The sequence below is a fragment of the Sphingobacterium sp. B29 genome, assembly GCF_001952815.1.
GTDB classification, from domain to species: domain Bacteria; phylum Bacteroidota; class Bacteroidia; order Sphingobacteriales; family Sphingobacteriaceae; genus Sphingobacterium; species Sphingobacterium siyangense.
In genome coordinates, this window is the sequence record NZ_CP019158.1 from 2,652,885 (window position 1) to 2,710,555 (window position 57,671).

A 57,671-nucleotide genomic window follows, 5' to 3' on the forward strand; every position below is an offset into this window, starting at 1 on the left:
TTTAATCACAGTCCAGGCCTGCCCATTCTACATTCTAAAGATATGATCAACTGGACGATTATAGGACATGCGTTGCAAAGGCAGTTACCGGAAGAGGTGTTCAATAAAGTGCAACACGGAGGTGGTGTATGGGCGCCTTCCATACGGTATCACGATGGAGAGTTTTATATTTATTATCCCGATCCGGATTTTGGGATTTATCAGATAAAGACCAAGAATATTCGGGGGCCATGGTCTGCTCCTACGTTGGTTTTCCAAGGGAAAGGATTGATCGATCCTTGTCCTTTTTGGGATGAAGATGGTCAGGCTTATTTAGCTTATGCCTATGCGGGGAGCAGAGCAGGCTTGAAAAGCGTGCTCGCTATCGCCAAGATGAGTACCGATGGAACTTCTGTATTGGACAGAGGTACGATCGTTTATGATGGACATGAATTGGATCCTACAATTGAAGGCCCCAAAGTATATAAGCGGAATGGATATTATTATTTGTTTGCACCAGCAGGTGGCGTATCAACGGGCTGGCAATTGATTTTGCGTTCGAAAAGTATTTATGGACCTTATGAACGCAAGGTGGCTATGGTTCAGAACAAGTCGACAGTTAATGGTCCACATCAGGGAGCATGGGTAGACACACCCTCAGGAGAAAACTGGTTCTTCCACTTTCAGGATAAAGAAGCCATGGGGCGTGTGGTCCATCTGCAGCCTATGGTTTGGAAAGCCGATTGGCCCATTATAGGCGTGGACATCGATGGAAATGGAGTAGGGACACCCGTGATGAGCTATAAAAAACCTAATGTAGGAAACCAGGTTATTGCTCTGATGAATCCTCAGGAATCGGATGAGTTTGATTCTCCTCATTTAGGACTGCAGTGGCAATGGCAGGCAAATCCGGATGGAAACTGGCTTATGCCATCACACGAAGGCAAACTTCGGCTTTATAGCCAGCAGCTTCCTGAAGGAAGTAAAAATCTGATGGCAGCGCCAAATATACTGACGCAAAAATTCCCTGCCGAAAATTTCAGTGCGACAGCAAAAATACGACTGCGTCCTAGCGAGAAGGAACTTGGTGAAAAAGCAGGATTGGTGGTGGTCGGCGAAGATTATAGTCAGTTTTTTATCCGTAAGGAAAAGGGCCACTTTCAACTTTATTATGGTAGTTGTGTCAATGCCTATTCGGGAGCTGAAGAGCAGGTCAGGCGCATCGCTACTTTGCCAGAAGACTTTGTCTACCTTCGTGTACAAGTTAAAAATGGAAAGACCTGCAGCTGGACGTATAGCTTGGATGGTAAAAAATATACAGTCGTGGAAAATGGCTTCCAAGCGAAACCTGGCAAATGGATAGGAGCCACATTAGGACTCTATGCCAGCCGCGAAAAGCATATCAATGATAGTGGCTATGCAGAAGTGGATTGGTTTCGAATAGATCAATAACATAGTTTTGACCCTTTAATAACTATGAAATTATTGGAATATTTTAAAGTTATGAATAAAGTTTATATATAAATATATTAGTTTGATAATGCAATTATTTTCTGATTTATGAGACGGATAAAATTAATTAAGATCTTGGTGGCAGTTTATCTAGTTGTTAGCCTGTCATTGTTAGGATCGGGATTGCGAGCGGCCAGCCTTGAAGTGATCACTGTAGACCAACACGGAAAAGGTGATTTCACAAGTATACAGGCAGCCGTGAATTCCGTTCGTGCTTTTCGTGCAGAACATGCGGTTCGGATTTGGATCAGGAAGGGAATTTATCACGAGAAAATAGTTATCCCAACTTATGTCGAAAATGTCCAGCTTGTTGGTGAGGATGCTGCCAATACCAAGATTATTTTTGATGATTATGCAGGTAAGTTGGTTGATTGTCCGGATGAGACAGGGCAGCCTAAGCTTGGGACTTTTAGTAGTTATACGCTATTGGTACGTGCAAATAGGGTGCTTATCAAGGATATAACTATCGAAAATGCAGCCGGACCAGTAGGGCAGGCCGTAGCACTTCATCTAGAAGGGGATCAGATAGCACTGGTTAATTGCCGTCTTTTGGGATTTCAGGACACCTTGTATCTGGGTAAAAGCGGTGCAAGAAGCTATTTTTCTGATTGCAGTATTAGCGGCACGACGGATTTTATCTTCGGGCCAGGCATTGCATTCTTTAAGAGTTGCCGACTGATTTCTTTGCGGAATTCGTATGTCACAGCAGCTTCTACGCCGCAGGGGCAATTTTATGGTTACGTTTTCGACCAATGTGATTTTGTAGCTGCAGATGAGTCTGTCGATAAAGTATTTCTTGGCAGGCCATGGCGTCCTTATGCAAATACGGTTCTGGTAGATTGTAACCTAGGAGCTCATATTATTCCTGAAGGCTGGAATGAATGGAAGGGAGATGTATTATTTCCAGATAAGGATAAGACCGTATTTTACGCCGAGTTGGGATCTAAGGGAGCAGGGGCATCGGAACTCTCAAAGCGAGTGACTTGGTCACATCAGTTGCCGGAAGATAAACGGGATGTTTATAAACTCGAAAAAGTAATGGAGGATTGGAAAGTTAAAGAAATGCTCGATGAAATGGAAAAATAAATATCGCTCACAGGCTCTTTTCTGGAGTACATTATTATTGTTTATGTTTTGCGATTCGGTGTGGGCCCAGAATCGAGACATTCCGAAAGATACGACTTATAATACGATGCGTGTATGGCGGCAGATCAAGAAAAGCTATCCCCATGCACGACCGGCTATGGACAGCCTAGGAGGAGATCTAAAGGTCGTACGTAATCTGGTATATGCACATCTAGCTCGAACCGATTTTGGCCCTCGGGATCTACATCTCGATGTTATCCGGCCAAATGACCAGCGAAAACATGCGGCAGTGATATGGATCCATGGTGGTGGATGGCGTTCTGGGCAGAAGGAAATGGATGTACCCATGGCACAGTTGCTGGCGAGAAAAGGGTATGTCTGCATTCCAGTGGAGTATCAATTATCTTTGGAGGCAAAATATCCCAATGCCTTACTCAATATCAAATCGGCAATTTTGTGGCTTAAAAATCATGCCGATCAGTACGATATCGACAGTAGCCGTATCGTGGTGGCGGGAAGTTCCGCAGGAGGTCACCTAGCGAGTCTGGTTGGATTGACAGGTAATGTGCCCGAATTTGAATCATTTCTTGAGTCTAAACACAGTACGCAGATTCAGGCTATTATTAATTTGGATGGAGTGGTGGATTTCATGGCTCCGCTTTCACTCAATTTAGAACGAAAGCCCGATTCTCCTGATGCCTTCTGGCTTGGAGGAACCTTTGCCGAAAAACCGTTAATATGGAAGGAGGCTTCGCCTATATTTTGGGCCAGAGAGGAACAGAAAATTCCGATGTTATTCATAAATAGCGGTCTTCCTAGATTCCATGCCGGACAAGATGAATTGGTCGGTATGCTAAAGCGTTGGGGGACGGCACATCAAGTGTATACATTTGATGTACAGGTTCACCCTTTCTGGCTTTTCCATCCTTGGGTGGATAAGTGCGTCGATGTTATTGACGAATTTTTAAAGAATAATTTAATAAATCCAGAGCGCTTTTAGTTTGAAAGTTTTTGATCAAAGAATTGAGTCTGCTCATATTGTAATTTTTCTGGGCAAGCTATATAGGTTAGTTGGCATTTTAGGCGTTGTGAAGTGAAATTTAAAAATAAACCCCACTTTAAATTAATTTAAAGTGGGATTTATTTTTAAATTGTGTCCCCGACGAGATTCGAACTCATATCGTCAGAACCGGAATCTGAAATTCTATCCATTGAACTACGGGGACCTGTCGCAAAGATATACTATTTTCTAGATCTTACAAATAATCTTTGCGATAAAATTCAATCTTTTAGCAGACTATTTTTAATGCCTTTTGTCGACAGCATTTTTATGTTTAACATTCGCTAATTCCCTATTTTTTTATTCGTGGGCTAATGATTTGTATATGAATGCATAGCATCTGGTTGATAGTATTGTAAGCTACTTACTATTCCCTTTTATCCACCAGATAAATGGGTTTTCTGCTGAGCGGATTATAAATCCGGCTGATCAAAATTTCTTCGCGTTCGAACTCCACATTGGGAATTACGCGCAGTTTCGCCTGAAAACTATCTTTGATTTCTTTTAATAATGCGCTGTTTTGTTGTTTGGAGGATATTAGAATCCGAATGTCGTCTGTACCGACTGCAGTGCTGGAGATCTCGATCTGATAATGTTCAATTGCGGTGTAGCTGGCCAATACATCAAACATAGCCGGGGGAAACAGCGTCGTACCCTTATACTTAATCATCTGCTGTTTTCGGCCTTCAACAGGGCCTATTCTATAGGAGTTCCGACCACATGTGCAAGGGCCAGCATGTCGTCTGACCATATCGCCAGTTTTATAGCGCAAAACGGGCATAGCCTCTATTCCTAAGGTTGTGACAACTAATTCTCCCAGTTGACCATCGGATACAGGATGGTCATTATCGTCCAATATTTCAGTAATGATTAATGCTGGATGTTGGTGACCACCGGCAAAAGCTTCACATTCTGTGAATGCTGAGCTCATTTCGGTGGAAGCATAAGTGGAGTAGAGGGCAATATTCCATTTTTCATGAATTCGTTTTGCCAGTTGGTTGTCCTGCAGTTCAGCGGTTCTAAGATTTTCACCGATACAAATGGCGACCTTTACAGAGCTGCTGTTGTAGTCGATGTTGTGTTCTTCGGCATAAGCAATCATTTTGAGCAGGAAGGAGGGGACGACAACAAGAAATTTGGGTTTAAACTGCTGGATTGAATCCCATTGCATTTGTGGTATGCCAGCGCCAATACGTAGTATTCCGGCTCCAATTTTACGGAGTCCAAGAAAGTAAGCTAATCCCGCCATAAAACGACGATCCAGGGTCGTCATAATTTGTACCCGGTCGCCTTTTTTAATACCTACCCGTTGGAACGAAATCATCTCATTATAAGCGAGACGCTCCAGGTCCGCGTCTGTTAATCCAAATACAACAGGTGTCCCCAGTGTACCGGAAGTTGTGGAGAAGTCGACAATCTCCTCTTCGGGGACGCACAGAAAATCCCAGTTAAACTGCTGCAGCTGTTCTTTGGAAGTCGTCGGCAGAAGGGGGAGATCCTGAACACCGCGGATGCGTTGTAAGTCAACTCCTTCACGTTGAAAAAGACTTTTGTAGTAAGTTGAATGTGTATTCAAATAGTTTAAAACATATCTTAGCTTTTCATCTTGATAATGGGTTATTTCTTCAAGACTGGCTTGTTCTATCGTTGGGATCATCGATTATCTCCTTTCTTCTCAATTTTATGAATATATGAAGCAATGTTTTTGCGGTCAACCAAAGTGGTCACTTCGCAGGAGTCGGCCTGTTGCAATTGCTTTAGTGCTTCGTCATAGCGCTTTCGCTCAAAATAATATGTTCCTCTCTTGTAATAGACTGCCCAAAACAGGGGATTGAGTTTTTGATATTCCTGCCATTCCGATTCAGTAATTTCTTGGTCAGACTTCAGTTTATGGTCTATTATTCGATCTCGTTTACGGTAATCCTCATAATCGCGGTAGGCTTTACTATTCAAAAATGTATCTTGGGGAATATTCAATGCTGTATTGGCCAATGTAGAAGCAGGCTGATGTGCCTTGTTGTCGAAGATTTTATTTAAATCATAACAGACAAATTCCCCAAGCTGATAGGGGTTGGCTGAGATCCATACAAGGCGTTTTTTTGGTTGAAAAATGACGCCATGATGAGCCAAGAGCTGATTTAAGGCCTTTTCATTGCCATAGCCTATTTCCTTATTTTTTAATCCATTGCGATCTCTTAGTATAGCCGCAACTTTAGGGGCAGTAAGCTTATCCTGCTGTTGCAACTGCTCTGTCAGCAGTTGGTGTCGATAAACACTGTGGCTTTCTTCAATCTGTTTTTGATTGCGCTTATCGGATTGATAGGTACTGCTCTGAAAATGATTTGTGCATAGCAGGTAATTTGCATTGTCTGATTCAAAAACAGCAAATTTATGTGGAGACATCTCAATTAAGATGGCACGGTCTTCATCTGCAGACCCGATCATAAGTGATTCTGAAATAAAAATAGGATGTTTTTTTGCAATGGCGATGGCTTCCTTAAAATTTCGGGCATATTGGAGTATTTCTCGAGCAACAATAGATATAGGCGTTTTTGCGGCCCAGGGAATAGACGATTTTCCTGCATTGAGTGTAACTGTCAGGCCAGCACTGTTCATGCCGGAGACGACACCAATCATGCCTGCCCAGCCTACAGAAAGAAAGGAATAACCAGAATCGGGTTTCACAATAGTGATTAATTTGTTGTGACTAAAATCGTCGCCCGCATAAAAGTCAAAATTTCGCCCGATAATGAGCTCGCCATCTGCAGACTTTGGTCCCCATGCTGCTAAGGAAGAACAGCCAACCAAAGCGAGGTCCTGGAAAGCATGACCCAAGTCATGGGCGCCATGAAGAAAAAGATTCCGCTGATAGGGATCCATAAGGGAGTCGTAGCGAGGAGAAGCATACCGTGACAATCCAAAAATCTCTTTTCTATACGCTATCGGGATATATTTATGGATGTTTCGATTATAGACTTTAGTCAATTTCATCATCCATTTCTGCTTGCGCTGAGAAGGGATAAACTCTTGAATTTTAGAAAAGAAAGCCTTCTCTTGGTAGGCATAAAGCGATTGTGTCAGTATACCCGTTTTTAATCCAAGTTCCATCGGGTTACCGCTGACGTAGAGTTCCCATAAACCTTGTGCGTTATGAAATAGGAAGTTACTGTCTATACTGAGATAATTGTCCGTAGAGTCGGCCAACCTTAATGTCGGAATCGCCTGCTGGTCGAATTTAGCTTTTTCTTTCAGGGCGCCATTTAGCGCACAAGAGCTAAATAGTGATGCTATCCAAATCGCCAACCAATACTTTTTCATCATTCTCTTTAAATAGATCATCTTCAAATTCTTTGCCAAGCATCATTAAGCAACAGGAGAAGGCTGTAATTGTAACCCCCAATACACCGTGCATCTTGACATTTTGACCTGTCAGAAACAAATTCTTAACTTTTGTCTTCGTGGAAATTAAGCTATTCAACGGATGCTTGTATTCTTTCAAATAACCATACATATTACCTTCCTCGGCCCCGATAAAATCACGGTAGCTTAATGGACTGGACGTGTGAACAGATTGAGCGGCAGCTTTAATATTCGGAAACAAGTGTTGGAGTTCTTCGATAATTTCTGCAGCCTTCGCAGCTTTAAAGGCTTCATACTTTTCACCACGGCTACTTAACTGCTGGATAATGGACCGATTGAAAGTCTCATTCCACTGTTGCACTTCGTCCGCAGTCATATAACACATCACGGTCATCGTGCTACAATAGCGTTGATTTTCGCTGTTACAGCTCATGGAAACGACTAAGGGAGATTGCTCCTGATTATACCAAACGGAAGCGATGTTTTTATAATGGTAAATATTATAATTTTGATAGGGGATATAACCTTCTTTACAAACTATGTAAACGGAAAAAACCGAAGGGCTCAACGGTAAGCCTTGTATACGCTTGACATAAGCTTGCTTTTGAAATCTTTCAGGCAGCATGGCAAAGGTATGCCGGAGATTGATATTCGAAACAAACTCCTTTGCATAAATCAGCTGCTGGTCATCGGTGCGTACTGCTTTGATCAGCTGATCGTCCATTTCTACAGCAATGACTTCTTTATTTTTGATGATGTCACCACCATATTTACGCAATTGGCGGATCAATAACTTGGCAATTTGGCTACCGCCGTTTATACAACGCCAAGCGGACTGAATATAGGAGTTTATGGTAAGCGCATGTACATAGAGTGGTGTACTTTCTGCTTTTGCAACATAAAGGAAGTTCGAACCGACAAGTACAGCCTTAAGGAGTTCGTTATCGGTGAGCTCATCTAAAAATGATTTTAATGAGATACCAAGAACGCTTTCATTAAAACCGAAACTCTTGCGAAGGTTATACATCGGAAAAGAGTTGCAAATTTCCTGTATTTTTTCGCAGTAACTTGTAAGCGCTTGTTTTTCTGCTGGGAAATGATGCAGTAGCTGATTGATAAAATTTGCATAGCCCTGCGCATGCGGGTAATTGATGGGGTTTCCTTCAAATGAAATTCGATCATATTCATCAACGCCCATGCGCTGGATTGAAAGATCTTTCATAATCCCAAGATAGTCGAAATATTTATACAGATTTTCGCCTTCACCCAAGCCGCCAATGTAATGAACACCGGTGTCTAAGATCTCTTTATCCCGCACAAAAGTTTGTAAATTACCCCCATATTGATTGTTTTTTTCAACGACACATACTTTGCGTCCAAATTTAGCAAGGAGAACTGCGGTAACAAGGCCTCCTAGCCCTGAACCAATGATGACGCTATCGTAGACTTTATCCATTCGTTCTTCTTTTTAATACGCAACTGTATTGATCTTTAAATACTTCTTCAAAACCAATGTAATGCGGCTTTTCTATGAAATCATAACAAACAATAATATGTATCGAATCGCTGATTTCAACCTTTTCATCGTTGCTGCCCCAGATCAGTACATCGAAACGTAATGTGGTTTCGGTCAGCTGATTTAGATAAGTCAATTTACGTTTATGCTTTAGATACGTATTACCCGCAATAGCACGTTTTTCAGGATCACGGATATAGCTTTCTATATGTCGCTGTGCCTGTTGCAAGGTCAACAAAAAATCAATATGACCAAAATCGTTTCCAATATGCAAAATTTTTGCATTTGCTGCAATGAAATTATTCCAGGTTGCATAAGACTCCTGATGAAGGTCAAAATCATTTAGGCTTAATTTTTCGATTTCCGTTTCTTTATACCGATAGTTTAAGCTTATTTTTTCTCTAAAGTAAGTCGGACCCTCAAATTGCTTTCTGATTTCAGCGAACTGTTGTTTGAATAATCGACTGATCGTTTTACAGCGTGCAGAATAATTATCCCCAAACTGTTGGTCGGTAGGTCGAATTCTTTCGCCTATGACTGTACTGAGCGTTCCATCATAAATGACAAAATCTCCTTTTGGACAAACGTCGGCAGCACCGTGTATATAAATAGGGAGGATATCTAACCGCAGCTGTTCGGCAATATAGAATGCGCCTTTGTGGAACCGTTGTACATCATTTGTTGCCGATCGTGTTCCTTCCGGAAAAATAGCAATCGAATACCCTGCATCGATACGTTGCTTTAAGATGTTTTTCGATTTTTCTAAATCGTCGTCGAGCATTAAAAAACCTGCACGCCTAACCACACGGCCAAAGACCGGTGATTTATAGACCCATTCGTTCGTAACAAATACGCACTTTGGCAATAAACGCCCAATAAGAAGTGTATCTAATAACGAATTGTGATTGGCTATAATAATCGCGGGTTTTTTGAAGTCTTCGTCGTGCGGGTTGAATTGCTGTTTCTTGACAAAAGGGTTGGACTTCAATACAGAGTCTCCAAAACGAGACATTACGCGTGTCATCCAAGCTCTATTAGAGATCAAACTAAAGAGAAGGCCTGAAAGCATACTTCCGATGATATAGTAACTGAACGAAAACGCTGAAATCAAGCGCAGACGCAAACTAAGCGGAGATAAGCCTTTGGAAGGCCTGCGGCGAAATACAAACCTAAAAACGAGCGGATAAAGAACAAAAGTGTTTAAAACTGCTGCTGTAACACCGAGTAGGGAAACTGCTGAAATGGACCTTAATGCCGGGTGTTTAGCGAAAATTAAGGCACCGATGGCTAAAATTGTCGTTAATACGGCAAGCAGAATAGACGTGCGGTACGTAGGCATTTCATCTTTACCGGTACTGTATTCTTTTTGCAGGGCTGCGGTCATAAATATGGCAAAGTCTACACCGTGACTGAATACAAGTGTGCAGACAATGGTACTGAAAATATTAAATTCGAGGTGAAACAGGCCCATGAGGCCCCCCGTAACCAAACCTGTTAACACAATAGGTACCATGCTGATCAATGTCAGCTCGATGCGGCGAAATGACAACCAAAGAATAACAAATATGGCTACAAAGCTATAATTGACCAAGGTATTGAAGTCATTGACCAGCTGTCCCAAAAAAGTTTCATTCATTTCTTTGCGATCAATGACAGCGATACTGCCATTATTGAACTGCTTCATCAATTTTTCCCGGTTTCCTTCTGCCGTTTTTACAATGGTATTTGCGGTGAAAAAGCCATCTTTGGAACTGATATACTCGCTCAATATTCCATTGTTGAGTTTCTGATAATCATCCCATGTGACGCTCGAAAATTTTTGATCCAAAAGGGAGAAGAAAGCTTGATAAGCAGTTGGTTTGAAACCAAAAGCAGCACTAGAACGGATAAGATTCTCGCGGATTTCCATTTTACGGACATCTGTCCAAAAGGAATTCCACTGGGCAATTTTCGCCTCCTGATCCTTTTTCGATAGGACAATTTCACCAATGGAATTGATAGCGATCATACCTGTATCTTGTTGTAATCTGCTATACAATACAGAATTAGCCGAAAGAACCTGGTCGATATTGTTACCATAGTTTATCAGAAATAGCGACTTATTTTGTTGTTGTGCTGAATTTTCAAGTTTGTATTCGGCTTCTTGCAGTTCTTTTGGGAAGAAATTTAGTGCAGATAAATCTTTGTTGAATCCGACTTTCCAAAAAGTAAACAAGCTCACTATTAACAATAGGTAGCTGAATATTTGTAAGGGTTTATTCCGTTCAAAACTGAATGCGGAAATCCGATCGATGAGATGGTTTTTATCATCCGAGGTTTTTATATTCGGTTTATAGATATGCGGGATAAGAATCAAAGAGAATATTCCCGAGAACAGGATGGCAATGAACGCAAATATTCCCAAATCTTTTAAGGCCTCCGAATTGACGAAGAGCAGGCAAAGAAAAGATACCGCTGTAGTGCCCGCACTCATCAATATTGGCTTAGTGATTTCTTTATAGAGGTGTTTTATATCCTGGGTTTGCTTGAAATGCGTCATGATATGCAGCGCATAGTCTATGGTAATGCCAATTAATACTGCAGCAATGGAGATTGAAATAGCAGATATTGTACCCCGCAGAAAGTAAAGAAATGCGAGTGCTAGTAAAGCCCCAAAAAGTGAGGGAATAAAGATGATGACCGGAATTTGCACTTTCTTGTAAAAGAGAATCAAAATAAGCATCAATAAACTCATCGAAATAAGGATGGTCGTTTGGATATCTGTTTTGATTTGCTTTGCATTGGCGACAGCAACCAAAGATGATCCGAAGTAGCTGAGTTTGGTTTTTTTTTAAGTAGACCTTGTTTAACTCATTTTTCATTTTGTCAAGCCTGTCGACGAAAATCGCATTATGCGCTGTTTCCGAGCCTGAATATTTGGGATTAATAAACAACAACAGCTTGCTTGAATCTTTTGTAATAATGTAGCCATTGTAAAGTTGAAAATCGCCGGCAATACTGAGCTTTTGGAATTTTTTAAGCGCCATAAAGCCAATCCCTAGGGGATCCCGTTGTATAAAAGATTTTGCAACGATACTCGTAGGCGAAATTAATGCAGCATAATTGGCTTCAACTACTTGTGCTATGCTATCACTTGGCAGGTGGCTTGCTATGGTTTTGTAATCGTTCTCGTCCAATAATGTCGGCAAATGCTGGTAAACAAACTGCAGGGTACTTTCCATTTCCGCATCACTAATTTGCCCTTGTATACTATGATAGTAGGGGGCAAGCGATACGATGCTATCGGAAAAGGAATTAGCCATTTCAACCATATCGTCAATTGAAGCATCTTTTTCCCGTTCAATAATGACACTTATTTTATCCGAAAATTTAAGTTGGGTCAATATTTTGGCAACCTCATTTGTCCGTTCATTTTGAGGTATAATCCGTGTAATATCTTCTTCAAATTTTAGTTTTAGCGCGAAATATCCTGTTGCGACCAAAAAGAGCAGGGCAACTAACCAGGCGATATAAGGTTTCTTCTTGAAAAATAGATAAAGCTGATAAAAATAATGCTGCATATTAACGTCGTTGATTAAACCGCAATAGTGTAAAAGAGGAAAGTCCAAACAGGACTGCTGCCACTAAAGCCAAAGCGAGACTACCCAGTACATATTGTAAAAAATGTTCGGATATAGCTTGAAAATCGATGTGGCTATAATCCAACAAAGGTTTGGCACTGGATATAAATAACTTTCCTGTTTGTATCGACCCCCAAATAATCAATGGGATCATAGGGGGGATACTGACATTCGAAAAGGCAAAACAAAGACCTTTATTAAGCCTAAAGACAGAGGCGAGAAAAATTGATAAAAAAGACTGAAATCCCCATAAGGGGGCAATCCCAATAAACACACCCAATGCAATCGAAATGGATTTAATAAAATCTGAATCGTGCGTTCCCAGAATATCTTCTTTTAGAAAATCTTTAAAGCTTTTTTTTTTTGAAACTTCGAAAAGCGTTTCTTGGAAATATATAGAGTAGACTAATCAAAACTAAGAAGGTGTTAAGGATGCTAATTCGTGTGAAGTCCTTAAATGGTCTAAAATGCGAAACTCGCTCTGTCGGATCGTAAAGTATCTTGATCGGTACATTCTTCACGACAATGTCTTTCCATGCTGAGCGTACAATTACTTCAATTTCTAGCTCGAATTTATTGGTATATAGTTTTTTAGGTATGCGGTCAAGAGGGTAGAGTCTGTATCCTGATTGCGTGTCAGCAAGTTTTATCCCTGTTTCAAACCAAAACCAAAAATTGGAAAACTTATTACCGAAACTGCTCTTTTTTGGTATACCGGCTTGGTCCATTTGGCGCTCACCAATCAATAAAATATTTCCGTCACTTGGGTTGAGTGCGTCTATAAAAGTTGGAATGTCATCGGGAAAATGTTGCCCATCCGAATCGATGGTGATTGCATACTGAAACCCCTGTTTTCTTGCCGTATCAAACCCTATTCGTAAAGCTTTGCCCTTACCTGAATTCTTTTCCAGGTGCAGCACTGTAATGGAAGGGTAATTTGCTAAAATCTCTGCTGTTGCATCCGTCGAACCATCATTGACTACAATAACCTGTGTGGTATAGGCCAAAACCCCATCTAAAACTCTTTTTAGCGTTTTAGCATTGTTGTAGGTGGGGATAAGTACACATACAGCTGTAGGAATAATAGATTGGCTGAAGTTTGGCGAATTGATCATGGTTATACAACAGGATAAGTGCGGCTAAAATTGAGTTCCATTTTAAGTGCAAGGGTATCATCGAAAGAACAATTGGCCTTGATCTGTATGGTTTCGGTTTCTTGAACCGCCAATTCCAATGTTAGGATGGGATGAACGGAAGGATCTATAATGGCATAAAAACGAATGTTTTTGGCAGACCGCATACGGAGTTTTGTCTGCAGTAAATCTTCGGTTATATTTTTTATGATATGTAACATACATACACCTGGTGTTACTGGTCGCCCTGGAAAATGCCCGTTAAAAATCGGATGATCGGGATGAATACCTATCTCCATCAAATATTTCCCATCTTCACGCACCTGACTATTGTGTATCGTATAAAAGTCTGCTAAAACCATGTTTCAAACTTAGATAAATTACCTTTTATATGCAATATAATAGCGGAGCATAATAAAAGTAATTGAAGAACTTACTATAGCGGAAATACGGCTTTGTTTATTTTTTTATAGCTAGCCTTATGTATCATGTCGCTTAAAATGGAATATTTACAAAATCCATTTTTAGCTTGATACCACGATGTTTTATATTAAAGCTGTCAAGTTTCCCCAAAGAATCTGGTTTGAATTGAATTTCAAAAGCTCTTTTGTACTTGGATGCCATTTCGATTTTGGTTAAGGTTCCTTGGTCATCTATCTTAAGAAAATATCGTTTTCCGTTATAGATACTTAAAAATTGACTGGCTATTGGGTTTTGATAATCAGCTTTATAAGTTGTTTGTGTTAAAGCTCTGAAATCTCTCACTAAGGTGTGAAGGATTATCTTTCTGTCGAGATCTTGCATGACATAATTGACCAGATGTTGGTCTTTGGAAATCGTTATATCAAATAAGGTATTCCCAAGATCAGAGGTAAGTACAATCCGATGATCGTCCTGACTGATTCTTTTGGCGACAAACATTCCTGTCATCTCTTTTCCATAAAAGCGAATTGTAGCCCGATATAAGCGCTCTTCATTTAACCCGGCAAAATAGGGGTTTTGAACGAGAGTGTCGATTGCACCATAGTTTTGTTTACCATTTGGGTAGTAAACCTTACATCCTGTCAGAAGAATTAAAAGTAACAGACTAAAAACTGAATAACGCATCGCTGATTGGTTGGTTGATCTGCTTGTTTTTGAAAACTATTTTTGTATAATCTTTAGAGGGTTCTATCAACTGGACTTCCGAAACTGTAGATTGTTGATCATTAAAATACAATACGATCGTTTGAATATAAGCCGATAGCTCTTTTGTTTTAGGTGAAAGCTTCGCTATGCGTTGATTTCGATTTTTGTGAAAGGTGATCGTAAAGTCGTCGGCAGCAAAAAGATCTCCACTGATGCTGCCAATAATCATTTTATTGATTTTCTCGAATTTTTTATTGTTGCCAAGGTCGACCTTATTTTTTTTACCTTGATCATTTACCAATACTTTATTGTCTTTAAAAAGAATACCATATTGGATCGGTGTATTGTATTTCCAAAGCAGCTTGTTTGGGTTTTTCAATAACATGGATCCACTGGACGTAATCTCTTTAGAAAGAAAATCCAAGTGCTTATACTGGACAAAATCTGTTTTTAAGGTTTTTATTTTTTGTGCTTCCGCTACGACGGTTTGTTTAAAACTAGTTATTTCAGCGCTTGACATAGCTGTTTCTTGTGCTTTGGTCAGCGCAATGTGAAATACAGAAACAAGGAGTAGAATGAGCTTAGTTTTCATATACTTTTTGATTTAAGAAATCTTCCAAATTTACGGCTTCTAATTTGTTAACCTTTAATGCTATTAATAAACTTTTAACGACATGTACTGTTTTCTCCGATGTATCATGTAAGAGAATAATACTGCCGGGACTTAGTTTTTTTGCAATGCGTGCAAAAATCTGATCTTCAGTTAGACTTAAAGTATCCAAGGAGCGGATGTTCCAACCAACGGATTTCAACTTGCAATCGTGCAATGCTTTTGCAATATGTGGATTGCTGACACCAAATGGAGGCCTGTAAAGCAATACTTTTTTTCCTGTTGCTGTTTCAATGACATGATTAGCTTCATTTATCTCTGCAACAACTTGTCTGCTTGGCAGAAACCCCATCTTATTGGGATGATTCATGCTATGATTGGCAATTACATGGCCCCTTTCAATAATTTGCTTCGCTATCATGGGATACTTGACGACCTGTGTGCCAATACAAAAAAAACTGGCTTTTGCTTGATATTGATCCAGTAAGTCTAGTATTTCCAAGGTAAAAGGCGTAGGACCGTCATCAAAAGTGATCGCAACTTGCCGCACATTTTTTCTTACGCATGTTGTCGATTGCATAAAGAAATTTAGACGGAGGTCAAATGCTCCCCAGGAAACTATTCCAACATACAGAATCAGCACAATAATCAAAGGAGAATACAGTTGATCGTTTTTCCAGATGAATACCGTCATCAGAAAAAGGGCAAGACTCACGTATGTTGTGTTTTTAAAATTTAGCATCTCGATAACAGCATTAGACTGTTTTGGTCTCCAAAATTACAAATCAGTATATGTTGAAAAGCACCGATCTTATTTCCAGTTGGACTCTCCATCGATCGAAAGGTTTGATTATTCAATTGCTTTAAAGCGAAATCGAATGCAAACACAACATCTGTGTCAAAGTATCCTATCTGCGATTGATAGTTTATTTTAGCTAAGTCGTTGAAGGCCTCAGCCTCCATTTCTGATGGGGTTTCCGGCTTTGCCGAACCATAAATGACCAAGTCAAGCTGCTCGGCAGATAGCTTGTTTTTTTTAAGAAATGCAGCTAGTTGGGTTTCTGGCCGTCGCTCTTCTGTTGGATGATAAATTACCATGTCAACCAATTCGCCAAGGGTATGTTGATTCTTTTGATTGGAGAAAATAAAGAAACCGGCACCTTCTGTCCGCGGGATTCCTGTTGTTGTCGGTTGATCTGTTGTATTGGCTATGCTCTCGCTGATGTCGATACTGATGTCTGAAAGCTCGTCAACGGCACCGACCAATAAAGTTTTCCGTTCGTTCAGCACAAGTTGTAGGTAGGCATCAAATACGGTCGATTCAAATGATACACGGCCCTGTGAATAGGTCATATTATAACCCGTATTTTTGATTAAAAGGGCAATTTGACCGGCAACGGTATTGTGCGTCGACTGGATAAATGCAGTCGGTGATAAAAACTCTTCTTCTTGAGCAACAATGGACTGTAAGAATTTATCGGAGTCTATTAGACAGCCTTTTCCACTTCCAACGAGGATACCGTCCAGCTCACTGCGATCAATCTGTTGCAGTACTTCCATAGCGCATATAATTCCCATTTTTACAGCTTTGGACATTCGCCTTGCACTGTTGGGCGATAGGATCTTACTGTCTATTTTAGGCAGATCAACCTTAGCCCAATTTTCTGGACTATTTGTTAGGCTAAGGTTGTTAACGCATATGCTTGCGGCATTAATATATACTTTATGCATGCGAAAAAATTAAGCTTGAACAATTGCCACCAAATCCAAAGGAATTGCTGAGTACATGCCGGATATTCATACGCTGATGTTCAGCGAGCGGCGGAAACGCTGGCTGTTCCATGGTATTTTCAAATCTTAAATTAGCAAAGGCCAGTTGATGCTGAATGGCGAGTAGTGCATATATTGCCTCAATACCGGCTGAAGCTCCCAATGTGTGTCCAGTATATGATTTGGTTGAACTAAAGGGCGGTATCGTATCGTTAAATAATCGCTGTATCGCTGTTGCTTCTGTTCGATCATTATTTTCGGTCGCCGTTCCGTGCGCATTGATATAATCAATTTCGCTCGGTATCAACTCTGCCATTTTTAGAGCCTCTTGCATAGCGAGATAAGCACCTTCACCGTTATCTGAAGTTGAGGTTTGATGAAAAGCATCATTAGCGTTGCTAAAAGCGTTCAGGTAACCTAATATGGGTTTCTTTGTGTTTTTTAAGGATCTTGTAGATTCAAGTACTAAAAAACCTGCACCTTCACCCAAGTTTAACCCCTTTCTATTGCTGTCAAAGGGGCGATTAAGTTGGTCGGACAGGAGCATTAAGCTGTCAAATCCATTGATTGTAAATTTTGATAGCGCATCCGATCCGCCTACTAAAACCCGATCTGCGCGTCCCGAGCGCAAAAGTCGAGCCCCAAAGCCTATGGCATTAGCTGCCGAGGAACATGCTGTACTAATAGCCGTCACATAGCCATTGCTGCCCAATATTTTGGCCAATATGGCACTTGAATCCCCAACATCCCGGCGTTGTATGAGTGTGCCGGTCTGTTGTAAATGCGGGAAATGCTGTTCAAAAATATCCATTCCCGCAACGGAAGTCCCTAGAACAATTGGCATATCAGCTGCTGCTGTAATACCAGCCTGAGACATGGCTTCTTTTGCAGCAATTGCGGCAAGTAGGCTGGTTCGGGAACAAAAGGCGGGTACTTCAGTACCTAATTTTTCAATTAATGCTTCGTTCGTTAACGACACTTCACCAACAAGCGTGTGATGTTGATGTTTTCCCGAGATATGTTGAAGCGGTTTGATACCATGCTGTTTCTGGAGCAAAGAATGATAGTTTTGCGCGACATCATTTCCAATGGCGGTAATCATGCCCATTCCAGTAACAGCAATAGCATTTTTCATGTTTTATTTCGTTCTATTTTCTGAAATATAGGTTGCCAATGTTTCAATGGATTGAAAAATAGTCTTTCCGATTTTTGGGTCAGTAACTTTAATACCATAATCCTTATCCAATAAAACAGTCAGCTCCAATGCATCAATAGAGTCTAGTCCTAGGCCATCTCCAAATAATGGCGCCTGATCTTCAATTTCATCTACAGTGACTTCTTCTAAGTTTAAGGCTTCAATGATTTTCGTTTTTAATTCCGATTTCAACTCTTCCATTCTTTATTGTGTTAGTTGTCTTACGACATTTAAATGATGTGCTAAAATGCCTGTTTTTTCCACAAGATACAAAACCAATTTATAGTTTCCTTCCGTATAATTGACCCAACCGCATAGTACCTTTTCCACTCTGCTGGAATTTAAAAGGTAATTGCAGTAATTTACTGCAAGTTGACTGTCGAATTGCGCTGAAACAAAAAAGATATTTTCCGTTTGCAGGTTATGCCTAATCGCAATTTCACCCATACAGACATTGGGCAGGGTATATACAAATATAGCAGGACTGGGATAGTACTGCTCCTTGTCTGCGATGGTATTAAGGTGCTTTAAGTCGGTATCAAGGCTACTGTGCCTATTCGACAAGACAATGCCGATATTCTTTGTTTTTTCCTCTTTCAATAGTAATTCAGCTCCTAGCCAAGCTAATTTGCTGAGGTTATCCATCTTGAAAAACTTCGGGTAAGTCGTTTCTAATGAATAGTAAAATGCTTTTGAAAAAGTAGCAAAATCTGAGGATATTGCTGCTGAGATCTGTTCACCATTAACATATACGCCTTGTGTATCGATGCGGCAATGCCTGCTGATTTGATAGTGTTGTTCCATGCTTATCGTAACTCCCTTTCAAATAATACGGCTGTATTTGTGCCAGCAAATCCCGATGCTGTTTTTAAGCAGCGAATAAGTGGTTGGGGTTGTTCCAATAGTTCAGTGACAACCGCTAGAGGTAATGAAGTACCTTGTTTTTGATAGCCTAAACTGGGGAGTAGTACATTATTTCGTAAGCATTCCAAGGAAATAATACTCTCGATGAGCCCTGCGGTTCCCAAGGTATGACCGAAGTACCCTTTTAAGCTATTGATCGGTTTAGTGGCTAATCCGGAATGATGTATGGCCACAGCTTCCATTTCATCGTTGTAAATTGTGGCTGTTCCATGTGCACAAATAAAATCAACAGATTTTGGTTCTAATTTGGCTTCGGCCAATGCAGATGCGATGCTAAGTCTCAGTCCTTCGCCTGTACGTGATGGTCCTGAAATGTGATTTGCGTCGTTGATTGAGGCTTCGCCGGCGATAAAGAATTCTTGATCTGTTAATTGTTGGCCGGTGACATGAATTGCTGCCGCTGCTTCGCCGAGATTTAAGCCCTGTCTAGACTCGTCATAGGGTTTACAGACCGTGTTACTTAGGGCCTGAAAAGACTTAAATCCTGAAACGACAAATTCACTGACCAGGTCTCCAGCAACGATAATGGCATCTTTACAATAATCCATCTGTATAAGTCGTTTAGCGGTCGAGATGGCCTGTAGACCCGATACACAGGCATTGCTAATGATTATCGGAGGCCGTTTAAAACCAAAAAAATCGGCTATTCTTTGAGCCAGTACGGGAAGGCTTGCTGCAACAATATCGTTTGCTCCGCCTGTGCATTGCGCGATATTGCCCTTGGTTGTTGATACGATTAATTCAGTCTCTTGTGTAATAACAACTGCTTTGACAAGAGGTACTAATGCGGCTATCATGAGCTTTTCTAGTTTTGAGAATGCCGCATCGAAGGGGAGCTGTGTGTTCTGTAGCAACTTGTTTAAATGCTGATCCAGTTGTTCTTCTTCAACAATAGCGGCGTAAACGTCTCCATGCAATTCAGCGAAGTCGGTCAACTTGATTCCTGATTTGCCGCTAACAAGGGCATTCCAGGTGTCTGCCAGATTATTACCTATGGGGGATATACAATTGTATGGGCCTAAATATACCTTTTTCATTTGCTGACAAAATCAAGCCGATTTTTCCATTGCTGAAAAAAGTCCGGAGTATACAATTGTAAGTTTCCTGAAGAATCTAAAAATACCTGGATCGTTTCACCTAGGCAGACAACCTGATTGTTGTCATTTAGGATGCGGTAACGATAAATAATCTTTGCTGCTTTGGTATCCAATAGGGAGGTTTCAATACGTGCATTGTCACCATATTTTAATGGGAGTTTATGTTCGCAGGTACTCTTCACGATCGGTGTTGTATAACCATGGCCATGAATATCTAGATAGGTCAGTCCATGTTCCATGCCGAAAGATTCTCGGCCATCTTCAAAATAACTGATGTAATGGCCATGCCAAACTATCCCCAACGAATCGACTTCATTGAAACGTATACGTAAGGGGCTTGTCCAAGTAATCTGATTAACTTGTTCAGTTCGTTTATTTTTTGCCATAATCATGAAGAAGCTATTACACTTTTTATTTCAGCTTGAGCGATCTGTCGATCTCCGACAAAGCTTTCTACGGAAACGAGTGTAACCCCCATAAACTCTTGTAGAATCGTTGCTTTAGTCAGCAATTTTTCTCCGACCTGAGGGAAGGAATCTATTGAAATACTTTTTATTGTACCGAGATAACCTATAGGTGCAGTTTGTTGTTTGATATAGAAGCTGTAACCAGTATGTAAAGCAATGGATTGCGCCATGTGCTCAATAATACCTGCTTCCAATAATATACCATCTTCCACAAAAATATTATCTTCTTGAACAGTTAAACCTGCTGCCACTGTCTTTTCGGTGAAATCGTACAGGCAGTCAATCATAACCATCGGAGCACGATGAGGTAATAAATTCTGTAAAAATATGTTATCGACTATTGGAAATGGGGCAGCTGTCATTTGTCTAAAAAAGTTCCTTCAAAGTTACTAATTAAAAGATAAAATCATAGGTTTCAAGTAGCGCAAAATTGCTTTTGATCGGTTTTAGCACAGCACCTCTGCTGTGTTATTTTTTTTGTTCCTTCAGATAAATATTGTAAACAGAACTGTGGATGTTTATTGGGAATAGTCCTTCCAGAAATCGTAGAAGTTAAACCACTGCATTGGATATTTTTTGATCATATAGGTTAGCGACTGACAATAGGTTTGCAGTAAGCCCTGAGCGTCACGGTGTTTCACTTCCACTTCACGTGCATAGAGATGATAGTGGAGCTTAGGTTCTTTCATAACATAGACAAAAATAACAGGAACCTTGAGCCTGGAAGCGATTAAAAATGGGCCGGCTGGAAATTGTGTGTTTTTACCCAGTAAATCTGCCGAAAGAGTTTTGGTGCCTTCTAGATAACGATCACCTGTAAAGACAATTAGTTCATTGTTTGTAAGTGCTTCATTGATGGCAAATACGTGGGAGAGGTCTTCTTGGATAACGATGAATTTTACAGTCGATTTACGCGATACTTTTGCCAAATATGATTTGATGGCTTGATGTTCGCGGTCCGAAATAACCAGATTAATCTGATTCTCGATATTGATGTCCTCCAGGAAATAAGAGGCGATTTCAAAGTTACCGATATGTGCTGATAACAGGATACCGCCATTTTTTTTCTCCAAGGCAGATTTTAAAATCGCAATACCGTCAAATTCATAGCTAAATCTGTTGCGCATACCCGCAGCTATTGCTGTTTTATCGATCAGGATTTGACCGAAAGTAAAGTAACTCCGGTAAAATCCAATGAGCGTTGAAGGAAGTGAATATTTTAGTCGATATCTTAGGTAATAATAGATCGACCTGTTGCTACTCCAAGAAGTCAGGAAATAATAAAAAGCTACAAATACCAGCAGCAGATAAGCTGTACGGATTCCTAGCTTTTGAATACAGAATACAAAGATTCGATATCCTAAGACACTACCCTTCGATTGTCCTTTCCACTGACTCATTGGTAAACATTGACTTAGTTATGAGCTGTCTTACGTTTGATGAGGTCATAAAAGTCTTGGAAGGTTTGGATATTTGTGAAATCGGCTTCAACCAATTTGACACCAAAATTGGACTCAATGATAACGACAAGATCGACATAATCCAAACTGTCTAAATTTAATGTATCTTTTAAATTTAGATTCGGTTGGATTAAATCAACATCCACTTCAAACTCATCAACAAGTATTTCGTTAATCTTTTCAGAAATCATTTTTATAAGTTAATCGTTTATTTTTTTAATGACTAATGCAGAGTTAGTTCCCCCAAAGCCAAAAGAATTGGACAAATATAGGTCAAATTCTTTAAATACGGTTTGTTTAACGATATTTAATTTGGCTGAATGTTCGTCCGGATTTTCAAAATTAATGTTTGGAGCCATAAAACCATTTAACATCATGATGTTGGAATAGATGATCTCACTGGCGCCCGCCATCCAACATTCATGGCCTGTCATAGATTTTGTGGAGCTGACAAAAGGTTGGCTTTCACCGAATACCTGCAAGATAGCCTGTGCTTCATTGGCATCGCCTACAGGGGTGGATGTGGCATGTGCGTTGATGTAGGCAATATCGGAGGGTTTAACGCCAGCTTGTTTAATTGCGCGTTCCATGGCCAAGGCCGGTCCTTCGACATTTGGTGTAGAAATATGCCCTCCATTGGATGAAAATCCATAACCTACAATTTCCGCTAGGATAGGGGCTCCTCTACGTACCGCGGATTCATAACTTTCTATAATTATTGTAGCGGCGCCGCCAGAAGGTACCAATCCGGACCGATCTTTGTCAAAGGGACGTGATACTGTTGTAGCCGGCAGGGTATCATCTCCAAAAACACCTAAACCATCAAAACTGGCCATGGCATATTTATTGATCTCTTGCGCTCCACCACAGATAATCATATCTTGCATGCCACTTTTAATCAGGTTAAATCCAAGCCCTAGAGAATGGGATCCGGAGGCACAGGCGGCGGATATCGTCATGTTAATGCCTTTTAAACGGAATATCGTGGAGAGATTCATGGTTACCGTGGAGTTCATTGATTTAAAAATCGCTCCAGAACCTATCAGGCTGGTATCCTTTTTCTCCCGTACAATATCGACAGCTTCAATAATGGCTTTGGAGACCGAATCATTTCCATAGAGAATCCCAATTTCATGTTCATCGAGAAAAGCATCGTCAATGGCTGCATTTTTTAAGGCTTCCATCGTAGCCAAATACGCATATTCTGTTTCTTCACCAATGGATATTCGCTGACGGCGGTTCAATTCATGTTTTAAATTTGGTTGTGGAACGGCACCGGTTAATGCGGAACGAAATCCAAAAGTTTTTCGTTCTTCATCGAAGATAATCCCTGATTTTCCTTGTTGCAGAGAATCTTTTACTTCTTCCAATGATGTCCCCAAGCAGGAATATATTCCCATCCCCGTGATCACTACTCTTTGCTCCATAGATTTACGAATAAATTCCTCCATTTATATTAATTACTTCCCCCGTAATATAGCCTGCTTTTGAAGAAGCTAAAAAGGTGACGAGGTCTGCGACTTCCTCAGGTTCCCCAAATCTATTGGCCGGAATCAGTTTTTTTAGTTCCTTTTCGTCCATATCGGCAGTCATGTCACTGTGAATAAATCCAGGTGCCACAGCATTGACGGTGATATTCCGTTTGGCAACCTCCTGAGCCAGCGCTTTAGTTGCACCTAGCAAAGCCGCCTTGGCCGCCGAATAGTTGGTTTGACCAGCTGTACCTTTTACACCGGATACGGAAATCATATTGATGATACGACCATAACGCTGGCGTAACAGTTGCTGTATAAAAAATTGGGTAACATGATAGAAACCATTGACAGTTGTGTTGATTACCGAGGACCAATCTTCTGCTGGCATCCACATAAACAAGCCATCTTTGGCTATCCCGGCGTTATTAACGATAACCTCAAGCTGAGCTTCGGGATGGCTCGATTCCCAGGTAGATAAGGCCTTGTCGACTGCGGATTTATCTGCGACGTCGAATTTTAGAAGCGAACCACTACCGCCCTTTGCTTCTATAGCAGCAAGTGTTTCTAATGCTGCAGTTTCATTCTGCTGAAAGTTGATCAACACATGATAGCCCAATTCTTGAGCCAGTTTAAGACAAATTGCCCTGCCAATTCCCCTTGATCCACCTGTAACTAAAGCGCATTTCATCCTACAATATGTATATTAATTTTGAAATAATTCTGCATTATCAAACCATTTGTTTCCTAAAAGGTTTCCTTTGGTGTCAATAAATCCCCATTTGCCATTGAGTTTAACTCGCGCTAAACCATCGATAAATCCCTTCTCCTGTTTCTTAAACGTTAGCGCCGCAGTAATCTCATATTGAAAGGGGATGATAACTTTGGCATTTTTATCGATGAATCCCCATTTACTGTTTTTAACTGCAGCGAGGCCCTCCGGAGAAAATGAAAGGGCATCCTGATAGGCCGTAGGGATGACCATTTTACCTGTAGTATCAATATATCCCCATTTCCCATTTAATTTCACGGGCGCTAGACCTTCCTGAAAATTTCGCGCATCATCATAAGTTGCAGGTATCACCCATTTGCCATCCGATGCCATAAAACCGATTTTATTTCCTTGCTGAACAAGGACAAAGTCGGGGTTTTCAATATTTTCAATTTTTGAAATACCGGGGAGAGCAATTTCTTTTTGACCAGATACGAGAAACCAGTTGTTCTGTTTTTTTGCCCATACCAATCCAACATTAAAATCGCCGATATCATCATAATTTGGAGCGACGACCTCTTTCCCCTGATTGTCAATGACACCCCATTTTTTATTTTTGGCGACTTTAGCGTAGCCATCCTTAAATGGACGGATGACATCATAAGTTGGTGGAAGCACAACCTCTTGTTTGTTGTTGATGAGACCGACTAAATTAGTCGCATCACGATAAAAAGCAACACCATCATTGAATTCATAAACCCGCTTGCTAGAGATCGACTTCAGTTCCTGCCCGAGAGAATCAATGTAAAGCCAACCGCTTGCAGATTTCACCATCGCCATTCCCTGACTGAAGGATTTGGCATTGACGTATTGAGGTTGAATAATATAGTTCGCATCTTTATCTACAAATCCCCACCTGCTGCCATCATAAACAGCAATCTTTCCTTCGGATTGATCTTGAGCATTTTTGAATTGAGGTGTAATCTGAAACGATCCATCTTTATTGATAAATCCGACAAGTCCCTTTTCTTGTACCCGCGCCAATTGTTGCGCAGATGCGAAGGTGCATGATAGTATAAATAATCCGCCGAATGTGAGCCTTTTAATCATGATTTTTATTGATTAAGTATTCTTTTACTTTTTTAATAATCGGATACATCACTTGATCTTCGGCAAAGGCCGGAAACAAATTGCGCAGGTCCATATACCAAGATAGTGTTTCTTTTGCTAATTTTTCCTGACAACCTAAATGGTCAATTGCCTGTGCTAAAGTAATAAATTCTATCGCCAGCACTTCAAAGGAATTTTCGATGACCTGACTGCATGACATTGCTGCATTCGTACCCATGCTGACAATATCTTGGTTGTCATTATTGTTGGGAATGCTATGGATGTAGAGCGAAGTGCTTAGCGCTTGGGATTCCGCTGTTGTGGATGTTGCCGTAAATTGGACACCCTGCATGCCAAAATTTAGTCCTAATGTGCCTAAATTTACGAAAGGCGGGAAAATCTCATTGATCTTGCTGTTGAGTAGATAATTCAATTGTCTTTCCGCGAGCATTGTCATCTTGGTCATAACCAATTTAAGTTTATCCATTTCCAGTGAAATATAGTCGCCATGAAAATTGCCGCCATGATACACATGTTGATCGTTTAGATCAATGATGGGATTGTCGTTTGCTGAATTTAGTTCATGCTCAAGCACTGTACCCACATTGTTAATGGTATCCGAAACCGGACCCAATATTTGCGGAACACAACGGACGGAATAATATTCCTGTACTTTGTCTTTGAAAATATCTTCTTGATTTTCACCAGTATAGAGGTGATCTTCGCGTTTTCGAATCAACTTACTGCTTGCAAGGTGAACGCGCATCTTTTTGGCAATAGCTTGTTGTCCGGGATGCTTTTTGCTCTGATTTAACGCTTCCGAAAAATGATCGTCATAAGCTTGAACGATTTCATTGATTGCACAGGCTGCTTTGATGGACCAAGATAAGGCCTTTTGCGCATGGTTCCAGTTTAGTATGCCAATCCCTGTCATGACCGAAGTCCCATTGATCAGTGCCAAGCCTTCACGTAGAACAATCTGAATAGGGGCCAGGCCTTCGGCATCAAAAGCCTGTTTGGTTGGAATTCGTTCATTTTTATACATTACTTCCCCCTCACCAATTAATACGAGGGCCAAATGTGCGAGCTGTACGAGATCACCACTGGCACCGACACCACCGTGTGCAAAAATAACTGGATAAATATCGCGGTTGATCAATTCTCTCATCAAAGCAATGGTGGACTTATGGACTCCTGAATAACCGAGAGTTAATGTATTTAAGCGTGCTAAAATCGTGCTTTTTACCTGAAGCGGATCAAGAAGTCGTCCTGTTCCTGAGGCATGGCTGCGAATTAGGTTGTATTGAAGTTTAGTGCGGTCTTCGTCTTTAATCCGATATTGAGCCATGGGGCCAAAACCGGTATTGACACCATAAATTACTTTGTTTTCAGCAAATTTCTGAAGAAAATTGTGGCTAGCATCTACTTTTTCCCAAATATCGTCATCGATATCCAATTTTTCGTTTCCGTAGGTTATTTGGATAAACTGTTTTAAATCTAAATGGTTGGTGAGTAAGCTCATGATTTATGGGATAGCAATTTTAAAAAACTCTCGAAATTGTTTTTTTTATTTTATTTTTTGTGAATAGATTTGGCAATTATTAATCAGGCACGAAATTAATATTTTTTTCTTTTAATCAAAGCGTATAATGAACGTTGAACAGGTTGACATTTTGATCATCGGAGCGGGACCTTCCGGTTCGGTTGCTGCTGGGTATTTACAAAAACAGGGGGCAAGGGTAAAGGTTGTCGAAAAAAGCCAGTTTCCGAGAATCGTGGTAGGAGAAAGTCTGATACCGCGCGTGATGGATCATTTTGATGAAGCTGGACTGTTTGATGCGTTGGATGCACAAGGTTTCGAAAAGAAATTTGGAGCACGGTTTATACGCGGGAAGGAAGTCTGTATTTTCGATTTTTCAGATAAATTTTCCGAAGGTTGGGATTGGACCTGGCAGATACCGAGAGCTGATTTTGATCAGGAAATGGCAAATGAGCTTATGCGTAAAGGGGTAGATCTTTCCTTCGGTACAGAAGTAACTGACGTACAATTTGATGGTGCAAAATCGATCACTACGGTATGCGATAGCCAAGGTGTTGAAACAAAAATAGAGGCAAACTTTCTGATCGATTGTTCAGGTTATGGTCGCGTTTTGCCTCGCATGCTAAATTTGGACCAACCCTCACGTTTAAGCCCTCATTCGGCGATATTCAGCCATGTCAATGATGTTAATCGACCGCTAGGGCAAGAAGGTAGTCTGATTTCTTTTGATATATTGGAAACGCAGGTTTGGTTGTGGGTAATTCCATTTTCCAATGGCAATACTTCTGTTGGAATTGTGGGGCCAACTTCGTTCATCGAAAGTCTGGGGGAAGATACGACTACAGCGCTAAATAAGGCTATTCAACTGTCCGATTACTATGTTAAGCGGTTTGGTGATGTCCCTTTTGTTTTTGAACCCCGTAAGTTGAGTAATTATTCTACCGCGGTGAGCAAAATGTATGGGCCAGGGTATGCCTTAACCGGTAATAGTTCCGAATTCCTGGATCCTGTTTTTTCTTCCGGTGTGTGTTTCGCTACAGAATCTGGTATTTTGGCGGCGAAGTTAGCTTTAAGGCAGATCCAGGGTGAAACAGTGGATTGGCAGTCAGAATTTGAAGACTATATGAAAGATGGGATTGCAGTTTTTACAACATATATACAGGAATGGTATACAGGCAATCTGCAGGAGTTATTTTATCATCAACCCGAAAACCCGGAGGTGAAACGCAGCATTTGTGCAATATTAGCGGGATACGTGTGGGATAAAAACAATCCATTTGTTTTGAAACACGATCGTGTGGTGAAAAATTTAGCGCATCTTATTCGAATGTCCAAGCAGGAGAAATCGATATAGTTAAGATCTGGGGTGATATTGCGTAATAATGGAATGAAGGTAGTCCCTATCGATGTGTGTGTATATTTCGGTCGTGGTAATACTTTCATGACCGAGCATATCTTGTACAGCTCTTAAGTCGGCACCGCCTTCCACCAGGTGTGATGCAAAGCTATGTCTAAAGGTATGTGGGCTGATGGTTTTTTGTAACCCGATTTTTGCGGCAAGTTCCTTAATGATCAAGAAGATCATAACCCGCGATAATGCGGCGCCTCTTCTGTTGAGGAATACAATATCTTCATTTCCGGCCTTAATCTTGATATGAGGTCTGACCGTTTCTAAGTAGATGCGAAGGTGTTTAATGGCGTGTTGGCCAATTGGAATTAGGCGTTCTTTGCTTCCCTTGCCCTCAACTTTGATAAATTCTACATCTAAAAAAAGGTTTGATATTTTGAGAGTGACAAGTTCGGAAACACGGAGGCCACATCCGTATAAGATTTCGATGATCGTTTTATTACGTTCACCTTCGGGCGAAGAAAGATCGATTGCCGAGATTAATTGATCGATCTCCTGTATGCTCAAAACGCTGGGCAGCTTGCGTGCCAAGCGCGGTGCCTGAAGGAGATCGGTCGGATTGTTGACGAATTCATGCTCGATCATCAAAAAGCTAAAGAAAGTCTTAAGGCCAGATATCAACCTGGATTGTGTGAAGGGCGAAATATTAAATTCCTGCAACCAAGCCAAAAACTCCTGTATATTCTTTCTCGTTACGGTATTTAAAACCAAATGATTGTCTTCACAGTAGATCTGAAATTTGGATACATCATTTAAGTAAGCATCAATTGAATTAATGCTCAAGCCTCTTTCGAACTTTAAGAATTGTTCGAATTCCTTTTTTATATCACTCCAGTTTTCAAAATCCATTTGCAACAAAATTACAATTAACTGTTGTTCTTTTCGAAAGTTATTCTGTATTTTTAGGTGGAATTTTTACAGATTATAAGTAACACAAAGAGACGTTCCCTAATGGAGGGACCCGATTCCTCCTTGGATAATGAAAAAAGTATTGATCTGTATTTTACTATTTATCGGGACAATTGATCTCCAGTTCCGTTTACCCTAATATAAAACAATTAGCAAAAATAACTGACTAAAAAAAGACATTTTTTTGTATGAAATTCATTAAACCACTTGCATTAGCTTTTCTGTTACCGGCTACATTCTATATAGCAGAAGCAAAAAAGCCAACTACGTTAACCGCGGAAGCACGGGCGATTCTATCCCAAGATAGTTTGGCCCTGAATCAAAAATTACCCTTCGACAACGAAGTCATCACGGGGAAGCTGAAAAATGGATTTACATACTTCATTCGTAAAAATAGCGAGCCTAAGGGGCGTGTCACCATGTATTTGGGCATGAAGGCCGGCTCTATTCTGGAAAATGAAAAACAGCTTGGTTTAGCACATTTTTTAGAGCATATGAACTTCAATGGCCTGAAGCATTTTCCAAAGAATGAATTGGTTAACTACTTGCAAAAGGCAGGAGTTCGATTTGGCTCGGATCTGAATGCCTATACGAGCTTTGATCAGACAGTTTATCAGCTACCAATTCCTTCTGACGATCCTGAACTTTCAAAAAATGGTTTGCAGGTGATGCGCGACTGGGCTCAGGATGCTTTGTTGGATGGCGAAGAAATTGATAAAGAGCGGGGCGTTATCCTCGAAGAAAAACGTGGTGGAAGAGGAGTGCAGCAGCGTTTACAGGATCAATACTTTCCGATGTTGCTCAATGGATCCCTTTACTCCAAACGTTTGCCTATCGGAACTGAACAGATCCTGAAAACATTTCCTTATACAGAAATACGCAAATTCCACCAGGACTGGTATCGCCCAGATTTACAGGCTCTAATCATTGTTGGGGATATTGATCCTAAGGAAATGGAAGAAAGGGTGAAAGTTTTGTTTTCCGATATGAAAATGCCCAAAAAAGCATTGGAGCGTAAAAAATATCGTGTTGATTTGTTAAACAAGAACCAGTTCTTGGCAATTTCAGATCCGGAACTGCCTTATACCGTCGCGCAGATTTTGATTAAAAGTGAAAAAGAAAAAGTTTCCACTGTAGGAGATTATAGAAACGAGCTGTTGAAGAGTGTTTTCAATCAGATGATCGCAGGTCGTTTTTCTGAATTGATGCAGCAACCGAATCCTCCTTTTATGCAGGCAGGTGGAAGTATCAGCGATTTTGTTGCTAACCTCAATACTTTTTCATTGCTGGTGGTCCCAAAACCGGGCGAGTTGGAATCCGGATTTAAGGCGATGCTAACAGAATTTGAGCGTATTCAAAAATACGGTTTTACACAGACGGAGTTGGATCGTGCCATCGCAGATATGAAAAAAGGTAACGAGATGTCTTTTATCGAGCGTGATAAAAAGAAATCGGATAGTTACGTCAATCGTTATCTAAATTATTTTATTGATGATGAACCCGCTTTAAGTAATGAAAACGCTTATCGTTTGACTAAACAGCTGTTACCAACGTTGAAGCTGTCAGAAGTAAATGGCTTGGTGAAAAAATATTATACCGATCTGAACCGCGATGTTTTGGTTATGGGGCCAGAGAAGGATAAGGCCAACTTACCGGCTGAGTCTACCGTAATGAGCTGGGTAAAAGCAGTTGAAGAGACTCCTGTGACAGCTTATGAAGATAAAGTTTCCAATCTTCCCTTGCTTTCAAAAGAACCGGTGAAAGGCGCTGTTGTATCGTCAAGAAATATTGACGCTGTTCAAGCGAAGGAATTGACCTTAAGCAATGGTGTTAAAGTGATCTTAAAGCCTACGGACTTTAAAAATGATGAGATACAGATTATGGCATATAGTCCAGGTGGAACATCTGGCTATAACGATGCAGATTACTTTTCGGCCTCTAATGCATCCTCTTTAATTGATGCAAGCGGCGTTGGACAAATGAACAACGTTGAGCTTACGAAGTATCTTTCGGGAAAAGATGTTTCCATCTCTCCGTACATTTCTGAACGCTACGAAGGTATCTCAGGTAGCACAGATAAAGAAGGATTGAAGAATGCTTTTGAATTGATTTATGGTTATTTTACCGAACCTCGCTTGGACGAGGATATTTTCCAGAGTACTATGACCCGGGCAAAAGGATCTTTGGAAAATAGATTGAGCAATCCAAATAATGTATTCTCGGATAAAGTGAAAGAAGTGCTTTATGGCAACAATGTCCGTCGGCAAAACCCAACGGTAGAAACGATCAATAAAATTGATCGGGAGCGTGCTTTGGTAATCTACAAAGAACGATTTGCGGATGCTTCGGATTTTGTGTTTACAATTGTGGGGTCATTTGACGAAAATCAGATCAAGCCTTATTTAGAAACCTATCTTGCCTCATTGCCGGCCCTTAAAAGAGGGGAGAGCTATAAGGATTTAAATATTCTGGAGCCGAGCAAGGGAGAGCGCGTGGTTGTTCATAAGGGAAAAGAAGAAAAGGCAAGTACGCAATTGGCCTACTATGGGGACTATACCTATAATGAAACTGAAAATGTTAATATGGAAGCCTTGGAGAGTGTTTTGACGATCAAATTGCTTGAAAGACTCCGTGAAAAAGAAGGTGGTGTTTATGGAGTGGGCGCTCGGGCAAGTTTTAGTAAGCTTCCAAAAGCGCGTTATGCTTTCTCCATTGGTTTCGGTTCCGCAGTAGATAAGGCTGATGCTTTAATCGCTTCGGCATTGGACGAGGTAAAAAAGATTCAGGAACAGGGCCCCGAAAATGGAGATATTGAGAAGTTCCTAGCAGAACAACAGCGACAAAATGAGTTAAATCTTCGTGAAAATGGCTATTGGCTGAATTACATATCAAGTTCATATCAGAATGATCTTGATCTTACGCGATATACACGAAGAATAGACAATTTGAAGAAGGTAACTTCAAAGTCAGTGCAGGACGTTGCCGGGAAATATTTGAAAAGAGATCGACTTTTTGAATTTATCTTGATGCCGGATTCTAAATAACAGGAGTCTTGGAAAATAGAAAAAGGGTTGCCTGCTCAGTAGGCAACCCTTTTTTTATTGGACAAGAAATTATGGACAAAAAAAATCCCAACCATTTCTGATTGGGATTGCCAAAATGTCTAATAAGTATCTCTTGTTAACCCAAATAGGATTTTAAGATTTTGCTTCTTGAAGTGTGTCTCAAACGCTGAAGAGCTTTATCTTTGATCTGACGAACACGTTCACGTGTCAAATTGAATTTCTCTCCGATTTCCTCTAACGACAATTGGTGATTGGAACCTAAGCCAAAGAAAAGTACGATAATTTCACGTTCTCTTTCTGTCAATGTTGCCAATGATCGTTTGATTTCTTCTGATAGAGATTCATCAATCAAAGAACTGTCTGTGTCTGGATCATGGTTCTCCAAAACGTCCAAAAGTGTGTTTTCTTCACCTTGAACAAAGGGAGCGTCCATAGATACGTGACGGCCAGAGTTGCTTAGGGTATCCGAAACCTTGTCTACTGTGGTTTCAAGGATATCCGCCAATTCTTCTGGAGATGGTTCCCGTTCGTATTCTTGTTCTAGTTTTGAGAAAGCCTTACTGATTTTGCTCAATGAACCGACTTGGTTCAATGGCAGACGTACGATACGCGATTGTTCAGCAATTGCTTGAAGAATAGATTGGCGAATCCACCAAACGGCATAAGAAATGAATTTAAACCCCTTTGTCTCGTCAAAACGTTTAGCTGCTTTAATTAAGCCCAGGTTACCTTCATTGATTAAATCACCTAAGGTTAAACCTTGATTTTGATATTGTTTTGCTACTGATACTACGAAACGAAGGTTGGTTTTAGTCAATTTTTCCAAGGCAACTTGATCGCCCTCGCGGATACGCTGTGCTAATTCTACTTCTTCTTCTGCTGTAATTAAGTCTACTTTACCAATTTCGTGTAAGTATTTGTCCAAAGACTGTGACTCACGATTGGTGATAGATTGTGTAATTTTGAGCTGTCTCATTAATTTTTATTAATTCTCCTCTCTAAGAAATGTTTGCGAAAATACGAAAAATTTTTGAATTATTAATGGAAAATTGATTATCTAGCCACTCATATTTAATGAGTTAGGTTTTTTTGAGTTTCAATTTTTAATCATCAAAAACTATTCCATTTTAATATTTTTTTTCTTCTTATCTGTTGCTGTAATATTCAACTGTTTGATATTTAAAGTGCTAAAGGGTTTAATTTTTTTTTTCTTATTCTAGACAATTTAACTCGACGGTAGCTGATTTATTATGCAATATGCATTCCTCAAATTTATTTTAAAATGATAATTTTATGATAAAACAAAAAGATGGATCTTTTGTTTTATTAGTGACATTAAATAAATTTAAAAGAATAAAAATTATATTATGCCAATCTTAATTCACTTGGATAAAATAATGAAAGAGAAAAAAATGTCGCTTAACCAATTGAGTGACAATGTCGGAATTACCCTTTCCAATCTTTCAATCATCAAGAATCAAAAGGCGAAGGCATTGCGATTAGATACCCTTGAAGCGATATGCAAAGCGCTAGACTGTCAGCCTGGTGATCTGCTGCAATATTACGATGGTAGTGATGAAAAAGGCTAAAATCGATAACCTTTTAAAAAATCGACCACATTCATTCTTTTCTTCCCTTCGAGTTGAAGGTCAGAAATGACAATATAGCCGTCTTGCGCCGCAATTTTTAAGAAACTTTTCTTGTCAGTTTCTATGGTTCCCGGTATTGTAGCTGTATTGACAAGTTCTTTTTCTGTGCTATAGATTTTTAGGACCTTATCATTTAAGAGGGTAAATGCCGCTGGATATGGGCTTAAACCACGAATGAAGTTATACACTTGCGCCGTGGGCTGATCCCAGTTTATTTTACAGTCTTCTTTGAAAATTTTTGGAGCATGTTTGAGCGGCTCCGTTGTGAGAAGGACGTCTTGAGGTTTGGGCTGCAAGGCTCCAGCCTTTAATTGCTGAATGGTTTGCAGGAGAGTTTCTGCTCCGGCAACCATGAGGTTATCGTGAAGATCGCCCGCATTGTCTGTTTCTTTGATGGCAACTTTTTTCGACAATAAGATGTTTCCCGTGTCGATTTCGTGCTGCAGTAAAAATGTCGTTACGCCCGATTCTTTCTCTCCATTGATGATTGCATGATTTATCGGTGCTGCCCCCCGGTATTGTGGAAGGAGTGAGGCGTGGACATTGATTGTTCCAAATTTAGGCATATTCCAGACGATCTCAGGAAGCATGCGGAATGCTACCACAACCTGTAGGTCCGCCTGAAAACTTTTCAGTTCATCTAAAAATGCCTCATCACGGAGTTTCACTGGTTGAAGAACTGGGATATTATGTTGCGTAGCAAATATTTTCACAGCAGATTCATGTATTTTTTGTCCACGTCCTGCAGGTTTGTCCGGTACCGTAACCACAGCGACAACTTGTTCGCCAGACTGAATCAGTGCTTCAAGTGAAGCTACAGCAAAATCGGGAGTACCCATGAAAATAATACGCATAATACTTGTAATTTTTATAAAACTCTTTAAACCAGTACAGGGGCCTCCTTGTTGAATAGCCTACTGAAAAACGCCTAATTATTTGTCATTTCAGTTTTGTAAATAACAAATTTTTATAACTTTGCGAAGTTACATAAATATATTGAAAGCTTGAATTTTCCTTATTTTTTAGCAAATCGGATCGCATTTTCTGGAAAAAGAACGTTCTCAAAATTGATCGTTCGGGTGACTATTGGTGCAATTGCTCTTGCTATTGCAGCGATTATCATATCTATTGCGGTATTGCGCGGATTTAAGGGAGAGATTATCAGTAAGCAACGGAGTTTTTTTGCCGATGTATTGGTTTTACGTTACGACCTGAATAAGTCTTACGAGAATTCACCCATAACACTTACACCGGAGGTCCGTAAGTCCATATTAGCGATTCCCCAAGTCAGCTCAATCAGTTCCTTTGCGACTAAAGCCGGGATCATTAATGTCAACGATGAAGTTGAAGGAGTGGTTCTCAAAGGTATCGATTCCTTGTATAATCAGCAGCCCTTTCAGCGTATGCTGGTGGAAGGGAGCATGATAGACTTTAAATCGGATAATGCGGATAATCAGATTTTGGTGTCCAAGTATCTGGCAGATCGACTGCTCCTAAAAGTCGGTGACGATTTTATTATGTATTTCGTGCAGGATCCTATACGTAAACGTAAATTTGTCATTAAGGGCATTTTTAATACAGGCTCCGAAGAATTAGATAAGGTCTATGTGATCGGGTCTCTCAATGTCATTCGTAAACTGAGCAACCTCGATGATTATGAAGTAGGGGGCTATGAGATTCGGATTAAAGATTTTAGTCAGCTCGAACAGACAACGAACAAGGTTGAAGATCTGTTGCCTATCGATATGCAGGCAATCAATATCAAGGATCAGGTCCCTGATATTTTTCAGTGGCTGGAATTGCTTGACATGAACACCAAAATCATTTTCATACTGATGACGGTCGTTGCTATTATCAATATGATTTCCGCCTTGCTGATCACCATTCTTGAGCGGACTTCAATGATCGGTATCTTAAAGGCATTGGGGTACCACAATGCCGGAATTCGCCGCGTCTTCATGTACAGTGCCTTGTACCTCATCGGTCTGGGATTATTAATCGGTAATCTTATTGGCTTAGGTTTTTACTTTTTTCAGGATTTTACCCATTTCTTTAAATTGGATGAGAAGACCTACTATATCTCCTATGTGGCCGTTCAACTTCAATGGTCTGATGTGATTTTGGTCAATTTGGCTGTCGTGTTTATCGGAATGATCTCATTATTTATTCCGTCAATGCTAATTACCAAGATTAGTCCGATCAAAGCCATTTCTTTTAAGTAACACTACTTTTAGGCTTCGCTTTCTTGAAAAAATCGTATTTTTAGTGCTGTTAACTATTTTTCGAGCTGTATAGAAAAATAAGTATATACATATTACGGCTAGTATACAAGCACTTATGAATAAAACTTTTGAGCATATTTCCCACGCTTTCGAAGCGCCTTTACAAAATCCTGTACTTATATTTTCGCTGGTACTTTTTATTATCCTGTTATCACCGATCGTACTGCGACCGATTAAGGTTCCGGGTATTATTGGATTGATTATATCTGGTGTTATTATTGGACCACATGGACTCAACTGGTTGGAAAAAAACTCGGCTATCACACTGTTTTCAACAATAGGCCTGCTCTATATCATGTTTATTGCCGGTTTGGAGTTGGATATGAATGAGTTTAAAAAGACCAAGAATAAGAGTTTACTTTTTGGCTTTTTAACATTTATTGTTCCGATCAGTATTGGCTATCCTGTTTGTCATTTTTTACTGGGCTACGGTGTTTTACCGAGTTTGTTGATATCAAGCATGTTTGCTACCCATACGCTGGTTTCTTATCCCATCGTAAATAGCTATGGTATTTCTAAAATGGAGGCTGTTGCGATCACGATAGGTGGAACAATCCTGACGGATACGGCCGTGCTGATTATTCTTGCGGTGATTACCGGCGTTTCTCAGGGAAATATTGGCAATGAATTTTGGATTACCCTGACGATTTCCTTTGCTATTTTCCTGTTTATCATGTTTGGTGTTATTCCAAGGATTGCAAAATGGTTTTTTGAACGCTTGGGGAGTGAGAAGACATCCAATTATATCTTCGTGCTCTCTGTCGTGTTTTTTGCTGCATTTTTAGCGGAAATTGCCGGCCTTGAGCCTATTATTGGGGCTTTCGTTGCCGGTCTGGCTCTCAATAAACTGATACCACACTCTTCCGCTTTGATGAACCGAATTGAGTTTATCGGCAATGCGATTTTTATTCCTTTCTTCTTGATATCTGTGGGGATGATTGTCGATGTCAGCGTGATTTTGAAGGGGCCGCAGGCACTTATTATTGCTGGAACACTGACCGTTGTGGCTATCGTCGGTAAATATGTGGCGGCGTGGTTGACGCAGCTCGTTTTTAAATATAGCCGTGGTCAGCGCAATCTGATATTTGGTTTAAGTAGTGCTCATGCTGCTGCAACATTAGCTGTAATCATGGTTGGACATAAGAACGGTATTATCGATGAGAATGTGCTTAATGGTACGATTCTGTTGATTTTGGTTACCTGTATCGTCGCTACAGTGGTTACCGGAAATGCCTCGCGTAAAGTGGTTATGGATGGTGAACAGGACGAAGAACATACAGATGTGGTGAAGGAAAAAGATGAAAACATCTTGATATCTATCGCTAACATGGATAATATGGAGCCTATTTTGGATTTTTCAACCTATATTAAAAGTAAGAAATGTTCCTATCCAGTCAATATCGTGTCCGTTGTGAAGGATAATGAGCAGGCTCAATTAAACATGTCCAAAGCACGGAAGAACCTGGATAACATGGTCAGGTATGCTTCGGGTAGTGAAACAAACGTTAATATCAGTGCTACAATAGATTTAAACATTGCTAGCGGGGTTGCACGGTCGGCAAAAGAAGTTTCTGCCAATTGTATTGTTTTGGGCTGGCCGAGTGCGGCCAATTTTATGGATAAGTTTGTTGGAGAAAAAACGGAAAGTATCTTAAACAGAACCTCGGCTAATGTGATGTTATGTCATTTTAAAAAACCTTTTATTTCAAATAAATCCATTGTCGTTTTTGCACCACCCATGTGCGAGGCAGAATTTGGGTTCGAGTATTGGCTGGAGAAGGTTGTTAAACTGGCGCAGGAGCTATCCGTTCCGGTAACATTTGTTGTTGATGAACGCTCTGCTGCCGCCATTAAAGAACATCTTGTTGAGCTGAAAAATTCTGTTCCTGTCACCTTTGAGTATTACGATGCCTGGGACAATTTGCAGGGCCTTAAAGCGTTTAAGGAAGAAGATGCGATGTTTATTTTTGTTTCGGCCAGAAATGGAGAAGTTTCCTATCGTGATTCTCTAGATGGGGTAGCAAAGAAATTAGATCGTATTTATGCAAACGAAAATCTTGTTTTAGTGTTTCCTAGTAGAGTGGAAAATGCACACATCGACGAGTATGAAGATGTCGAAGCAGCTCCAATCTTTAGAAAAATTAGCAAAGAGATCGGAAATATGTTTAATAAGGGATAGTAATTGTCCGTTAAAATTGAAGGTTATGTCAAATAAGATTACAATGTCAAGTGAAGGAACTTTACAGGTTCCAGATTTTCCAACAATTCCTTTTATTATCGGCGACGGTATTGGTCCTGATCTTTGGCATGCGGCAGTGCGTGTTTTTGACCAAGCGGTGGAGAAAGCGTATGATGGAAAACGGAAAATAACATGGAAGGAGGTGCTGGCAGGTGAAAAAGCCTTTAACGAAACTGGCGAATGGCTACCAAAAGATACCCTAAATGTACTAAAAGAATACCTTGTTGGAATTAAAGGGCCACTAACCACGCCAGTAGGCGGCGGAATCCGTTCTTTGAATGTTGCTTTGCGCAAGGATTTGGATCTCTATGTATGTCAACGGCCGACAAAATGGTTTGTGGGCGTACCTTCGCCAGTCAAACATCCGGAATATGTGGATATGGTGATTTTTCGTGAAAATACGGAGGATATTTATGCTGGAATAGAGTTTCAGGCGGGAACAGCTGAAGCCAACAGGTTCCAGGATTTCTTGCATGACGAGCTTAATATTGATTATAATTTCTCGGCCACGACAGGAGTCGGTGTCAAGCTGGTTTCTGAGGAAGGGTCGAAAAGACTGGTCCGTGCGGCAATAGAACATGCTATTCATCACAGTTTACCTTCAGTGACGATTGTTCACAAAGGAAATATCATGAAATTTACGGAGGGTGCTTTTAAGATTTGGGGGTATGAGGTTGCTGAAACGGAATTTGCCGACAAAACGTATACCTGGGGACAATGGGAGCGAACGAAAGCAGAAAAAGGTGCGGAGGTTGCTAATCAGGAACAAAAGACGGCCTTGGATTCAGGTAAAATTTTGATTAAAGATATTATTGCCGACAATTTTTTACAGCAGATCTTACTTAATCCACGGGATTTTTCTGTTGTGGCAACTTTAAATCTGAACGGTGATTATATTTCTGATGCGCTGGCCGCAATGGTTGGCGGTATAGGGATCGCACCGGGAGCTAATATCAATTTTAAAACAGGGCATGCTGTTTTTGAAGCTACTCACGGTACAGCACCTCGTTTTGCAAATACCAATACCATGAATCCTTCGTCGGTTATTTTAAGCGGTGTTATGCTACTCGAATACCTTGGATGGACTGAAGCAGCGGCGGCAATTGTTAAGGCCTTGGGCGAAACCATAATTGCCAAGACCGTGACCGTAGATTTTTACAATTTAATGGATGATGCTACATTAGTCAAAACAAGTGAATTTGCCGATCGAATTATCGAAAAAATATAAGAATTTTATTTTCTGAGATATTAAGCAGAAATTTGAATAAAATTTCTGCTTTTTTATGGATTACAATCAGCTTCCTCCTTTTATAAGGGAATCGAATATTTTTACGGAAAACGAGAAAATTAGGTTGGCTCAGATCGAACGTTTACCCACTCCACATGAGGTAGATGATATAACTAGTCTCCCTGAAATTTACGAATTGCTAAATGCCTTTATTGGCGATCAATCCGCCCGTAATACCCATCTTCAACTTAAAGCTAAGGAGTATTTGCAAGATAATCAGATAGATATGGCGTGGAAAGTACTGCTTATTTGATGTTTTTTGCATTGAATTAGGTGTTTGTTGTGCGATCTTTTTATTGAAATCATTTAGAATTTTATAAATTTTCAATAAAAAAACAGATTAGTTGAAAAATATATAATTTTATTTTACCTTTGGTTTTTAAACAACGGATTGCTTAGCTAGGGTTAAAGAATAGCAATCAAACAAACTATAACATCAATGAAACATAATTTTGGAGCAGGTCCATGTATTCTGCCAAAGGAAGTATTTCAACAAGCCTCAGAAGCTGTAATTGATTTTAACAACACCGGTTTATCAATTTTAGAGATCTCTCACCGTTCCAAAGAGTTTGAAGCAGTGATAGATGAGGCCACACAATTAGTACGCGAGTTATTGTCAGTACCTCAGGGATATTCGATTCTTTTCCTTCAAGGAGGGGCTAGTTTGCAATTTGCAATGGCGCCGTTGAATCTTTTACCTGAAGGAGGTAAGGCTGCTTATTTGGATACTGGTGTCTGGGCTACAAAAGCATTAAAAGAAGCTAAAAAATTCGGTACAGTAGATGTTGTAGCTTCGTCGATTGATAAAAATTATTCCTACATCCCTAAGGGATATGCCATCCCAACAGATGCTGCATATTTTCATTATACAGCTAACAATACCATTTACGGTACTGAGGTTTTTGATAAGCCTGAAACAGCATTGCCAGTGGTTGTTGATATGTCTTCTGATATTTTCTCACGTGAGATCAATGTTGCTGACTATGATTTGATCTATGCTGGTGCTCAAAAAAATATGGGCCCTGCAGGTGTTACACTCGTGATTGTTAAAGATGACATCTTAGGTAAATCAGGACGTATTCTTCCGTCGATGTTGGATTATCAATTGCATATCAATGGTGGTTCAATGTACAATACTCCTCCGGTATATTCGATCTTTGTTTCGATGTTAAACCTTCGTTGGTTAAAAGCAAAGGGCGGTGTTTCTGTATTAGAGCAAGAGAATATCATCAAAGCACGTGCTTTATACGATGAAATCGACCGTAACCCATTGTTCAAAGGTACTGCAGCTGTTGAAGATCGTTCACGCATGAATGTTACTTTTGTAATGGATACACCAGAGTTGGAGGCTGAATTTTTGGCTTTGGCAAAAGAGCGTAATTTGATCGGAATCAAAGGTCACCGTTCTGTAGGTGGATTTAGAGCTTCGATTTACAATGCTTTACCATTAAGCAGCGTAAATGCGTTGATTGATGCAATGAAAGAATTTGAGGACACGCATACGGCATAAGGCAGTGTGCATGTTGCTGAAATTTAGCAGTTGACAAACAGATAATTAGTTAGATTAAGAATTATAGAGGTCGTATCGTATTCACCTGGTTGGATCTTCTGATGAGTTGAACGGCACTGATACCTTTAAAAACGAATTATAAAGATGAAAATATTAGCGAATGACGGTATCGATCCACTAGGAAAGAAAATGTTGGAAGATGCAGGTCATAGTGTAGATACAACTCATATTCCGCAAGAAGAGCTTCCAGAAAAGCTCCTTGCTTATGACGCAATCACGGTACGTAGTGCAACTAAAGTACGTCAGGCCCTGATTGATGGCTGCCCTAACTTGAAAGTTATCGGCCGTGGTGGAGTAGGCATGGATAATATTGACGTAGACTACGCCCGTTCAAAAGGGATTGCTGTTGTCAATACCCCTGCAGCATCTTCTTTATCAGTTGCTGAGCTGGTTTTTGCCCACCTATTGAATGGTGTACGTTTCTTATACGATTCTAATAGAAAAATGCCTGTTGAGGGTAATACAAAATTTGGCGCCCTTAAAAAAGCTTATGGAGCTGGTACTGAGCTTCGTGGTAAGACGATCGGTATCGTTGGATTTGGTCGTATCGGTCGCGAAGTTGCCAAAATCGCCATTGGTCTGGGGATGGATGTTGTTTACACGGATTTGTTCGAAGGACCAAAAACATTGACCATAACACTTTCAGGTGGTATCCAAGTTGAGGTACCTATTCAACAAGTGGAGATGGACAACTTATTTAAAGTTTCAGATTTTATTTCTTTACACGTTCCATTTTTGGATAAACCAGCTATCGGAGCTGCAGAGTTCCCATTATTGAAAGATGGTGTTGGCTTAGTTAATGCCTCGAGAGGTGGCGTTATTGATGAATTGGAATTAGTGAAAGCATTGGATTCGGGTAAAGTTGCATTCGCCGGGTTAGATGTATTCGATAATGAACCTACTCCACGCGAAGAGATCTTAAAACATCCAAAAATTTCGTTGACGCCACATATTGGGGCGGCGACCAATGAAGCTCAAGAAAGAATCGGCGAAGAATTGGCCGGTCTACTGATCGAAAACTTGAAGAAGTAATTCTTCCGCATAACATATAAGATATGCGCACAAAACTTTCATGATTTTGTGCCGCATTTTTTTTAATATAAATTCATGAATTGCCTATATTGGCACACAGAAATTTAATAATTGTAACTTCAGTATGAAAGTTTTAAAATTTGGTGGTACTTCCGTGGGAAGTGCAGCACGTATCAAAGGGTTGTTGGATATTGTAAACCCTGCTGAACGTCAGATCGTCGTATTGTCCGCAGTTGCTGGAACGACAAATGCTTTGGTTGAAATAGGTCAAGCTTACACAGCAGGTAAGAAGGACGAAGCTAAAGATTTGGTCAAGAAGCATAAGGATAAGTACGAAGACCTTATTAAAGAACTTTTCAGTACTGAACAAGGTTATAAAAATGGTAAAGAATTGATCGATTACCATTTTAATCTGATTTCTACCTTAGCCAATGAATTATTTACACCTATTGAAGAAAAAGTTATTCTGGCGCAGGGTGAATTGATGTCTACTGCTTTATGGCATTTCTATTTGAACGAAATCGGTATAAAATCCGTGTTGTTGCCAGCCCTGGATTTTATGAAAATTGATGAGGATAATGAGCCTATGGTGGAATACATTGGCGAAAAACTAAGTCATATTCTGGCACAGAGCCCAGAAAATACCTTATTTATCACACAAGGTTTTATTTGCCGAAATTCATTTGGTGAAATCGATAATTTGCGCCGTGGTGGTTCAGATTATACGGCTTCATTGATCGGTGCAGCAATCCGTGCGGAGGAAGTTCAGATCTGGACGGACATCGATGGGATGCACAACAATGATCCTCGTGTTGTCAAAGGAACAACACCGATTGCACATCTAAGCTTTGATGAAGCTGCGGAGCTGGCTTATTTTGGTGCTAAAATTTTACATCCACAATCGGTATTCCCGGCGCAAAAATATAATGTTCCAGTTCGTTTGTTGAACACGATGGAACCCAATGCAAAAGGGACTTTGATCAGTAAGGACGGTGCTCGGAAAGGTTGTATTCGCGCCATTGCCGCGAAAGACGGTATCACGGCAATTCACATCCATTCATCGCGTATGCTACTTGCCTATGGTTTCCTACGTCGTGTTTTTGAAATATTCGAACGTTATAAAACACCAATCGATATGATCACAACTTCGGAAGTGGCGGTATCGTTGACCATCGATGATACAACCAATTTGGCTGATATTATCAAAGAAGTGGAGGATTTTGGTTCTGTAACAGTAGATGGTGATCAGACCATTGTATGCGTTGTAGGCGATTTCGGTTTGAATAGCCACGGTTATGCTGCTCGCGTACTTGACGCCGTAAAACACCTTCCAGTTCGTATGATTTCTTACGGTGGTTCAGACTTTAACGTGTCGATTCTATTGAATTCAGATCATAAAACAGAAGCATTACGTTCATTGCACAATCGTTTATTTTAAGAAGTAGGTTTTTATATGATAAATACAGGTATCGCGGCGAAGTTTGCAGAGAAAGAAACGCCGTTTTATTATTATGATCTGAATGTGTTAAACAAGACCCTGGAGGCTGCGCATGCTGCGTCCCACAAACGGGGATTTCATGTTCACTATGCATTAAAGGCCAATTTTAATGACGAGTTATTGAAGGCGATTCAAGAGATCGGCTTTGGTGCGGATTGTGTGAGTGGCAATGAGGTAAAGAAAGCCATTGAATGTGGCTTTGATTCCAAGAAAGTCACTTTTGCGGGAGTTGGTAAATCCGATAAGGAAATCAATTATGCGCTCGATCAAAATATTTTTGCTTTTAATGTGGAATCCATTCAGGAGCTTGAAGTCATCAATGAGCTTGCCTCAAAGAAAGGTGTAAAAGCAAATGTGGCTTTACGGATCAACCCAAATGTGGATGCACACACCCATCATTATATTACAACAGGGCTTGATGAAAACAAATTTGGTGTGCCCAATGCCGATTTGGAAAAATGTGCAGCCGTGCTTAAAAAATGTGAATCTATTGAATTGGTTGGTCTTCATTTTCACGTAGGTTCACAGATTACGGATATGACCGTATTCAAAAGCCTGTGCGTGAAGGTCAATGAATGGAAAAACTGGTTTGAAGAACGCGGTACACAAATCCGTGTATTGAATGTCGGTGGCGGATTGGGGATTGATTATAAAAATCCTGATGGAAATACAATTCCTGATTTTGAAGCCTATTTTGATATTTTCGACCGCTTTCTGGAGCGTACAGCACAGCAGGAAGTGCACTTTGAATTGGGGCGGGCTTTGGTCGCACAATGCGGAAGCCTTGTTAGCCGCGTGTTGTATGTCAAAAATGGTGTCAAGAAAAATTTCTTGGTATTGGATGCTGGAATGACTGAATTAATGCGCCCGGCCTTGTATCAGGCCTATCATAAAATTGAAAATATCAGCGCGACAGACAGCGCCGAATCCATTAACTACGATGTGGTTGGGCCAATCTGTGAATCGTCCGACTGCTTTGGTAAGGAAGTACCACTTCCCGTTTCAAAACGTGGCGACTTAATTGCCATTCGTTCCGCAGGAGCTTATGGCGAAGTGATGGCCTCGCGTTATAACCTACGTGAGGAAATCCGATTTGTGTATAGCAATCAGCTATAAGCTCCCGTTTTTAAAATATTTATTTAAAAGCCAGTCTGTTCTTCAGACTGGCTTTTTGGTTTTAATAATTTTGTCCTATATGCAGAAACTTTTGTTTATCATTTTCTTGATCGTCTTTCGTATACTTGTTTATGCTTATGGCGATTGAATTTCCGGTTACGATAGATTTGTTTGGAAAAACATTTCTCTTACATCCTTTTATGGAAGGATTGGGGATGTTTATTGGTATGCGTTATTATCAGTTGCTCAAATGGAAGGATCAGGAAAGTTTAGGGCATACCAATTCCCTTCTTATTGTTATTGCTGCCGGCCTAGGGGCTTTGGTCGGCTCACATGTCATCGGTTCGCTCGAGCGTCCGGCTGAATTGCTCAATGCGACACATAAATGGGCTTACATCTGGGTGAATAATACGATAATCGGTGGTTTGGCGGGAGGTTTGGTTGCCGTGGAAGGGATGAAAAAGATCATGGGTAAAAAAGAAAGTACCGGTGATCGGATGGTCTTTCCCCTGATTAGTGCAATTTCCATTGGTAGGGTAGGTTGTTTTTATACGGGTGTATTCGAGCAGACCTATGGTTTACCCACAACGTCTCCATTGGGGATGTATTTGGGGGATGCCTATAAACGGCATCCGGTAGCGCTGTATGAAATCGCATTTTTACTGCTCTTATTTGTAGGACTCCAGCTTTTTAAACGGCGATACAATTATCGAAATGGTGTGTTGTTTCAGCTTTTTATGCTTAGTTATTTTAGTTTTCGTTTCCTGTTGGACTTTATTAAGCCACGGGCAATTATACTTTTGGGGCTAAGTACCATACAAATTACCTGCATCGTGGTGATAATTTATTATATTTATTTATTAAAAAATGAACGTTTAATCAAAAAATAGAAATTATGTATTTGCTTGAGGGGTCATTTGGATCGGAAAGTACCGCGATGTTGGGACTTTTTCTACTTACTATAGGTGCTATTGTGATCGGTATTGCACTTTTGGTTATTATTATCGGCTCGATTATTAAAGCTGGAAATAAAGAATCCAAATTCAATGTCAATCCCTGGCTTAAAGTATTGTTGGGCGGAATTGGAGCAATGTTGGCAGGGGGACTTGCCTGTGGACTTACCTTTATGAACTAGAGATCAGCTTTATGCCAGTTAGAAACTATACATACTACGATTACACCATCAGCCTATGTCCAACATGCCTTTCGCGTGTTGGTGCCAAGATTATTATCGAGGATGAACAGGTATTTATGACGAAAAACTGTCCTGATCATGGCTTTTTCAAAACACTGATAGCAACTGATGTTGACTATTATAAGAACATTCGGAATTATAATAAAGCCTCAGAAACACCTTTGAAATTTGATAATGAAGTACATTATGGCTGTCCCTATGATTGTGGCTTATGCGTCGATCATGAACAGCACAGTTGCCTTTCTATCATCGAAGTGACCGACCGCTGTAATTTGACCTGTCCAACCTGCTATGCCATGTCATCGCCCCATTATGGACGACATCGCTCGCTGGAAGAAATTGAACGGATGTTTGACAAAATCGTCGAAAGTGAAGGTGAACCGGATGTGGTTCAGATCAGTGGTGGAGAGCCAACCATACATCCTGATTTTTTTAAAATTTTAGACATTGCGAAGACAAAGCCTATTAAGCATCTCATGCTCAATACGAATGGGATCAGAATTGCAAATGATCCTGGTTTTGCTGAGCAACTCGCGACTTATGCGCCTGAATTTGAAATCTATCTCCAGTTCGATTCCTTTCGCCCATCGGTGCTTGAGAAATTCCGGGGCAAAGATCTTACGGATATCCGAAAAAAGGCCATAGACAAATTAAATGCACTCAATCTAAGTACAACCTTGGTCGTTGTCCTGGAAAAAGGAACCAACGATGATGAAATAGGGGAAATATTGGATTACGCCTTACAACAGCGATGTGTACGGGGGGTAACCTTTCAACCGGTGGAAATTGCCGGTCGAAATGCGGCCGATGCACAACAACATAAAATGACATTAACGGAGGTACGTCAGGAAATCCTGAATCAATATCCACTATTGGACCCACATGATATTATTCCTGTTCCTTGTAATCCTGATGCTTTGGCGATGGGCTATATACTGAAAATAGGAGCGGAGCGTATACCTTTGACCCGACATATTGATCCTGCTATTTTGTTAAATAGCCAATCGCGCAACACCATTGTATATGAACAAGACAAAGGTGTTCAGATGCAATTGCTGAATATATTTAGCACGGGAATTTCTGTGGATAAGGTAAAGCCAAAAGTAAACCAGTTGCTTTGCTGTTTACCCGAAGTCTGCGCACCTGATCTTGACTACGACAATCTTTTCCGAATTATCATTATGAATTTTATGGATGCCTACGATTTTGACGTTCGTGCAGTCAAAAAATCATGTGTCCATATCGTCAACAAAGACTTGAAATTAATTCCTTTTGAGACGATGAATTTATTTTATCGTGATGATAAAATAAAACGGCTGGAAGAACTAAAACTATCGGATGCTATTCGATTTTAACAGGAGATAAGTTATTTTTGTCGAAGAAATACCTTTTGTCCTTTCTTTGCAAAATGTAGTGTTCATTGCATTTGGCTACACATTGCCAGGTAAGGAAATCAACAAAATTAGAAGTATGAAATTGGGCATTGTTAAGCGTTTTATTTTTGTCTTAAGTCTCTTGGCTTTTCAGTTGCATGTGTCTGCACAGGATTCAGTTCAGGTTAGAAAAAATCAAAGTAACGATCGAACCGCGGCACATGTTGGCTTCAATAAAAGGTCAGCTGTGGATTCCACACGTGTTGGCAATGACTCCTTACGTAATGACCTGAAGAAGGTCAATTTGACTTTTCTTGCTAATATTCGAACAGGTTCAATGGCGGATTTCGTTGCACAACTGAATGAGAAATCCAATACGTATACTGCGACCAATACAGGATCGGCCAAAGACAGTATTGCCGCAATTAAAAATAGTATTCACGAGGAAATTAAACAGCTGAAGTCTATCAAGGGCAGTATCAGTAATTATTCAAACAGTCTTACTATTACCCAGGATCAGATCAGGAATTTGGTCAACCGGTATGATATTAGTACCAGTAATCATAGTCGCGCGTACCAATACCTTGATAATGCTCAGCTCAAGCTGTCGGCAAAAATGGATTCTCTGGAGGCCATCAACCGTACTATAGATGAACTTATCGCCAAGAACCAACGCCATTTGCTGCGTCTGGATGCTGTGCATGAGGTGAAAAATGTAAGTAAAAAGGCCGATTCTACATCGAGCAAAAGTTCGATCTGGAAAGCGAATACGGCCGCAATTTCAAAAGATGTCTTATTAAATAATATCCGTACAAATTATAGTAATAATAAATCGATTGACAAATATGTTAATCGGACCGATTGGGCGAGTCGTATCCTATTGATTGTATTGGGATTGGGCTATTGCTACTGGATTGTGCGGGTGTCCTATATCCTTCGACAGAATGATTCTGAACATAAACTTGCGATTGATGCTATCGTTGGGAAAACAATTATTTTCCTCTTGACACTGTTGCCTTTTGTAAACTTCTTTACACCAAGTTTCATTCTGCAGGCTTCCCAATTGGTCATTATGTTAATCTTCATGTTTTTGCTAAGGCATCGCATGAGCGGGTTACAGCGTAAAATTGCCATTATCCTCATTGTATTCTATCTCCTGGATGTATTTGTCAATATGATCGTAAGCGATGACCTCTTTTTAAGGATCGTTTGTATCGCCTTTAATCTGATCGCACTGGGACTTGTTAGCTACACAAAGCGACGAATCAAAAATGCAGATAGTCCGGGGTATATCAGCAATTTTATATATGTCGTTTTCGCTATCCTCAATATCACGGCAATTACCTTGAATGTGATTGGCCATGTTGAGCACTCGCGGAGCTTTAGTATTGCCTGTGCCGTTGGTTTAGTCCAATCCTTTACGTTGCAGTATTTTGCAGACATGATTAAGGCTGATGTACGTAATCAGTTTAAAAAAGATCGACTGACTGCAGGATTCTGGATGCGTTTTAACGAACAGCGTACATTGGCTATCATCACCGAAATCCTTCGGATCGTATGTGTACTTTTGGCTATTATTGTGTTGGCAAACAACTTACAGTTTATAGAAACACTATTGGCAGCGAGCGGAGTCTTTTTTGGCAAAGTGCGCAGCATTGGAAGCATATCTTTTACACTCGGCAACCTTGTTGTGGCTGTTTTACTGCTTCTGGTGGCCAACTGGTTTCAAAAAAATATCAGTTTGATTGTTCTTGGCGGTGAAGATGGTCAGCTTAGCCAGGTCTATAATCAGAAGATGACCCTATTTCCGCTATTTCGTTTAGCGATTATTCTGATTGGTTTTTTTATGGCAATCTCTGCCCTGGGAATGAGTTTGGATAAACTTACCGTTGTCATCGGAGCACTGAGTGTTGGTATTGGTCTGGGCATGCAGAATATCATCAATAATTTTGTGTCTGGTATTATTTTAGTTTTTGACAAGCCATTTCGGGTGGGTGACCAAATTGAGCTTGCCGACAAAAAAGGGCGGGTCAAAGAAATCGGTATACGTGCCAGTGTCCTAAAAACTGCAGATGGTGCAGATGTTATCATCCCAAATGGCGATTTACTCTCTGGAAGAGTCGTCAATTGGACTTTATCACAGGAGTACAGCAAAACAAGCTTTGTACTCCATATCGATCGACAGGCCGATCTGGACAAAGCGAAAGAATGGATTAAAGATGCGATGATGGCGAGCCCATATTACATCCAGGAAAGAGACAGCGGGATCAGCATACAGGATATCAGTGCGGAAATGATCTATCTAAGTGTTTACTGCTGGGTAAACGCGGCGGGCAATGCCTCGTCGCTTAAAAACGATGTGTTGCTTGTATTATACAAAAAGTTTGAAGCGGAGGGGTTGAAATTTTATAGTGTCATTCCTCCCAAAAATTAATTTATCAATTGACTTTTTCTGACGAGTATGCATCATGGATTATGGTCAAGGCTTATTATTTAGTCAAATGAGTTCGGAAATATAAGGGGCTGAATCCCTTGGCCCGTTTGTAGAAATGTGAAAGATGGCTCTCGTCGGTAAATCCGAGTTCTGCAGCAATTTGTTTCAAGGTATAATCTTTGGATTTAAGTCTGTTTTCGATGAGTTCGATCCTGTAGCTGTTAATATAGGCTCTTAAACTGGTGCCGAAGTTCTTCTTAAAATAGATTCCAAAATAGGATGGAGCAATATTAAATTTCTGAGCCAGCAGGTTGACCTGAAGTTTTTCGGGCGAAAAAATATAGCGATGAATATAAGCCGAAATCGATCGGTCAACATATAGTTCATGCTGCTGGGGTAAGCGTTGCGCTTCTGATATTTCTTTATAGAGCCCAAAGATCGCAACGAGTTGGTCAAATAGCCAATCAGAACGCTCGTTGACAGTGGCATTACTATACAGTCGGACAGCTTCCAGGATATGTGAATAAATCAGGCGATGGTGCTCGTCCATATACAGTTTGCGTTCCTTTAATCCTTTATCGTTCATTAGCTCCATAATCCAGGCATAGCGCTTTAGATTACGTTTATTCTGCAGGAAGTAGGTGTCTGTAAATAAAATAAACAAAAAATGGGTCTTTTCTTCAATGTTAAAATAATGCTTGTCTTCCGGACTAATTAAGAACACATCGCCAGGTTCATAATTCAGTTCAAATTTGTTGATCACATGGGTTCCTTTGCCCGAACGAATATAAACAAGCTCATAATAATTTTGCTCGTGGGGGGGCAAATGAAAATTATCCTCAATAAATTCACTGATCCGTAAAGGTTCAAACTGTTTTTTGCGCATTGCTCGCCTGATATATATCTTTAAATGTACATAAAAATAATGTATTTGTACATGTTATTGCCTGCTCTACTATCGCACCTTTGTGTCGTATAAAATGATAAGAAAACATGATTAATTTTATAATGATTGCATTTTGCATCGCAGCGGGGATGTTATTAAGGCGAACAAATTTAATTCATTCCGAAGCACATAAAGGGATCAATACCTGGATTCTTTATTTTGCCCTGCCGGCGGTGTCTTTCAAATATATTCCGAAGATCGTATGGTCATCACAATTGCTGTTTCCCGTATTTTCGGCAATCCTCGTTTGGGCAGGTAGTTGGTTATTTATGGAAGTGTACTGTCGGCGCAAAAATTATAAACAGCGTTCCCGTAGTAGCTTGGAATTGGCCGCAGGTTACAGCAATACGTCCTTTATAGGCTTTCCATTGATCATCGCCTATTTTGGTGAAGCCCAATTGCCGATTGCAATTATTTGCGACCAAACTACATTTATTCTACTTTCTACAGCCGGAATCATCAATGCACTAAAAGCGAATGTCCAGGATGGCGAAACGATCGATGTCAAATTTATGCTTCGAAAGTTAGTCAGCTTTCCACCCCTGATCGGTTGTATAACAGCCTTAATGCTGTCTCAATTTGTTGATCTTTCAGTTGCCGAGCCTTTTTTTTGATAAGTTGGTGGCCACGGTTGGGCCATTGGCCTTATTTTCTATTGGTTTGCAGTTGAAGTTTGATGGTTGGCGACAACAGATTTCGCAGATCAGTACAGCGATGAGTTATAAATTGATTCTAGCGCCAGCATTGGTATTACTATTTGCATTACTACTTGGTGTGAAGGGAGCTGTTGCGCGGATCAGTATATTCGAAGCAGCTATGCCAACCTTGGTCACTTCAGGGATCATTGCCGAACAATACCATCTGAATACCAAGCTGGTCAATCTGGTTATCGGTTTTAGTATTGTTGTGGGGCTGCTAACAACTGCATTTTGGGATTTTGTTATTCGACTTTTTTTTCTCCTAGCCTACGGTTGCATTGATTGATTGATTGATTGATTGATTGATTGATTGATTGATTTTGAAAACAGCGTAGGCCTAATTTGGCAGCGATTAGTCTTATCCGAAGTATTGTGTAGGCGTGGGGATGTATTCACTTCGTAACATTTTGATAGTGAATCATCTCATGCGAACAACTTTTTTGCTGTTCAACTGTTATTAGGCTATAACCATCTATAAAAAGGAGGTATGTTATGAACCTGATACACAAAATTGAACATTGGGGCGATGCTCATCACCCACAATGGATTGATTACCTAAGAATAGCCTTAGGGGTCGTGATTTTTGCCAAAGGTGTAAGTTTCGTAAATGATAGGGATGTTGTTCAACATATGATTGAGCAAAGTAGTTTCCACTTATCATCATGGGGTGCTGTTCACTATGTGGTTTTTACCCATTTGGTGGGAGGGTTGTTCCTAATTTTAGGTTTTCAAACCCGTTTGGCCTCACTACTGCTATTTCCGGTACTGGTAGGGGCTGTATTTTTTGTTAATATCACCCACGGGTTTAGTTATTTGAATTCCGAATTGTGGCTTTCTATAGTCGTATTCTTTTTGCTGATCTTTTTTATGGTCATGGGCTCTGGAAAATACTCCCTAGATCAAATGATGAACAAACCAGGATACAAAAGGGATATCTAAAAAAAAGCTCCTTCATATATGAAGGAGCTTTTCTTTTTTATTTGCCTTGCTCGTCAATCCATTGGCGTGCATTAACGAATGCTTCAATCCAAGGAGAAACTTCGTCCTGACGACCTTTTGGATAATTTGCCCAATGCCATTGGAACACCGAACGCTCAATATGTGGCATAGTAGCCAAGTGGCGTCCAGTCTTATCGCAAACCATTGCTGTATTATAGTCCGAACCATTTGGGTTATGCGGATATTGCTCATACGCATATTTTGCAACGATATTGTATTGCTCTTCAGCATATGGAAGGTTGAATTTTCCCTCCCCATGTGAGATCCAAACACCCAATGTACTTCCCGCTAGTGTCGATAACATGACGGAATTGTTTTCCTGAACTTTTACAGATACAAAGTTTGACTCGTGTTTTCCGGAAGTATTGTGTAGCATTTTTCCGTGGATTTCATGCTCAGGATTGATCATCTCAAGTTCCATAAATAGCTGACAGCCATTACAGATACCAACCGAAAGTGTATCCGGACGAGCAAAGAAATCGGTTAGGGCTTTTTTCGCTTTTTCATTGTAAAGGAAAGCGCCAGCCCAACCTTTTGCCGAACCCAATACATCTGAGTTCGAGAAACCACCTACAGCACCGATAAATTGGATGTCTTCCAATGTCTCACGACCCGCGATCAAATCGGTCATGTGAACATCTTTTACATCAAAGCCAGCCAAGAACATGGCGTTAGCCATTTCGCGTTCGGAGTTGGAACCTTTCTCACGAAGGATCGCAGCTTTCGGACGTGGTTTAGTTCCGTCGATTACTGGTTTCTTACCATCAAAATGACTTGGGAAAGTAAAGGCTAGGGGTTGATTTTTATAATTATCGAAACGTTGTTGTGCTGTTCCATTTTTAGACTGCTTTGAATCCAAAAGGAATGATGTTGTAGACCATACATCACGTGTTGCTGCAACATCAAAGCTGAATACCGCTTCTTGATTTTTAATCGTTACCGTATTACCTTCGATCACCTGGCCGATTTTAACCGCGTCCACAGCAGCTTCTTTGACAATCGCTTCAAAAGCAGCGTCGTCTTTCGCTTGCAGGACAAGTGCAATATTCTCATTAAAGAAGGCTTTTACGCTATCAGATTCATTTAATGCTGAAAGGTCATAGTTGGCGCCGAGATTAACATCGGCAAAGGTCATTTCCAATAAGGTGGTAATCAAGCCCCCCGATCCGACATCGTGACCAGCTTCGATCTGTCCTTCGTTAATTAATTGTTGTACGGTATTGAATGCTGTTTTGAAATAAGCAGCATCTTGAATGGTCGGTACTTCAGTACCTAATTTATTGATGATCTGCGCAAATGACGAACCGCCTAATTTGAACTGATCTTTTGATAAGTTGATGTAATAGATCGATCCGGCCTTTTTGTTCAGCACAGGTTCTACCACTTTTGTGATATCCGTACAATTTCCTGCGGCAGAAATGATCAATGTGCCTGGGGCAATGACGTTTTCGCCGTTTGGATATTTTTGCTTCATCGACAAAGAATCTTTTCCCGTTGGGATATTGATTCCCAATGCAATGGCAAAATCCGAGCAGGCTTTAACAGCTTGGTATAAGCGGGCATCTTCCCCCTCATTATTGGCCGCCCACATCCAGTTGGCCGATAGGGAGATTCCTGCGAGGCCATTTTTTATTGGCGCAAATACGATGTTGGAAAGCGATTCGGCAATAGCCGTTCTACTTGCCGCCGCCGGATCCACCAAGGCAGCAACAGGGGAGTGACCTATTGTTGTCGCAATACCTTCTTTACCTTTATAGTCAAGTGCCATAACACCGACGTTGTTCAACGCCAATTGCAATGGACCTGCACATTGTTGTTTGGCAACACGGCCACCAACACAACGGTCTACTTTATTGGTTAACCAATCTTTCGAAGCAACAGCTTCCAATTGTAATACTTGGTTTAAGTAGTTTGGAATGTCGGTTGCATCATAAGCAAGATCCGCATAATTGCGAACCACGGCTTTATCGCGCATGAAAGTTTTTGGCGATGAACCAAAGAAATCTTCAAGGGCATAATCCATTGGTTTTTCACCTGTACTTTTCGATTCGAAAGTAAAGCGGTGGTCGCCAGTGACATCACCTACAGTGTACATTGGTGCACGTTCGCGATCTGCAACACGTTTTAACGTGTCAATATCATCTTCAGCGATCACAAGTCCCATACGTTCTTGCGATTCATTACCGATAATTTCTTTTGCCGATAGTGTAGGATCTCCTACAGGAAGTGCATCCAGGTCAATTAAACCTCCGGTCTCTTCAACAAGTTCAGATAAACAGTTTAAGTGGCCGCCTGCACCATGATCATGGATCGAGACAATTGGGTTATGATCTGACTCTACTAAGCCACGAACAGCATTCGCTGCACGTTTTTGCATTTCGGGATTGGAACGTTGAATCGCATTAAGCTCAATTCCAGAACCAAATGCTCCTGTATCTGCAGATGATACAGCGGCTCCACCCATTCCGATGCGGTAATTTTCACCACCTAGGATAACGACTTTATCACCAGTTTTCGGCGTATGTTTTTTCGCTTGATCTAGTTTTCCATAGCCAACACCACCAGCTTGCATAATGACTTTGTCGTAACCAAGTTTACGGCCATCCTCTTCATGCTCAAAGGTCAATACAGAACCTGTAATGAGGGGCTGACCAAACTTATTACCGAAGTCAGAAGCACCGTTGGAAGCTTTGATCAGGATGTCAACTGGGGTTTGGTATAACCATTGACGCTCTTGCATCGCATTTTCCCACGGGCGAGTTTTGTTGAGTTCCTTTGCCGGCTCAGTTAATGTTCCTGCCTGAAGGTCCAATTTATTTTGTTCCAATCGCGAATAAGCAGTCATATATACGGCTGTACCCGCCAATGGAATCGCTCCTTGGCCACCGGCCATACGGTCGCGGATTTCACCACCTGACCCAGTAGCAGCTCCCGAAAATGGTTCTACAGTAGTAGGGAAATTGTGTGTTTCCGCTTTTACTGATAAAACCGAATCAAATGCTTTCTCTTCGTAAAAATCAGGTTTGTCTGCAGATTTAGGTGCAAATTGTGTGACACGTGGACCTTTAACAAAGGCAACGTTATCTTTATAAGCAGAAACAATCTCGTTCGGATTGGTTTCAGAAGTCTTTTTGATTAATTTAAATAAGGAAGTGGGCTGCTCTTCGCCATCGATGATAAAGGTACCATTGAAAATCTTGTGTCTACAGTGTTCAGAATTTGCTTGTGAAAAAGCGAATACTTCTGAGTCTGTAAGCAGACGACCCAATTTGGTCGAGAGATTATTGAGGTAGTCTACTTCTTCTGGATTTAGCGCAAGGCCCTCAGATTTGTTGTAGGCCTCGATGTCTTCAATTTCCAATATCGGTTCAGGTGTGATGTTGACGGTATACATGTCCTGTGTCAACATACTGAACTTTTGTGAAATCATTGGATCGAAGTCATTGAAATCCGCTGGTACCGGTTGAAATTCTTCTATACGAACAATTCCTGCAATGCCCATATTTTGTGTGATTTCTACGGCATTGGTACTCCAGGGAGTAACCATCGCAGCGCGGGGTCCAACAAAGTAGTGGTTAAGGTTTTGGTCGTCTAGTTTTTTGGCGTTGCCGAATAGCCAGTTGAGTTTAGTAATGTCTTCTTGTGATAAAGAGTTTACGCTTTGAACACCATATACAGTGTTCGATGGGTTCTCAAAGAAATGAATCATTATAAATGTTTGTTTTGAACGTTCTTCAAATTAAAGCACAAAGTTACATATTTATTTTGATGGAAAGGCTTGAATTTTCATTAAAAAATAGGCTCAGGTTGCGTTTACTGGAAAAGGCCAAAATTGCTGTTTTGTGTAAATAAGTGTAAAGTTATGTTAATTCATGTAAATAAAAGTTATAATTAATAATTGCATTCGTTTCGTTCGGGGAAAGCCCCTACATTCGCAGCATTCATCACCTATGAATAAATATGATTATCCTTGGGAAGGGGTTTATGAACTCCTTCATACGATCTTTTCCTTCGGTATAAATCTAAGGTCCAAATAACTACCTTGGTTCTATCGTATCAACTTTCAAAAAAGATAAAATCGCTTGCTGCCTAGCCTAATGAAGTCTTTTGAGGAGCCTACCTACCGCATTAAATTCAGACCAACTGTTGATGAAGGGTAAATTGACGTTGGATATAAACTCAAATTTATCTAAGTTTGTGCATCAAATCAAATTCGAGATGAATATTTCATATAATTGGTTAAAACAACACGTTAATATAGATTCGACACCGGAGGAACTATCGCTTATCTTGACAAATACAGGATTGGAAGTAGAAGCTTTGGATGTTGTGCAGAGTATCCCAGGTGGATTGGATGGTTTGGTTGTTGGTGAAGTGAAAACTTGTGAACAGCATCCTAATGCCGATAAATTAAGAGTAACTACCGTTGATGTCGGTGGACCGGAGTTATTGCACATTGTATGTGGCGCACCGAACTGTCGTACAGGATTGAAAGTCATTGTTGCTACAGTGGGCACGACATGCCATCCGCTTACAGGAGAGCCTTTTAAAATTACCAAATCTAAAATTCGTGGTGAAGTTTCCGAAGGTATGTTGTGTGGAGAAGATGAAATCGGTTTAGGAACATCCCATGCCGGTATCGTTGAATTACCAGCTGATGTTGCCGTGGGGACCTTAGTGAAAGATCATTTCAATATCCAGGATGATTACCGTTATGAAATTGGTTTAACACCAAATCGTGCAGATGCAGCTTCGCATTTAGGCGTTGCAAGAGATATTGCGGCACATTTTCGTACACAATTGTTAAAAGCAGATGTTTCTGCATTCAAGGCTGCTGAGGCTGAGGGAACGACAGTGGTCGTTGCGGACGCACAGGCGAGCCCACGTTATAGTGGTATCAATATTACTGGTGTTCGCGTTGGCGAATCTCCAGATTGGTTAAAAGAGAAATTAAATGTTATCGGTGTTCGTCCGATCAATAATATTGTCGACGTCACCAATTATATATTACACGATTTAGGTCAGCCATTGCATGCTTTTGATGCTGATAAAATTGCGGGAAACAAAGTCCTTGTTCGTCTTGCGACTGAGGGCGAGAAATTTGTTACTCTGGATGGTGTGGAGCGTACCTTGTCTGCAGAGGACTTGGTGATTGCCGATGCTGAAAAACCGATGTGTATTGCGGGGGTTTTTGGTGGAGCACATTCTGGTGTATCAGC

General features: G+C 40.5%; 50 protein-coding genes and 1 tRNA gene (2 of these 51 cut by a window edge). 22 read left to right on the plus strand and 29 right to left on the minus strand.

What is annotated here, in order from left to right:
- The 3 genes from BV902_RS10925 to BV902_RS10935 all read left to right on the plus strand — a co-directional run.
- On the plus strand, window positions 1-1,431 hold the 3' portion of the coding sequence (locus tag BV902_RS10925; protein WP_083663563.1) for a glycoside hydrolase family 43 protein. The gene continues 216 nt to the left of window position 1, outside the view; 1,431 of the gene's 1,647 nt are visible here — the last part of the coding sequence; the start codon falls outside the window, past its left edge; it ends in the stop codon at window positions 1,429-1,431.
- A gap of 108 nt (window positions 1,432-1,539) precedes the next feature.
- Entirely contained in the window at window positions 1,540-2,577 is a 1,038-nt protein-coding gene (locus BV902_RS10930; protein ID WP_088161020.1) for a pectinesterase family protein, read from the plus strand.
- Complete coding sequence (locus tag BV902_RS10935) at window positions 2,561-3,577, plus strand: alpha/beta hydrolase (protein WP_075991955.1); 1,017 nt, start codon at window positions 2,561-2,563, stop codon at window positions 3,575-3,577. Before BV902_RS10930 ends, BV902_RS10935 begins: the two co-directional genes overlap by 17 nt.
- A gap of 154 nt (window positions 3,578-3,731) precedes the next feature.
- Here BV902_RS10935 and BV902_RS10940 read toward each other — a convergent pair.
- The 24 genes from BV902_RS10940 to BV902_RS11050 form a co-directional block, all read right to left on the minus strand.
- Window positions 3,732-3,803, minus strand: a tRNA-Arg gene (locus tag BV902_RS10940).
- A 201-nt stretch (window positions 3,804-4,004) separates the two neighbouring features.
- A complete protein-coding gene (locus BV902_RS10945; protein WP_075991956.1) occupies window positions 4,005-5,294 on the minus strand; it encodes a phenylacetate--CoA ligase family protein in 1,290 nt (429 codons plus the stop codon).
- On the minus strand, window positions 5,291-6,958 hold the full coding sequence (locus tag BV902_RS10950) for a C45 family autoproteolytic acyltransferase/hydolase (RefSeq protein WP_216640459.1): 1,668 nt from the start codon (window positions 6,956-6,958) through the stop codon (window positions 5,291-5,293). Before BV902_RS10950 ends, BV902_RS10945 begins: the two co-directional genes overlap by 4 nt.
- Window positions 6,912-8,453 carry a phytoene desaturase family protein gene (locus BV902_RS10955; protein ID WP_075991958.1) on the minus strand — a complete coding sequence of 514 codons (1,542 nt, stop codon included), beginning with the start codon at window positions 8,451-8,453 and terminating at the stop codon, window positions 6,912-6,914. The genes BV902_RS10950 and BV902_RS10955 overlap by 47 nt, the downstream gene beginning before the upstream one ends.
- Window positions 8,446-11,310 carry a 1-acyl-sn-glycerol-3-phosphate acyltransferase gene (locus BV902_RS10960; protein WP_157626013.1) on the minus strand — a complete coding sequence of 955 codons (2,865 nt, stop codon included), beginning with the start codon at window positions 11,308-11,310 and terminating at the stop codon, window positions 8,446-8,448. Before BV902_RS10960 ends, BV902_RS10955 begins: the two co-directional genes overlap by 8 nt.
- A gap of 764 nt (window positions 11,311-12,074) precedes the next feature.
- On the minus strand, window positions 12,075-12,413 hold the full coding sequence (locus BV902_RS27725; RefSeq protein ID WP_257787018.1) for a DUF2062 domain-containing protein: 339 nt from the start codon (window positions 12,411-12,413) through the stop codon (window positions 12,075-12,077).
- A gap of 67 nt (window positions 12,414-12,480) precedes the next feature.
- Window positions 12,481-13,248 carry a glycosyltransferase family 2 protein gene (locus BV902_RS10965; protein WP_216640461.1) on the minus strand — a complete coding sequence of 256 codons (768 nt, stop codon included), beginning with the start codon at window positions 13,246-13,248 and terminating at the stop codon, window positions 12,481-12,483.
- Between the two features lie 2 nt (window positions 13,249-13,250).
- Entirely contained in the window at window positions 13,251-13,628 is a 378-nt protein-coding gene (locus tag BV902_RS10970) for a hypothetical protein (protein ID WP_075991959.1), read from the minus strand.
- A 133-nt stretch (window positions 13,629-13,761) separates the two neighbouring features.
- On the minus strand, window positions 13,762-14,373 hold the full coding sequence (locus tag BV902_RS10975) for a hypothetical protein (RefSeq protein ID WP_075991960.1): 612 nt from the start codon (window positions 14,371-14,373) through the stop codon (window positions 13,762-13,764).
- Window positions 14,354-14,986, minus strand: a complete 633-nt coding sequence (locus BV902_RS10980) for a LolA family protein (RefSeq protein ID WP_075991961.1) — start codon at window positions 14,984-14,986, stop codon at window positions 14,354-14,356. Before BV902_RS10980 ends, BV902_RS10975 begins: the two co-directional genes overlap by 20 nt.
- Window positions 14,976-15,719 (minus strand): polysaccharide deacetylase family protein, encoded by a 744-nt coding sequence (locus tag BV902_RS10985; protein ID WP_172840664.1) that lies wholly within the window; start codon window positions 15,717-15,719, stop codon window positions 14,976-14,978. Before BV902_RS10985 ends, BV902_RS10980 begins: the two co-directional genes overlap by 11 nt.
- A gap of 20 nt (window positions 15,720-15,739) precedes the next feature.
- A complete protein-coding gene (locus BV902_RS10990; RefSeq protein WP_075991963.1) occupies window positions 15,740-16,735 on the minus strand; it encodes a beta-ketoacyl synthase chain length factor in 996 nt (331 codons plus the stop codon).
- Window positions 16,728-17,909 carry a beta-ketoacyl-[acyl-carrier-protein] synthase family protein gene (locus tag BV902_RS10995; protein WP_075991964.1) on the minus strand — a complete coding sequence of 394 codons (1,182 nt, stop codon included), beginning with the start codon at window positions 17,907-17,909 and terminating at the stop codon, window positions 16,728-16,730. Before BV902_RS10995 ends, BV902_RS10990 begins: the two co-directional genes overlap by 8 nt.
- A gap of 3 nt (window positions 17,910-17,912) precedes the next feature.
- Window positions 17,913-18,170 carry a phosphopantetheine-binding protein gene (locus BV902_RS11000; protein WP_075991965.1) on the minus strand — a complete coding sequence of 86 codons (258 nt, stop codon included), beginning with the start codon at window positions 18,168-18,170 and terminating at the stop codon, window positions 17,913-17,915.
- Window positions 18,171-18,173: 3 nt separating this feature from the next.
- Window positions 18,174-18,773 carry a hypothetical protein gene (locus tag BV902_RS11005; protein ID WP_075991966.1) on the minus strand — a complete coding sequence of 200 codons (600 nt, stop codon included), beginning with the start codon at window positions 18,771-18,773 and terminating at the stop codon, window positions 18,174-18,176.
- Between the two features lie 2 nt (window positions 18,774-18,775).
- Window positions 18,776-19,930, minus strand: a complete 1,155-nt coding sequence (locus BV902_RS11010; protein ID WP_075991967.1) for a beta-ketoacyl synthase N-terminal-like domain-containing protein — start codon at window positions 19,928-19,930, stop codon at window positions 18,776-18,778.
- The gene (locus tag BV902_RS11015) at window positions 19,927-20,376 is read right to left on the minus strand and encodes an acyl-CoA thioesterase (RefSeq protein WP_083663564.1); all 450 of its coding nucleotides are present in this window, start codon (window positions 20,374-20,376) and stop codon (window positions 19,927-19,929) included. The genes BV902_RS11010 and BV902_RS11015 overlap by 4 nt, the downstream gene beginning before the upstream one ends.
- A 2-nt stretch (window positions 20,377-20,378) precedes the next feature.
- A complete protein-coding gene (locus BV902_RS11020) occupies window positions 20,379-20,819 on the minus strand; it encodes a hypothetical protein (protein ID WP_075991969.1) in 441 nt (146 codons plus the stop codon).
- Window positions 20,820-20,975: 156 nt separating this feature from the next.
- Complete coding sequence (locus tag BV902_RS11025) at window positions 20,976-21,857, minus strand: LpxL/LpxP family acyltransferase (RefSeq protein ID WP_075991970.1); 882 nt, start codon at window positions 21,855-21,857, stop codon at window positions 20,976-20,978.
- A 14-nt stretch (window positions 21,858-21,871) separates the two neighbouring features.
- Window positions 21,872-22,108 (minus strand): acyl carrier protein, encoded by a 237-nt coding sequence (locus BV902_RS11030; protein ID WP_075991971.1) that lies wholly within the window; start codon window positions 22,106-22,108, stop codon window positions 21,872-21,874.
- Between the two features lie 9 nt (window positions 22,109-22,117).
- Window positions 22,118-23,344, minus strand: a complete 1,227-nt coding sequence (locus BV902_RS11035) for a beta-ketoacyl-[acyl-carrier-protein] synthase family protein (protein WP_075994721.1) — start codon at window positions 23,342-23,344, stop codon at window positions 22,118-22,120.
- A gap of 4 nt (window positions 23,345-23,348) precedes the next feature.
- On the minus strand, window positions 23,349-24,080 hold the full coding sequence (gene fabG / locus BV902_RS11040) for a 3-oxoacyl-ACP reductase FabG (protein WP_075991972.1): 732 nt from the start codon (window positions 24,078-24,080) through the stop codon (window positions 23,349-23,351).
- Between the two features lie 15 nt (window positions 24,081-24,095).
- Window positions 24,096-25,211, minus strand: coding sequence for a WG repeat-containing protein (locus BV902_RS11045; protein ID WP_075991973.1), 1,116 nt, complete (start codon window positions 25,209-25,211; stop codon window positions 24,096-24,098).
- Entirely contained in the window at window positions 25,204-26,733 is a 1,530-nt protein-coding gene (locus tag BV902_RS11050) for an HAL/PAL/TAL family ammonia-lyase (protein WP_075991974.1), read from the minus strand. The genes BV902_RS11045 and BV902_RS11050 overlap by 8 nt, the downstream gene beginning before the upstream one ends.
- Window positions 26,734-26,860: 127 nt before the next feature.
- Here BV902_RS11050 and BV902_RS11055 point away from each other — a divergent pair, with 127 nt between their 5' ends.
- Entirely contained in the window at window positions 26,861-28,105 is a 1,245-nt protein-coding gene (locus BV902_RS11055; RefSeq protein ID WP_075991975.1) for an NAD(P)/FAD-dependent oxidoreductase, read from the plus strand.
- Here BV902_RS11055 and xerD read toward each other — a convergent pair whose 3' ends face one another.
- A complete protein-coding gene (gene xerD / locus BV902_RS11060) occupies window positions 28,106-29,008 on the minus strand; it encodes a site-specific tyrosine recombinase XerD (protein WP_075991976.1) in 903 nt (300 codons plus the stop codon).
- 248 nt (window positions 29,009-29,256) lie between these two features.
- On the opposite strand from xerD, the gene BV902_RS11065 reads away from it, so the two are divergent.
- Window positions 29,257-32,112, plus strand: a complete 2,856-nt coding sequence (locus BV902_RS11065; RefSeq protein WP_075991977.1) for a M16 family metallopeptidase — start codon at window positions 29,257-29,259, stop codon at window positions 32,110-32,112.
- Between the two features lie 136 nt (window positions 32,113-32,248).
- Here BV902_RS11065 and BV902_RS11070 read toward each other — a convergent pair whose 3' ends face one another.
- Window positions 32,249-33,109, minus strand: coding sequence for a sigma-70 family RNA polymerase sigma factor (locus tag BV902_RS11070; protein ID WP_028068906.1), 861 nt, complete (start codon window positions 33,107-33,109; stop codon window positions 32,249-32,251).
- 391 nt (window positions 33,110-33,500) lie between these two features.
- Between BV902_RS11070 and BV902_RS11075 the strand changes: the two genes are divergently transcribed.
- Window positions 33,501-33,722, plus strand: a complete 222-nt coding sequence (locus BV902_RS11075) for a helix-turn-helix domain-containing protein (RefSeq protein ID WP_075991978.1) — start codon at window positions 33,501-33,503, stop codon at window positions 33,720-33,722.
- On the opposite strand, the gene fmt is transcribed toward BV902_RS11075, so the two are convergent.
- Window positions 33,719-34,636: a methionyl-tRNA formyltransferase gene (gene fmt / locus BV902_RS11080; protein ID WP_075991979.1), complete on the minus strand. Its 918-nt coding sequence runs from the start codon at window positions 34,634-34,636 to the stop codon at window positions 33,719-33,721. The two genes, BV902_RS11075 and fmt, sit on opposite strands and share 4 nt — an antisense overlap.
- 150 nt (window positions 34,637-34,786) lie before the next feature.
- Here fmt and BV902_RS11085 point away from each other — a divergent pair, with 150 nt between their 5' ends.
- The 12 genes from BV902_RS11085 (at window position 34,787) to BV902_RS11140 (ending at window position 49,809) form a co-directional block, all read left to right on the plus strand.
- Entirely contained in the window at window positions 34,787-36,004 is a 1,218-nt protein-coding gene (locus BV902_RS11085) for an ABC transporter permease (protein WP_075991980.1), read from the plus strand.
- A gap of 115 nt (window positions 36,005-36,119) precedes the next feature.
- Window positions 36,120-38,243: a cation:proton antiporter gene (locus tag BV902_RS11090; RefSeq protein WP_075991981.1), complete on the plus strand. Its 2,124-nt coding sequence runs from the start codon at window positions 36,120-36,122 to the stop codon at window positions 38,241-38,243.
- A gap of 25 nt (window positions 38,244-38,268) precedes the next feature.
- Window positions 38,269-39,531 carry an NADP-dependent isocitrate dehydrogenase gene (gene icd / locus BV902_RS11095; protein WP_075991982.1) on the plus strand — a complete coding sequence of 421 codons (1,263 nt, stop codon included), beginning with the start codon at window positions 38,269-38,271 and terminating at the stop codon, window positions 39,529-39,531.
- A gap of 55 nt (window positions 39,532-39,586) precedes the next feature.
- Window positions 39,587-39,844 (plus strand): hypothetical protein, encoded by a 258-nt coding sequence (locus BV902_RS11100; protein ID WP_075991983.1) that lies wholly within the window; start codon window positions 39,587-39,589, stop codon window positions 39,842-39,844.
- Between the two features lie 186 nt (window positions 39,845-40,030).
- Window positions 40,031-41,101 carry a 3-phosphoserine/phosphohydroxythreonine transaminase gene (gene serC, locus BV902_RS11105; protein WP_075991984.1) on the plus strand — a complete coding sequence of 357 codons (1,071 nt, stop codon included), beginning with the start codon at window positions 40,031-40,033 and terminating at the stop codon, window positions 41,099-41,101.
- Between the two features lie 144 nt (window positions 41,102-41,245).
- Complete coding sequence (locus tag BV902_RS11110; RefSeq protein WP_075991985.1) at window positions 41,246-42,193, plus strand: D-2-hydroxyacid dehydrogenase; 948 nt, start codon at window positions 41,246-41,248, stop codon at window positions 42,191-42,193.
- Between the two features lie 124 nt (window positions 42,194-42,317).
- Entirely contained in the window at window positions 42,318-43,631 is a 1,314-nt protein-coding gene (locus BV902_RS11115; RefSeq protein WP_075991986.1) for an aspartate kinase, read from the plus strand.
- A 15-nt stretch (window positions 43,632-43,646) separates the two neighbouring features.
- The gene (gene lysA, locus BV902_RS11120) at window positions 43,647-44,807 is read left to right on the plus strand and encodes a diaminopimelate decarboxylase (RefSeq protein ID WP_075991987.1); all 1,161 of its coding nucleotides are present in this window, start codon (window positions 43,647-43,649) and stop codon (window positions 44,805-44,807) included.
- Window positions 44,808-44,944: 137 nt separating this feature from the next.
- Window positions 44,945-45,697, plus strand: coding sequence for a prolipoprotein diacylglyceryl transferase (locus tag BV902_RS11125; protein ID WP_075994722.1), 753 nt, complete (start codon window positions 44,945-44,947; stop codon window positions 45,695-45,697).
- Window positions 45,698-45,702: 5 nt separating this feature from the next.
- Complete coding sequence (locus BV902_RS11130) at window positions 45,703-45,942, plus strand: hypothetical protein (RefSeq protein ID WP_046675824.1); 240 nt, start codon at window positions 45,703-45,705, stop codon at window positions 45,940-45,942.
- 11 nt (window positions 45,943-45,953) lie between these two features.
- A complete protein-coding gene (locus BV902_RS11135) occupies window positions 45,954-47,357 on the plus strand; it encodes a radical SAM protein (RefSeq protein WP_075991988.1) in 1,404 nt (467 codons plus the stop codon).
- Between the two features lie 115 nt (window positions 47,358-47,472).
- The gene (locus tag BV902_RS11140) at window positions 47,473-49,809 is read left to right on the plus strand and encodes a mechanosensitive ion channel family protein (protein ID WP_083663806.1); all 2,337 of its coding nucleotides are present in this window, start codon (window positions 47,473-47,475) and stop codon (window positions 49,807-49,809) included.
- A 55-nt stretch (window positions 49,810-49,864) separates the two neighbouring features.
- Here BV902_RS11140 and BV902_RS11145 read toward each other — a convergent pair whose 3' ends face one another.
- On the minus strand, window positions 49,865-50,695 hold the full coding sequence (locus BV902_RS11145) for a helix-turn-helix domain-containing protein (RefSeq protein WP_075991989.1): 831 nt from the start codon (window positions 50,693-50,695) through the stop codon (window positions 49,865-49,867).
- Window positions 50,696-50,802: 107 nt separating this feature from the next.
- Between BV902_RS11145 and BV902_RS28075 the strand changes: the two genes are divergently transcribed.
- The 3 genes from BV902_RS28075 (at window position 50,803) to BV902_RS11155 (ending at window position 52,392) form a co-directional block, all read left to right on the plus strand.
- Window positions 50,803-51,369, plus strand: coding sequence for an AEC family transporter (locus BV902_RS28075; RefSeq protein ID WP_237242100.1), 567 nt, complete (start codon window positions 50,803-50,805; stop codon window positions 51,367-51,369).
- A gap of 7 nt (window positions 51,370-51,376) precedes the next feature.
- Entirely contained in the window at window positions 51,377-51,739 is a 363-nt protein-coding gene (locus tag BV902_RS28080) for an AEC family transporter (protein ID WP_237242101.1), read from the plus strand.
- A 206-nt stretch (window positions 51,740-51,945) separates the two neighbouring features.
- Window positions 51,946-52,392, plus strand: a complete 447-nt coding sequence (locus BV902_RS11155) for a DoxX family protein (protein ID WP_075991990.1) — start codon at window positions 51,946-51,948, stop codon at window positions 52,390-52,392.
- A gap of 37 nt (window positions 52,393-52,429) precedes the next feature.
- Here the strand turns inward: BV902_RS11155 and purL are convergent, their stop codons facing one another.
- Window positions 52,430-56,161 (minus strand): phosphoribosylformylglycinamidine synthase, encoded by a 3,732-nt coding sequence (purL, locus tag BV902_RS11160; protein ID WP_075991991.1) that lies wholly within the window; start codon window positions 56,159-56,161, stop codon window positions 52,430-52,432.
- Between the two features lie 509 nt (window positions 56,162-56,670).
- Here purL and pheT point away from each other — a divergent pair.
- Window positions 56,671-57,671, plus strand: partial view of a phenylalanine--tRNA ligase subunit beta gene (gene pheT, locus BV902_RS11165; RefSeq protein WP_075994724.1) — the 5' portion only. 1,396 nt of this gene lie beyond the right edge of the window; 1,001 of the gene's 2,397 nt are visible here — the first part of the coding sequence; its start codon is at window positions 56,671-56,673; its stop codon lies beyond the right edge, outside the window.

Coding starts and splice junctions, on each gene's coding strand:
- BV902_RS11100 (WP_075991983.1), top strand. CDS start 39,587: ATGGATTACAATCAGCTTCCTCCTTTTATAAGGGAATCGAATATTTTT.
- BV902_RS11110 (WP_075991985.1), top strand. CDS start 41,246: ATGAAAATATTAGCGAATGACGGTATCGATCCACTAGGAAAGAAAATG.
- BV902_RS11125 (WP_075994722.1), top strand. CDS start 44,945: ATGGCGATTGAATTTCCGGTTACGATAGATTTGTTTGGAAAAACATTT.
- BV902_RS11145 (WP_075991989.1), bottom strand. CDS start 50,695: ATGCGCAAAAAACAGTTTGAACCTTTACGGATCAGTGAATTTATTGAG.
- BV902_RS10995 (WP_075991964.1), bottom strand. CDS start 17,909: ATGAAAAATGCTATTGCTGTTACTGGAATGGGCATGATTACCGCCATT.
- BV902_RS10970 (WP_075991959.1), bottom strand. CDS start 13,628: ATGGTTTTAGCAGACTTTTATACGATACACAATAGTCAGGTGCGTGAA.
- BV902_RS11140 (WP_083663806.1), top strand. CDS start 47,473: ATGAAATTGGGCATTGTTAAGCGTTTTATTTTTGTCTTAAGTCTCTTG.
- BV902_RS10950 (WP_216640459.1), bottom strand. CDS start 6,958: ATGATGAAAAAGTATTGGTTGGCGATTTGGATAGCATCACTATTTAGC.
- BV902_RS11035 (WP_075994721.1), bottom strand. CDS start 23,344: ATGGAGCAAAGAGTAGTGATCACGGGGATGGGAATATATTCCTGCTTG.
- BV902_RS11025 (WP_075991970.1), bottom strand. CDS start 21,857: ATGAGTCAGTGGAAAGGACAATCGAAGGGTAGTGTCTTAGGATATCGA.
- fabG (WP_075991972.1), bottom strand. CDS start 24,080: ATGAAATGCGCTTTAGTTACAGGTGGATCAAGGGGAATTGGCAGGGCA.
- BV902_RS10980 (WP_075991961.1), bottom strand. CDS start 14,986: ATGAAAACTAAGCTCATTCTACTCCTTGTTTCTGTATTTCACATTGCG.
- BV902_RS10965 (WP_216640461.1), bottom strand. CDS start 13,248: ATGATCAATTCGCCAAACTTCAGCCAATCTATTATTCCTACAGCTGTA.
- BV902_RS10990 (WP_075991963.1), bottom strand. CDS start 16,735: ATGCATAAAGTATATATTAATGCCGCAAGCATATGCGTTAACAACCTT.
- lysA (WP_075991987.1), top strand. CDS start 43,647: ATGATAAATACAGGTATCGCGGCGAAGTTTGCAGAGAAAGAAACGCCG.
- BV902_RS11020 (WP_075991969.1), bottom strand. CDS start 20,819: ATGACAGCTGCCCCATTTCCAATAGTCGATAACATATTTTTACAGAAT.
- BV902_RS11135 (WP_075991988.1), top strand. CDS start 45,954: ATGCCAGTTAGAAACTATACATACTACGATTACACCATCAGCCTATGT.
- BV902_RS11045 (WP_075991973.1), bottom strand. CDS start 25,211: ATGATTAAAAGGCTCACATTCGGCGGATTATTTATACTATCATGCACC.
- BV902_RS11030 (WP_075991971.1), bottom strand. CDS start 22,108: ATGATTTCTGAAAAGATTAACGAAATACTTGTTGATGAGTTTGAAGTG.
- BV902_RS11070 (WP_028068906.1), bottom strand. CDS start 33,109: ATGAGACAGCTCAAAATTACACAATCTATCACCAATCGTGAGTCACAG.
- BV902_RS10975 (WP_075991960.1), bottom strand. CDS start 14,373: ATGCGTTATTCAGTTTTTAGTCTGTTACTTTTAATTCTTCTGACAGGA.
- BV902_RS28075 (WP_237242100.1), top strand. CDS start 50,803: ATGATTAATTTTATAATGATTGCATTTTGCATCGCAGCGGGGATGTTA.
- BV902_RS11005 (WP_075991966.1), bottom strand. CDS start 18,773: ATGGAACAACACTATCAAATCAGCAGGCATTGCCGCATCGATACACAA.
- BV902_RS11130 (WP_046675824.1), top strand. CDS start 45,703: ATGTATTTGCTTGAGGGGTCATTTGGATCGGAAAGTACCGCGATGTTG.
- BV902_RS10955 (WP_075991958.1), bottom strand. CDS start 8,453: ATGGATAAAGTCTACGATAGCGTCATCATTGGTTCAGGGCTAGGAGGC.
- xerD (WP_075991976.1), bottom strand. CDS start 29,008: ATGGATTTTGAAAACTGGAGTGATATAAAAAAGGAATTCGAACAATTC.
- BV902_RS10945 (WP_075991956.1), bottom strand. CDS start 5,294: ATGATCCCAACGATAGAACAAGCCAGTCTTGAAGAAATAACCCATTAT.
- BV902_RS11000 (WP_075991965.1), bottom strand. CDS start 18,170: ATGGAAGAGTTGAAATCGGAATTAAAAACGAAAATCATTGAAGCCTTA.
- BV902_RS11075 (WP_075991978.1), top strand. CDS start 33,501: ATGCCAATCTTAATTCACTTGGATAAAATAATGAAAGAGAAAAAAATG.
- serC (WP_075991984.1), top strand. CDS start 40,031: ATGAAACATAATTTTGGAGCAGGTCCATGTATTCTGCCAAAGGAAGTA.
- BV902_RS11055 (WP_075991975.1), top strand. CDS start 26,861: ATGAACGTTGAACAGGTTGACATTTTGATCATCGGAGCGGGACCTTCC.
- BV902_RS11015 (WP_083663564.1), bottom strand. CDS start 20,376: ATGGCAAAAAATAAACGAACTGAACAAGTTAATCAGATTACTTGGACA.
- icd (WP_075991982.1), top strand. CDS start 38,269: ATGTCAAATAAGATTACAATGTCAAGTGAAGGAACTTTACAGGTTCCA.
- BV902_RS10930 (WP_088161020.1), top strand. CDS start 1,540: ATGAGACGGATAAAATTAATTAAGATCTTGGTGGCAGTTTATCTAGTT.
- BV902_RS11065 (WP_075991977.1), top strand. CDS start 29,257: ATGAAATTCATTAAACCACTTGCATTAGCTTTTCTGTTACCGGCTACA.
- fmt (WP_075991979.1), bottom strand. CDS start 34,636: ATGCGTATTATTTTCATGGGTACTCCCGATTTTGCTGTAGCTTCACTT.
- BV902_RS11090 (WP_075991981.1), top strand. CDS start 36,120: ATGAATAAAACTTTTGAGCATATTTCCCACGCTTTCGAAGCGCCTTTA.
- purL (WP_075991991.1), bottom strand. CDS start 56,161: ATGATTCATTTCTTTGAGAACCCATCGAACACTGTATATGGTGTTCAA.
- BV902_RS11050 (WP_075991974.1), bottom strand. CDS start 26,733: ATGAGCTTACTCACCAACCATTTAGATTTAAAACAGTTTATCCAAATA.
- BV902_RS10935 (WP_075991955.1), top strand. CDS start 2,561: ATGAAATGGAAAAATAAATATCGCTCACAGGCTCTTTTCTGGAGTACA.
- BV902_RS11010 (WP_075991967.1), bottom strand. CDS start 19,930: ATGAAAAAGGTATATTTAGGCCCATACAATTGTATATCCCCCATAGGT.
- BV902_RS11115 (WP_075991986.1), top strand. CDS start 42,318: ATGAAAGTTTTAAAATTTGGTGGTACTTCCGTGGGAAGTGCAGCACGT.
- BV902_RS11155 (WP_075991990.1), top strand. CDS start 51,946: ATGAACCTGATACACAAAATTGAACATTGGGGCGATGCTCATCACCCA.